Origin of the sequence: Actinospineispora acaciae DSM 45401, from assembly GCF_000620785.1 — a bacterium.
GTDB classification, from domain to species: Bacteria; Actinomycetota; Actinomycetes; order Mycobacteriales; family Pseudonocardiaceae; genus Pseudonocardia; species Pseudonocardia acaciae.
Genome location: NZ_JIAI01000005.1, coordinates 282,838 through 338,897, shown reverse-complemented (window position 1 = coordinate 338,897; position 56,060 = coordinate 282,838). Strand labels below are relative to the sequence as shown.

The 56,060-nt window shown below is 72.3% G+C and carries 56 protein-coding genes, 1 tRNA gene and 1 riboswitch (2 of these 58 only partly in view); of the genes, 21 read left to right on the top strand and 36 right to left on the bottom strand.

Annotation, left to right across the window (positions count from 1 at the left end; genetic code table 11):
- Positions 1–194, bottom strand: the start of a protein-coding gene (locus tag N912_RS54415) for an SGNH/GDSL hydrolase family protein (protein ID WP_211261370.1). It extends 616 nt beyond the left edge of the window; the window shows 194 of its 810 coding nt (coding positions 1–194); the start codon lies at positions 192–194; the stop codon falls past the left edge of the window.
- Positions 195–324: 130 nt separating this feature from the next.
- Between N912_RS54415 and N912_RS0124635 the strand changes: the two genes are divergently transcribed.
- Both N912_RS0124635 and N912_RS63710 read left to right on the top strand, forming a co-directional pair.
- Complete coding sequence (locus N912_RS0124635) at positions 325–1,005, top strand: DUF3159 domain-containing protein (RefSeq protein WP_028924481.1); 681 nt, start codon at positions 325–327, stop codon at positions 1,003–1,005.
- A gap of 146 nt (positions 1,006–1,151) precedes the next feature.
- Positions 1,152–2,969, top strand: a complete 1,818-nt coding sequence (locus tag N912_RS63710; RefSeq protein ID WP_028924480.1) for a hypothetical protein — start codon at positions 1,152–1,154, stop codon at positions 2,967–2,969.
- Between the two features lie 10 nt (positions 2,970–2,979).
- Here the strand turns inward: N912_RS63710 and thiE are convergent, their stop codons facing one another.
- Entirely contained in the window at positions 2,980–3,654 is a 675-nt protein-coding gene (gene thiE, locus N912_RS0124625; RefSeq protein ID WP_028924479.1) for a thiamine phosphate synthase, read from the bottom strand.
- 74 nt (positions 3,655–3,728) lie between these two features.
- Positions 3,729–3,840: riboswitch (TPP riboswitch) on the top strand.
- Here thiE and thiO point away from each other — a divergent pair.
- The 3 genes from thiO to thiG all read left to right on the top strand — a co-directional run bounded on the left by thiO (position 3,833) and on the right by thiG (position 5,993).
- On the top strand, positions 3,833–4,987 hold the full coding sequence (gene thiO / locus N912_RS0124620) for a glycine oxidase ThiO (RefSeq protein WP_028924478.1): 1,155 nt from the start codon (positions 3,833–3,835) through the stop codon (positions 4,985–4,987). (Overlaps the previous riboswitch by 8 nt.)
- 3 nt (positions 4,988–4,990) lie before the next feature.
- The gene (thiS, locus tag N912_RS0124615; RefSeq protein WP_028924477.1) at positions 4,991–5,191 is read left to right on the top strand and encodes a sulfur carrier protein ThiS; all 201 of its coding nucleotides are present in this window, start codon (positions 4,991–4,993) and stop codon (positions 5,189–5,191) included.
- A gap of 1 nt (position 5,192) precedes the next feature.
- Positions 5,193–5,993, top strand: a complete 801-nt coding sequence (thiG, locus tag N912_RS0124610) for a thiazole synthase (RefSeq protein ID WP_037066270.1) — start codon at positions 5,193–5,195, stop codon at positions 5,991–5,993.
- A gap of 32 nt (positions 5,994–6,025) precedes the next feature.
- On the opposite strand, the gene N912_RS0124605 is transcribed toward thiG, so the two are convergent.
- Both N912_RS0124605 and N912_RS0124600 read right to left on the bottom strand, forming a co-directional pair.
- On the bottom strand, positions 6,026–6,847 hold the full coding sequence (locus tag N912_RS0124605; RefSeq protein WP_245645410.1) for an ion transporter: 822 nt from the start codon (positions 6,845–6,847) through the stop codon (positions 6,026–6,028).
- A gap of 63 nt (positions 6,848–6,910) precedes the next feature.
- The gene (locus tag N912_RS0124600) at positions 6,911–7,363 is read right to left on the bottom strand and encodes a MarR family winged helix-turn-helix transcriptional regulator (RefSeq protein WP_028924474.1); all 453 of its coding nucleotides are present in this window, start codon (positions 7,361–7,363) and stop codon (positions 6,911–6,913) included.
- A 135-nt stretch (positions 7,364–7,498) separates the two neighbouring features.
- Here N912_RS0124600 and N912_RS54410 point away from each other — a divergent pair, with 135 nt between their 5' ends.
- Together N912_RS54410 and N912_RS0124590 are read left to right on the top strand one after the other, a co-directional pair.
- Positions 7,499–9,295 (top strand): MFS transporter, encoded by a 1,797-nt coding sequence (locus tag N912_RS54410; RefSeq protein ID WP_084211157.1) that lies wholly within the window; start codon positions 7,499–7,501, stop codon positions 9,293–9,295.
- A gap of 71 nt (positions 9,296–9,366) precedes the next feature.
- Positions 9,367–10,206: a Gmad2 immunoglobulin-like domain-containing protein gene (locus N912_RS0124590; protein WP_028924473.1), complete on the top strand. Its 840-nt coding sequence runs from the start codon at positions 9,367–9,369 to the stop codon at positions 10,204–10,206.
- On the opposite strand, the gene N912_RS0124585 is transcribed toward N912_RS0124590, so the two are convergent.
- The 6 genes from N912_RS0124585 to thiC are packed head-to-tail and all read right to left on the bottom strand — an operon-like array spanning position 10,193 to position 14,570.
- Positions 10,193–10,804: a hypothetical protein gene (locus tag N912_RS0124585; protein WP_028924472.1), complete on the bottom strand. Its 612-nt coding sequence runs from the start codon at positions 10,802–10,804 to the stop codon at positions 10,193–10,195. The genes N912_RS0124590 and N912_RS0124585 overlap by 14 nt on opposite strands.
- A complete protein-coding gene (locus tag N912_RS54405) occupies positions 10,801–11,370 on the bottom strand; it encodes a gamma carbonic anhydrase family protein (protein ID WP_051580720.1) in 570 nt (189 codons plus the stop codon). Before N912_RS54405 ends, N912_RS0124585 begins: the two co-directional genes overlap by 4 nt.
- 45 nt (positions 11,371–11,415) lie before the next feature.
- A complete protein-coding gene (locus tag N912_RS0124575; protein ID WP_028924471.1) occupies positions 11,416–11,817 on the bottom strand; it encodes a type II toxin-antitoxin system VapC family toxin in 402 nt (133 codons plus the stop codon).
- A complete protein-coding gene (locus tag N912_RS0124570) occupies positions 11,810–12,049 on the bottom strand; it encodes a hypothetical protein (RefSeq protein ID WP_028924470.1) in 240 nt (79 codons plus the stop codon). The genes N912_RS0124575 and N912_RS0124570 overlap by 8 nt, the downstream gene beginning before the upstream one ends.
- A gap of 21 nt (positions 12,050–12,070) precedes the next feature.
- Positions 12,071–12,916 (bottom strand): bifunctional hydroxymethylpyrimidine kinase/phosphomethylpyrimidine kinase, encoded by an 846-nt coding sequence (gene thiD, locus N912_RS0124565; RefSeq protein WP_028924469.1) that lies wholly within the window; start codon positions 12,914–12,916, stop codon positions 12,071–12,073.
- 1 nt (position 12,917) lies between these two features.
- Positions 12,918–14,570, bottom strand: a complete 1,653-nt coding sequence (gene thiC, locus N912_RS0124560; RefSeq protein ID WP_028924468.1) for a phosphomethylpyrimidine synthase ThiC — start codon at positions 14,568–14,570, stop codon at positions 12,918–12,920.
- A gap of 210 nt (positions 14,571–14,780) precedes the next feature.
- Between thiC and N912_RS0124555 the strand changes: the two genes are divergently transcribed.
- Positions 14,781–15,314, top strand: a complete 534-nt coding sequence (locus N912_RS0124555; RefSeq protein ID WP_425415311.1) for a Uma2 family endonuclease — start codon at positions 14,781–14,783, stop codon at positions 15,312–15,314.
- 31 nt (positions 15,315–15,345) lie between these two features.
- Positions 15,346–15,942, top strand: a complete 597-nt coding sequence (locus N912_RS0124550) for a Uma2 family endonuclease (RefSeq protein ID WP_028924466.1) — start codon at positions 15,346–15,348, stop codon at positions 15,940–15,942.
- On the opposite strand, the gene clpB is transcribed toward N912_RS0124550, so the two are convergent.
- The 3 genes from clpB to N912_RS54400 all read right to left on the bottom strand — a co-directional run bounded on the left by clpB (position 15,939) and on the right by N912_RS54400 (position 20,397).
- The gene (clpB, locus tag N912_RS0124545) at positions 15,939–18,542 is read right to left on the bottom strand and encodes an ATP-dependent chaperone ClpB (protein ID WP_028924465.1); all 2,604 of its coding nucleotides are present in this window, start codon (positions 18,540–18,542) and stop codon (positions 15,939–15,941) included. The genes N912_RS0124550 and clpB overlap by 4 nt on opposite strands.
- A gap of 158 nt (positions 18,543–18,700) precedes the next feature.
- On the bottom strand, positions 18,701–19,495 hold the full coding sequence (locus N912_RS0124540; RefSeq protein ID WP_245645408.1) for an SAM-dependent methyltransferase: 795 nt from the start codon (positions 19,493–19,495) through the stop codon (positions 18,701–18,703).
- 23 nt (positions 19,496–19,518) lie between these two features.
- Positions 19,519–20,397, bottom strand: coding sequence for a pyridoxamine 5'-phosphate oxidase family protein (locus tag N912_RS54400; RefSeq protein WP_245645407.1), 879 nt, complete (start codon positions 20,395–20,397; stop codon positions 19,519–19,521).
- Between the two features lie 388 nt (positions 20,398–20,785).
- Between N912_RS54400 and N912_RS0124530 the strand changes: the two genes are divergently transcribed.
- On the top strand, positions 20,786–21,952 hold the full coding sequence (locus N912_RS0124530) for a globin domain-containing protein (protein ID WP_245645406.1): 1,167 nt from the start codon (positions 20,786–20,788) through the stop codon (positions 21,950–21,952).
- Here the strand turns inward: N912_RS0124530 and N912_RS0124525 are convergent.
- Positions 21,928–23,742, bottom strand: a complete 1,815-nt coding sequence (locus tag N912_RS0124525) for a choline/carnitine O-acyltransferase (protein ID WP_156993956.1) — start codon at positions 23,740–23,742, stop codon at positions 21,928–21,930. The two genes, N912_RS0124530 and N912_RS0124525, sit on opposite strands and share 25 nt — an antisense overlap.
- A 75-nt stretch (positions 23,743–23,817) precedes the next feature.
- On the opposite strand from N912_RS0124525, the gene N912_RS0124520 reads away from it, so the two are divergent.
- Positions 23,818–24,681 carry a HalD/BesD family halogenase gene (locus N912_RS0124520; RefSeq protein WP_028924461.1) on the top strand — a complete coding sequence of 288 codons (864 nt, stop codon included), beginning with the start codon at positions 23,818–23,820 and terminating at the stop codon, positions 24,679–24,681.
- A gap of 59 nt (positions 24,682–24,740) precedes the next feature.
- On the opposite strand, the gene N912_RS0124515 is transcribed toward N912_RS0124520, so the two are convergent.
- The 13 genes from N912_RS0124515 to N912_RS0124455 all read right to left on the bottom strand — a co-directional run bounded on the left by N912_RS0124515 (position 24,741) and on the right by N912_RS0124455 (position 38,944).
- Positions 24,741–25,181, bottom strand: a complete 441-nt coding sequence (locus N912_RS0124515; RefSeq protein WP_028924460.1) for a heat shock protein transcriptional repressor HspR — start codon at positions 25,179–25,181, stop codon at positions 24,741–24,743.
- Positions 25,182–25,202: 21 nt separating this feature from the next.
- A complete protein-coding gene (dnaJ, locus tag N912_RS0124510; protein WP_028924459.1) occupies positions 25,203–26,396 on the bottom strand; it encodes a molecular chaperone DnaJ in 1,194 nt (397 codons plus the stop codon).
- Positions 26,397–26,414: 18 nt separating this feature from the next.
- Positions 26,415–27,056, bottom strand: coding sequence for a nucleotide exchange factor GrpE (grpE, locus tag N912_RS0124505; protein ID WP_245645404.1), 642 nt, complete (start codon positions 27,054–27,056; stop codon positions 26,415–26,417).
- Positions 27,057–27,118: 62 nt separating this feature from the next.
- A complete protein-coding gene (gene dnaK / locus N912_RS0124500; RefSeq protein WP_028924457.1) occupies positions 27,119–28,996 on the bottom strand; it encodes a molecular chaperone DnaK in 1,878 nt (625 codons plus the stop codon).
- A gap of 149 nt (positions 28,997–29,145) precedes the next feature.
- Entirely contained in the window at positions 29,146–29,547 is a 402-nt protein-coding gene (locus N912_RS0124495) for a type II toxin-antitoxin system VapC family toxin (RefSeq protein WP_028924456.1), read from the bottom strand.
- Positions 29,531–29,773 carry a type II toxin-antitoxin system CcdA family antitoxin gene (locus N912_RS0124490; protein ID WP_028924455.1) on the bottom strand — a complete coding sequence of 81 codons (243 nt, stop codon included), beginning with the start codon at positions 29,771–29,773 and terminating at the stop codon, positions 29,531–29,533. The genes N912_RS0124495 and N912_RS0124490 overlap by 17 nt, the downstream gene beginning before the upstream one ends.
- A 22-nt stretch (positions 29,774–29,795) precedes the next feature.
- Positions 29,796–30,296, bottom strand: coding sequence for a hypothetical protein (locus tag N912_RS54395; protein WP_064745373.1), 501 nt, complete (start codon positions 30,294–30,296; stop codon positions 29,796–29,798).
- 15 nt (positions 30,297–30,311) lie between these two features.
- A complete protein-coding gene (locus N912_RS0124480; RefSeq protein WP_084211155.1) occupies positions 30,312–31,334 on the bottom strand; it encodes a C40 family peptidase in 1,023 nt (340 codons plus the stop codon).
- Positions 31,331–32,008, bottom strand: a complete 678-nt coding sequence (locus N912_RS54390; RefSeq protein ID WP_064745372.1) for a hypothetical protein — start codon at positions 32,006–32,008, stop codon at positions 31,331–31,333. Before N912_RS54390 ends, N912_RS0124480 begins: the two co-directional genes overlap by 4 nt.
- Entirely contained in the window at positions 31,995–33,914 is a 1,920-nt protein-coding gene (locus N912_RS54385) for a hypothetical protein (RefSeq protein WP_051580718.1), read from the bottom strand. The genes N912_RS54390 and N912_RS54385 overlap by 14 nt, the downstream gene beginning before the upstream one ends.
- A 76-nt stretch (positions 33,915–33,990) precedes the next feature.
- Positions 33,991–38,148, bottom strand: a complete 4,158-nt coding sequence (locus N912_RS65250) for an ATP-binding protein (protein WP_211261369.1) — start codon at positions 38,146–38,148, stop codon at positions 33,991–33,993.
- The gene (locus N912_RS54370; protein ID WP_156993954.1) at positions 38,148–38,555 is read right to left on the bottom strand and encodes a hypothetical protein; all 408 of its coding nucleotides are present in this window, start codon (positions 38,553–38,555) and stop codon (positions 38,148–38,150) included. Before N912_RS54370 ends, N912_RS65250 begins: the two co-directional genes overlap by 1 nt.
- 110 nt (positions 38,556–38,665) lie before the next feature.
- Positions 38,666–38,944, bottom strand: a complete 279-nt coding sequence (locus N912_RS0124455; protein ID WP_051580716.1) for a hypothetical protein — start codon at positions 38,942–38,944, stop codon at positions 38,666–38,668.
- A 369-nt stretch (positions 38,945–39,313) separates the two neighbouring features.
- Between N912_RS0124455 and N912_RS54365 the strand changes: the two genes are divergently transcribed.
- Together N912_RS54365 and N912_RS63700 are read left to right on the top strand one after the other, a co-directional pair.
- Entirely contained in the window at positions 39,314–41,584 is a 2,271-nt protein-coding gene (locus N912_RS54365; protein ID WP_051580715.1) for a (Fe-S)-binding protein, read from the top strand.
- 67 nt (positions 41,585–41,651) lie between these two features.
- Complete coding sequence (locus N912_RS63700) at positions 41,652–42,074, top strand: cupin domain-containing protein (protein WP_028924452.1); 423 nt, start codon at positions 41,652–41,654, stop codon at positions 42,072–42,074.
- A 12-nt stretch (positions 42,075–42,086) separates the two neighbouring features.
- Here N912_RS63700 and N912_RS60665 read toward each other — a convergent pair whose 3' ends face one another.
- The 3 genes from N912_RS60665 to dcd form a co-directional block, all read right to left on the bottom strand.
- Positions 42,087–42,962, bottom strand: coding sequence for a hypothetical protein (locus N912_RS60665; RefSeq protein WP_028924451.1), 876 nt, complete (start codon positions 42,960–42,962; stop codon positions 42,087–42,089).
- Positions 42,875–43,534 (bottom strand): hypothetical protein, encoded by a 660-nt coding sequence (locus tag N912_RS63695; RefSeq protein ID WP_028924450.1) that lies wholly within the window; start codon positions 43,532–43,534, stop codon positions 42,875–42,877. The genes N912_RS60665 and N912_RS63695 overlap by 88 nt, the downstream gene beginning before the upstream one ends.
- A gap of 73 nt (positions 43,535–43,607) precedes the next feature.
- Positions 43,608–44,189 carry a dCTP deaminase gene (gene dcd / locus N912_RS0124430; protein ID WP_028924449.1) on the bottom strand — a complete coding sequence of 194 codons (582 nt, stop codon included), beginning with the start codon at positions 44,187–44,189 and terminating at the stop codon, positions 43,608–43,610.
- 86 nt (positions 44,190–44,275) lie between these two features.
- Here dcd and N912_RS0124425 point away from each other — a divergent pair.
- The 3 genes from N912_RS0124425 to N912_RS0124415 all read left to right on the top strand — a co-directional run bounded on the left by N912_RS0124425 (position 44,276) and on the right by N912_RS0124415 (position 46,214).
- Positions 44,276–44,349 (top strand) — tRNA-Gly (locus N912_RS0124425).
- Between the two features lie 223 nt (positions 44,350–44,572).
- A complete protein-coding gene (locus N912_RS0124420; protein WP_028924448.1) occupies positions 44,573–45,400 on the top strand; it encodes a helix-turn-helix domain-containing protein in 828 nt (275 codons plus the stop codon).
- Positions 45,378–46,214 carry a hypothetical protein gene (locus tag N912_RS0124415; protein WP_245645403.1) on the top strand — a complete coding sequence of 279 codons (837 nt, stop codon included), beginning with the start codon at positions 45,378–45,380 and terminating at the stop codon, positions 46,212–46,214. The genes N912_RS0124420 and N912_RS0124415 overlap by 23 nt, the downstream gene beginning before the upstream one ends.
- A 7-nt stretch (positions 46,215–46,221) precedes the next feature.
- Here the strand turns inward: N912_RS0124415 and N912_RS0124410 are convergent, their stop codons facing one another.
- Entirely contained in the window at positions 46,222–46,857 is a 636-nt protein-coding gene (locus tag N912_RS0124410) for a pyridoxamine 5'-phosphate oxidase family protein (protein ID WP_028924446.1), read from the bottom strand.
- A gap of 82 nt (positions 46,858–46,939) precedes the next feature.
- Between N912_RS0124410 and N912_RS0124405 the strand changes: the two genes are divergently transcribed.
- Positions 46,940–47,761 carry a mycofactocin-coupled SDR family oxidoreductase gene (locus tag N912_RS0124405; RefSeq protein WP_028924445.1) on the top strand — a complete coding sequence of 274 codons (822 nt, stop codon included), beginning with the start codon at positions 46,940–46,942 and terminating at the stop codon, positions 47,759–47,761.
- Here N912_RS0124405 and N912_RS0124400 read toward each other — a convergent pair.
- On the bottom strand, positions 47,754–48,875 hold the full coding sequence (locus tag N912_RS0124400) for an amidohydrolase family protein (RefSeq protein ID WP_028924444.1): 1,122 nt from the start codon (positions 48,873–48,875) through the stop codon (positions 47,754–47,756). The genes N912_RS0124405 and N912_RS0124400 overlap by 8 nt on opposite strands.
- 2 nt (positions 48,876–48,877) lie before the next feature.
- A complete protein-coding gene (locus N912_RS54355; protein WP_281176289.1) occupies positions 48,878–50,254 on the bottom strand; it encodes a type I glutamate--ammonia ligase in 1,377 nt (458 codons plus the stop codon).
- 103 nt (positions 50,255–50,357) lie between these two features.
- Here N912_RS54355 and N912_RS54350 point away from each other — a divergent pair, with 103 nt between their 5' ends.
- From N912_RS54350 to N912_RS54345, 3 genes are all read left to right on the top strand, one after another.
- Entirely contained in the window at positions 50,358–51,815 is a 1,458-nt protein-coding gene (locus N912_RS54350) for an APC family permease (RefSeq protein ID WP_051580714.1), read from the top strand.
- A complete protein-coding gene (locus tag N912_RS0124385; RefSeq protein ID WP_051580713.1) occupies positions 51,812–52,327 on the top strand; it encodes an HIT family protein in 516 nt (171 codons plus the stop codon). The genes N912_RS54350 and N912_RS0124385 overlap by 4 nt, the downstream gene beginning before the upstream one ends.
- Before the next feature lie 67 nt (positions 52,328–52,394).
- Complete coding sequence (locus N912_RS54345; RefSeq protein WP_156993952.1) at positions 52,395–54,440, top strand: CehA/McbA family metallohydrolase; 2,046 nt, start codon at positions 52,395–52,397, stop codon at positions 54,438–54,440.
- Here N912_RS54345 and N912_RS0124375 read toward each other — a convergent pair.
- The 3 genes from N912_RS0124375 to N912_RS0124365 are packed head-to-tail and all read right to left on the bottom strand — an operon-like array spanning position 54,415 to position 55,865.
- On the bottom strand, positions 54,415–54,642 hold the full coding sequence (locus N912_RS0124375; RefSeq protein ID WP_084211203.1) for a hypothetical protein: 228 nt from the start codon (positions 54,640–54,642) through the stop codon (positions 54,415–54,417). The genes N912_RS54345 and N912_RS0124375 overlap by 26 nt on opposite strands.
- Positions 54,639–55,163, bottom strand: a complete 525-nt coding sequence (locus tag N912_RS0124370) for a hypothetical protein (protein ID WP_028924441.1) — start codon at positions 55,161–55,163, stop codon at positions 54,639–54,641. Before N912_RS0124370 ends, N912_RS0124375 begins: the two co-directional genes overlap by 4 nt.
- Before the next feature lie 42 nt (positions 55,164–55,205).
- Positions 55,206–55,865, bottom strand: a complete 660-nt coding sequence (locus N912_RS0124365; RefSeq protein ID WP_028924440.1) for a GNAT family N-acetyltransferase — start codon at positions 55,863–55,865, stop codon at positions 55,206–55,208.
- A 126-nt stretch (positions 55,866–55,991) separates the two neighbouring features.
- Between N912_RS0124365 and N912_RS0124360 the strand changes: the two genes are divergently transcribed.
- On the top strand, positions 55,992–56,060 hold the beginning of the coding sequence (locus tag N912_RS0124360; RefSeq protein ID WP_028924439.1) for an NAD(P)H-quinone oxidoreductase. Its footprint extends 933 nt past the window's final position; only the first 69 of its 1,002 coding nucleotides appear in the window; the start codon lies at positions 55,992–55,994; its stop codon lies off the right edge, out of view.

Here is a 56,060-nt window from a genome sequence, read left to right as displayed (position 1 = left end):
TGGTCGGCGACTATCTGGTCGATCAGCTTGCCGCGCACGGCGAGGTTCGCGTACCGGAAGTCCGGTACGTTCTGGGCGAGGCGTTCGGCCACCCGGTCGGCCCAGCCGCGCGGTGTGCCGTCGTCACGCAGGTCGTCGAGTCCCTCGGTGAAGCTGTCGCCGATCGCGACGTAGCTCGTCCACGCAGCCCGCACCACTAGCCTCCCCCTCGTTCAGGACCGATTCACCCTCCGGTCAGCGGCTATCCATCCAGGATTACCCGTAAGACGCCCAGACGCCACATCTTCTTCCGGCGCGTCGCAATTGCTACGGCAGAGTGGGGACATGGCACGCGAACCGGACGTCTCGAGCCCCTCACTGACCGACGTCTTGGGCGGTCGGACGGGAGCGCTCGATGCGGGAGTGCCTGCTGTGGCATTTGTCACAGGTTGGGGAATCGCCGGGGCGGCCGGGTGGGCGGACGGGGTGCTCTGGGGCGCCGGAGCGGCGTTCGCGGCCGGCGTCGTGCTCGCGGTGGTGCGGCTGGCGCGGGGGCGCCGCCCGGCGGCGGTGGTGCTCGGACTGCTCGGCGTGGTCGCGGCGTCACTGGTGGTCATCTACACAGGCCGGGCGGCCGACTTCTTCCTGATTCAGATCGCCTCGAACGTGGCCAGCGCGCTGTTCTGGGTGACGTCCATCGCCGTCCGCTGGCCACTACTCGGGGTGATCGTCGGGTTCGTACTCGGTCAACGCACCAGGTGGCGGGCGGATCCGGACCTGATGCGTGGCTACTCCCGGGCGAGCTGGGTGTGGGTGGCGCAGTACCTGGTGCGGCTGGCCATTTTCATCCCGCTCTACCGCGCTGACCAGGTCATTGCGTTGGGAATCGCCCGCGCGCTGACGTGGGTGCCGGTGGTGGCCTGCATCGCGTTGTCCTGGCCGGTGATGCGCACCGCCCTGCCGGAAGATCATCCCGGGATCCGCTACCCTCGGGCACGGTCGGGTGGGAACGCTCACGATAGGTGATCGTCGGTGGTTCGCCCGGCGAGGCGCGACAACCCCCGAGTACTTACCTACGCTCTCCACCGGCACCTGGAGCTATGACCGTCAAACCCGGCTCAGAAGTCCCATCCACCAGCGGGGCCGAGGCGAGGTCTCCGCGTACCACGGCGATGACGGACACCCCGCCGACCGCCGACCCGACAGCGGCCGACCGGCCGCACACGGACATCCCCACCCAGGCCGAGAGCTCGGACGACCGCGCCCGGCCGGAACGGGCTCCCGAATCCGCGACCGCCGCCGCCCCCGAGTCAGCGGCCGAGTCCGCGCCGGAAGTCGAGCCCAAGCCGGACGCCGAGCCCGAGCCCGAAGCCGAGTCCGAGTCCGAGTCCGAGTCCGAGCCTGAGGCCGAGTCCGAACCGACCGCCGAAGCCGAGCCTGAAGCCGCTTCCGAGCCGGCCGCCGGACCGAAGGCTGAGCCCTCGCACGCTCCGGAGCCAACGGCGGGCAGCGATCCCGAGCGGTCGGAACCGGACCAACCGGGAGCGCCCGGCGCGGACCCCGACGACGAGACGACGTCCTCGGCGGATCCGGACGACGCCCTGCCGGCCGCGCCCGACCTGGACCCCGAGAGCGACACGTCCTCGTCCGCGAAGCCCGAGCCCAAGCCCGAGCCCAAGCCGGAAGCCGAATCCGAAGACGACACGGCCTCGGCGGCCGAGGACGCGGACCACACCGCGCTCATGCCCCAACTCGGCGCGGAACCGACCCTCAAGATCCCGCCAGGACGGCGGCCGCCACGGCAGCCCTCGGGCCGGCCCAAGCCCCGGCCGGACACGCCCGCCAACCGACCGGCCCCGCCCGGCGCACCGACCAACGGGGCCGCCGCGTTCACCAACCGGCCGGGCCAGCAGGCCAACCGTCCGGCCGCTCGCCCCAACCGGCCCGCCGCGGCGTCCAACCGCCCGCCCACCCCGACCAACCGGCCGAACCCGCCCTCCAACCGCCCGAGCCCCTCGGCAAACCGGCCGCTCGGTCGCCCCGTCATGCCACCCCCACCGGGGCCGAACCGCGTCCCGGTCGGCGGCATCCCCGCGCCCCGGCCCTGGCCGGCGAACCGGGCACAGCCGGTGCCGTTCGGACCCGCCCCGCTCAAGCCGACGGCGCCCGATCCGAACGCACCGGCGGCCGAGGACGCCGCCAAGTCGACGAGCAAGGCCGAGCTGACGATGAGCAAGGTGCTCGCCGGAGGCATGGCCGCCGCCACGTCCGCAGTCCTCGGCTCCTACTTCGGCGCGTTCGGCACGGTCGCGGGCGCGGCGCTCGGATCCGTGGCCACCACCGTCAGCACCACGATCTACCAGCGTTCCATCGAGCGCACCCGGGACTCGGTGAAGACGAAGGTGCGCCAGGTCACCGGCCGCCCTGACGACCCGACCAGCTCGGCCAAGTCCACCGCGGCGGCCGGCGCCGCCGGGTCCAACCCGTTCGACGCCGAGACCGTCCACATGGACCCGCCGAAGCGGCCGAGGCGCCGCTCGGTGAAGCTGCTGATCGCCGGCACGGTGATCATTTTCGCGGTGGGCCTGGCGCTGGTCACCGGGGTCGAGTGGGCCAAGGGCTCGCCGATCTCCGGAGGCACCAGCGGAACCAGCGTCGGGCGGGTGCTCGTACCGAAGGCCCCGCCGCCCCGCCAGGACCCGGTGCAGCGGCCCAGCGTGACCACGCCGAGCTCGGAGAGCTCACACGACGACTCGGACGACTCAGGCGACTCGCGGGACTCGCACAGCTCGCGGCGCTCCGACGACTCCCGGGACTCGGACCGTTCCACCGACCCCAGCGAGGAACGCCGCTCGCACCTGGACGACCTGCTCCCCTCGCAGTCGTCCAAGCCCAGCAGGTCCCAGCGCACCGAGCCGAGCTCACAACCGCTGCTGCCCGGGCTCGGCCAGCAGGGCTCCGGCGGCCTGCTCCAGCAACCCGACCGCTGACCTCGCGGGGCTACGGACGGAGACGGTCGGCCAGCGCGCGGGCGGCGGCCGTCGGGTCGGGCGCCTCGGTGATCGCGCGGACGACCACGACCCGGCGCGCCCCGGCCGCCAGCACGTCGTCCAGCCGCGCGTCCCTGTCGATGCCGCCGATGGCGAACCACGGCCGGGCGGTGCCCGTCGCGGCCACCGTGCGGATCAGGTCCAGCCCTGGCGCGGGGCGGCCGGGCTTGGTCGGCGTGGGCCACACCGGCCCGGCGCAGAAGTAGTCCACGCCGGGCTCGACGGCCGCGGCCGCCGCCTCGTCGACGGCGTGCGTGGACCGGCCGATCACCGGCCCGTCGCCGAGGATCCGCCGCGCCCACGACACCGGCAGGTCGTCCTGGCCGAGGTGCAGCACGTCGGCGCCCACGGCGAGCGCCACGTCGGCCCTGTCGTTCACCGCGAGCAGCGCACCGTGCCGCGCGCAGGCCTCGGCGAGCACCTCCAGGGCGGCGATCTCCTCGCGCGCCTCCAGCGGGGCGCCGGCGTCCGACTTGTCCCGAAGCTGCAGGATGTCCACCCCACCGGCCAGCGCCGCGTCGGCGAACTCGGCCAGGTCACGGGTGTCCCGGCGGGCGCCGGTGCACAGGTAGAGCCTGGCGTCGGCCAGCCGGGCGCGCAGCTTCTCGGGGTCCAGGTCGGGCACGGGCTCGACGCTAGCGCCCCGTGCCGGAAATCTCATGTCCGCACCCGCGCGGGCGCCGGGGCGTAAACTGGGGTGTGGTTACGCACGGGAGCCCGACTCGCAGCGGGCTGAGAGGGGACTGTCGCGGTCCCGACCGTCGAACCTGATCCGGGTCATGCCGGCGCAGGGAGCGGGAGTGATGACAGGAAACCAAGCACCAAGTCCAGGCAGGCTCGCGATCGTCGGCGCGGGCGTGATCGGCATGAGCTGCGCGTGGCGCGCCGCCCGGGCCGGCTGGGGGGTCGACGTGGTCGATCCGGCGCCGGCCAGCGGGGCGTCCTGGGTCGCCGGGGGGATGCTCGCGGCGGTCACCGAGGCGTGGCCGGGCGAGGAGGCCCTGCTGGAGCTGGACAGCGCCTCGCTGCGCGGCTGGCCCGAGTTCGCCGCCGAGCTGACCGAGGCCGCCGGTGCCCCGGCCGGGCTGCGCACCGAGGGGACCGTCGTGGTCGCCGCGGCCGCCGGGGACCGGGCCGAGCTCGACGACGTGGCCGGCTTCCTGGCCAGGCTCGGACGCCAGGTGGACCGGCTGACCGCCCGCGAGCTGCGCGCGCTGGAGCCGGCCATCGGCCCTGACGTGCGGGGCGGGCTGTCCGTGCCGGGCGACCTCGCGGTGGACAACCGCGCGCTGCTGTCCGCGCTGCGGGCCGCCGGCGAGAAGGCCGGCGCGCGGTTCGTCACGCGTCGAGCGGCACGAGTGACCGACGGACCGGCCGTCGAGCTGGACGACGGGAGCACGCTGGCAGCGGACGCCGTGCTGGTCGCCGCCGGCGCGCACTCCGCGAGCCTGCACCCCGCGCTGGACGGCCTCATCCGCCCGGTCAAGGGCGAGATCCTGCGGTTGCGACACCGCCGTGGCGCGCTGCCCCCGCCGGGCCGCACGGTGCGCGCGGTGGTGGACGGCCGGCCGGTGTACCTGGTGCCGCGCGACGGCGGCGGGCTGGTGCTCGGCGCGACCCAGTACGAGGCCGGGTTCGACACCGAGCCGATGGTCGCCGGGGTCCGCGACCTGCTCCGCGACGCCGAGCGGGTGGTCCCGGCCATCGCGGAGTATGCGCTGGTGGAGACCGCGGCCGGGCTGCGGCCGGGCAGCCCGGACAACCTGCCGCTGCTGGGCTGGCTGGGCCCGAAAGCGCCAGGGGTGATGGTGGCCACCGGGCATCACCGCAACGGCATGCTGCTCGCCCCGCTCACCGCCGGCGCGGTGCTCGCGCTGCTGTCCGGCGACCCGGTACCGCAACCGGTAGCGGCCGCCGACCCGGCCAGGCTGCTCACCGAGACGACCGTCAGGAGGTAACCGATGCGAGTCTGGATCAACGGTGACCCGCACGACGTGCCCGAGCCGGCCACCGTGGCCGACGCGCTGGCCGCGATGGGCGCACCCGCGGCCGGGGTGGCCGTCGCCGTCGACGGCGAGGTGGTGCCGAGGGCCGGCTGGTCCGAGCGCCGGCTGGCCGCCGAGGCCCGCATCGAGGTACTGACCGCCGTGCAAGGAGGCTGAGTTGGGAACCACCGAGACCACCTGGGGCACCGCCGAGAACGACGAGCCCCTGGTCGTGGGCGGCCACAAGATCGCATCACGACTGATCATGGGTACCGGGGGCGCACACAACCTGGCGGTGCTGGAGCGCGCGCTGGTCGCGTCCGGAACCGCGCTGACCACCGTGGCCATGCGCCGCATCGACGCCGCCACCGGCACCGGCGTGCTCGACCTGCTCCGCCAGCTCGACATCCAGACGCTGCCCAACACCGCCGGCTGCCGCACCGCCGCCGACGCGGTGCTGACCGCCCGGCTGGCCCGCGAGGCGCTGGACACCGACCTGGTCAAGCTCGAGGTGATCGCCGACGAGCGCACCCTGCTGCCGGACCCGATCGAGCTGCTGGACGCCGCCGAACAGCTCGTGTCCGACGGCTTCACCGTGCTGCCCTACACCAACGACGACCCGGTCCTGGCCCGCAAGCTGGAACAGGCCGGCTGCGCGGCCGTGATGCCCCTCGGCTCGCCCATCGGCACCGGCCTGGGCATCCGCAACCCGCACAACATCGAGATGATCGTCCAGGCGGCCAGCGTACCGGTGATCCTGGATGCCGGCATCGGCACCGCCTCCGAGGCCGCCGAGGCCATGGAGCTCGGCTGCGACGCCGTGCTCCTGGCCACCGCCGTGACCCGCGCCGGCGACCCCGAACGCATGGCGCACGCCATGAAGCTCGCGGTAGAGGCCGGCCGCGCCGCCCGCCTCGCCGGCCGCATCCCCCGCCGCTACTGGGCCCAGGCCTCCAGCCCGGCCGTGGACAACCCGTGAGTGGTTAGCGTTGTCATAGCAACGCTAACCACTCACGGGTCGCGAACCGGCACCCCCCGGAGGGCGGCGACCTCGGCGCGGAGTTCGCGGAGTTCGGCCAGGATCTCGCGGTTGGCGATCTGCTCCTCGGCGGCGTGCGCGGCCTCCTCGGCGCGGGACTCGGCCATCACTTGGCCCTCCATGGCGCTGACCACCACCGCGATGAACAGGTTCAGCACCATGAACGACGACACCAGGATGTAGATCACGAAGAAGATCCAGGCCAGCGGCACCTTCTCCATCAGCTCGCGGGCGACGTCCGGCCAGCCCTCCCCGGTCATGGTCTGGAACAGGGTGAACAGGGTGTGGCCGAGGGTGCCGAAGTACTCAGGGGCGGCCGCGCCGAACAGCTTGGTGCCGATCACGGCGGCCACGTAGATGATCAGGGACAGCAGCGCGGCGATGGACGCCATGCCGGGCAGCGCGGCGAGCAGGCCGCCGACCACCCGGCGCATGCTCGGGACCACCGAGATCAGCCGCAGCGCCCGCAGGATCCGCAGCGCCCGCAGCACGGCGAACTCCCCGGTCACCGGCAGCAGGGCGATCGCGACGATCACGAAGTCGAACACGCTCCACGGGTCGCGGAAGAACCGCCAGCCGTGCGCGTAGAGCCGCAGCCCCAGCTCGACCACGAAGATCACCAGCACGGCCCTGTCGACCAGGAACAGCAGCCAGCCGAGGTCGTCGGCCAGCGCCGCCCAGGTCTCCAGGCCCAGGGTGATCGCGTTCACCACGATCACGGCGATGATGGCGTGTTGGAACCTCGGACGCTCGACGAACTCGCGGACGCGGGCACGGTTCAGAGAAGCCGTCACGCGCTGCGATGTTAGCCGCCGGCCAGGGTGCAACGGTTCAGCGACGGCCGGTTGTGAGCAACCTCAGAACGTGTCCAGGTCGGAGTTGAGGCGGACCAGGCCGGCGACGAGGTCGGCGAGCTCCTCGGTGCTCCACCCGTCCAGCCGGCCGCGCCACTCGACGCGCCGGGCGGCGGTGGCGGCGGTGAGCCGGTGCCGTCCGTCCGGGGACGGGCGGAGCAGGAACGCGCGCCCGTCCAGCGGGTCCGGGTCGCGGTGCACCAGCCCGAGCCGGATCAGCGTGGACACGTGCCGGCTCATCGTCGACTTGTCCAGCCCGAACTCCTCGGCCAGCTCGTTGAGCCGCACCGGCGCGGCCTGCGCGATCACCAGGAGCACGGCGTAGCTGCCGGCGTCCATCTCCGGGTGCACCCGGGAGGCGAAGCTGCGCAGGAACCGCCGCGACCGCCGGTGGAACAACCCGAGCTGCTCCTCCAGGCGGTCGACCTGGGCCTCACGGGTGGCGTCCCACGTCACGCCGCGACTGTAGAGGACAACGGGTGCAACGTGCGGCTCCGCGCTCGAACGTGAGGTGTCGCTCAACGGGGTGGTGATCGTTGTGTTCTACAACTAATATGTTTGGCGAACTAACGACCTAGCAGGGGGACGTGCATGCCCGAGAGCGCCACCGAACGACCCGCCTCGTCTCCGCGTCGATGGTCGAGGGACCATCCCGGCTACAAGTGGGTGGCGCTGTCCAACACCACGGTGGGCATGCTGCTGGCCACCATCAACTCCTCGATCGTGCTGATCTCGCTGCCGGCCATCTTCCGGGGTATCGGCCTGGACCCGCTCGCGCCCGGCAACATCAGCTACCTGCTGTGGATGATCATGGGGTTCATGCTGGTGTCCGCCGTGCTGGTGGTCACGCTGGGCCGGCTGGGCGACATGTACGGGCGGGTCAAGATCTACAGCCTTGGCTTCGTGGTGTTCGCGCTGTCCTCGGTGGCGCTCGCGCTGGAGCCGTTCGACGGCGGCGCGGGCGCGCTGTGGCTGATCGGCTGGCGGGTGGTGCAGGGCATCGGCGGCGCCATGCTGTTCGCCAACTCCACGGCGATCCTGACCGACGCGTTCCCGGCGCACCAGCGGGGCATGGCGCTGGGCACGAACCAGGTGGCCGCGATCGCGGGTTCGTTCCTCGGGCTGGTGGTGGGCGGGGTGCTCGCGGAGTGGCACTGGCGCGCGGTGTTCTGGGTGAGCGTGCCGATCGCGGTGGTCGGCGCGCTGTGGTCGTACCGCTCGCTGCACGAGCTGGGCCAGCGCAGGGCCGGCAAGCTGGACTGGCCGGGCAACCTCGCGTTCGCGGTCGGGCTGGGCGTGCTGTTGGCGGGGATCGTGTACGGCATCAACCCGTACGGCGGGCACCCGACGGGTTGGACGAACCCGTGGGTGCTGGCCGGGGTGATCGGCGGGGTGGCGATCCTGGTGGCGTTCTGCGTGCTGGAGACCCGCGTGCGCGAGCCGATGTTTCATATCGAGCTGTTCCGGGACCGGTTGTTCGCGCTGAGCAGCGTCGCGGGGCTGATGGCGTCCATCGGCCGGGGCGGGCTGCAGTTCATGCTGATCATCTGGTTGCAGGGGATCTGGCTGCCGCTGCACGGCTACGACTTCGAGTCCACGCCGCTGTGGGCGGGGATCTACCTGCTGCCGCTGACCATCGGCTTCCTGATCTCCGGGCCGGTGTGCGGGGCGCTGTCCGACCGGTTCGGGATCCGGGCGTTCGCCACCGGCGGGCTGCTCATCGTGGCGGCCACCATGGTCGGGCTGATGGTGATCCCGGTGGACTTCCCGTTCTGGCTGTTCGCGCTGCTGCTGGTGCTCAACGGCGTCGGCTCCGGGATGTTCAGCTCGCCGAACACGTCGGCGATGATGGGCGCGGTGCCGGCCGGCCAGCGGGGTGCGGCATCGGGGATGCGGGCCACGTTCTTCAACTCCGGCGGGGCGCTGTCGATCGGGGTGTTCTTCACGTTCATGGTGGTCGGGCTGGCCAGCACGCTGCCCACCACGTTGCGCGCCGGGCTGACCGCCCAGGGCGTGCCGGACGCGGTCGCCGGGCAGGTGGCCGGGCTGCCGCCGGTGGGCAGCCTGTTCGCGGCGTTCCTGGGCTACAACCCGATCCACGAGCTGCTCGCGCCCAGCGGCGTGCTCGCGCACCTGCCGCCGGGCGCCGTGGCGACGCTGACCGGCAAGGAGTTCTTCCCCCGGCTGATCTCCGGGCCCTTCCAGCACGGGCTGTTCGAGGCGTTCCTGGCCGCGCTGGTGCTCACCCTGATCGGCGCGCTGGCCTCGGCGCTGCAGGGCAGGGAGAAGGACTTCGAGGACACCCGGCCCGGCGCCAAGCTCGCGGCGGTGACCCCTCGCACGGCCTCGCGTCCGGCGGGCCGGGTCGACGAGCACGGCGCCGCATAGCCGTCACCTGGCTGTGTCACCCCGCGGCCTGCCTGCGCCGCGAGGCCGGGCCGGTCGGGTACACCTGGGACATGCGTCGGCACTGCACCCTGGTGGCCGGGCTTCTCGTGGCCGGGCTGCTGGCCGGGTGCGGCGGTCACCGGAGCGATCCGCCGGCGGGCACGACGCCGAGCCCCGCCCCACCCTCCTCGGCCGCGCCGGCCGGTGAGGCGGTGCCCGTCTACTACGTGATGGGCGCGCGGCTGTACCGGGAGTTCCACTCGGTGCGCGCCGACCCCGACCCCGGCACGGCCGCCGTCCGCGAGCTGCTCGCCCGCGACACCGGTGACGACCCTGACTACCGCTCGGCATGGCCGGCCGGCTGGACGTTGCGCGCGCCCGTCCAGCATGCCGCCAAGGTGATCACCGTGGACCTCTCGCCCCCGGCGGCCGGCGGGGGCGCGAACCCGACCGCTGAGCTGGCCCGGCTGGGCGCGCAGCAGCTGGTGTACACCGTGCAGGGCGCGCTCGGCTCCACGGACCCGGTGCGGATCCTGCTCGACGGGCGGCGCGCCGAGAAGCTGTGGGGCCAGGTGCCGATCTCCGCGCCCGTCGAGCGGGCCGACCCGCATGCCGTCCGCGCCCCGGTACAGATCGACAACCCGGCGAACGGGCTGGTGGTCGGCCGCACGGTCCGGGTCAGCGGCGAGGCGGCCACCTTCGAGGCGAACGTGACCTGGCAGGTGCTCGAGGGCGACACGGTGGTCCGGCACGGGGCCGCCACCGCCGGCGAGGCGTTCACGCTCACCCCGTACTCGTTCACCGTGACACTGGAGCCCGGCGTCTACACCGTGCGGGTGGCCGAGGAGGACGTCTCCGACGGCGAGGGGCGCCCGCCGTTCTCCGACACCAAGACGATCACCGTCCGGTGAGGCGGGGCGAGCGCAGGCCCAGGCGGCGCAGCTCCAGGGCGGCCAGGCCGCGCATCACCTCCGGGTCGGCCCGCCGCCAGCCGGCCGCCGGATCGTCGGCCACCGTGCGCAGCCGGCGCACCGGCACCCGGGTCAGCGCGCGCAGCGCCAGCAGGTCGGCGTCGTGTTCCCTGCTGGCCACCGCTGCCCCGGCCGACCGGGCGTAGTGCACCCGCAGCGGCAGCCACAGCGTCAGCGGCGGCAACACCCCGACGATCACGATCAGCACCGCGGTCCAGGCGGCCACCGTGCTGACCAGTTCGAGCTGCTGCTGGCCGGAGCCGGTGAGCGAGCGGCCGGCCGCCTCACCGGCGCGCAACGCCTCGGCCAGCTGCTCACCGACCAGCGGCATTTTGGCGGCGGTGCGCGCGGCCCCGGCGAACGTGTCGCCCACCGTGCCACCCGCGTCGACCAGCCCGGACGCCGGCGCCCGCAGCCGCAGCACCAGCTCGCGGGCCTGGTAGGCCAGCCACCCGAACCCGGCCAGCCAGCCCGCGGCGAGCCCGTCCGCCAACAGCTGCCGGACGCACCGGCCGGGCAGCTCGGCGTAGAACCTCATCGCGGCGGCACGCCGTCGGTGGCCTCGGCGTTCACGGACGAGGACGGCTCGACCGGCACGATCCCGGCCCGGTGCCGCACGGCCAGCTCGCGGTAGATGCCCGGGATGGAACGCACCCACCAGCCGGCCGACTCGGTCAGCGGCCCGCGCACGGTGGCCGGCGCGCCGAGGGCCAGCTGCCCGTCCGGGACCACCGTGTTCGGCGCCACCAGCGCGCCGGCCCCGACCAGGCAACGGTCCCCGATCCGGACGCCGTCCTGCACGGTGGCCCCGTTGCCGATCACCGACTCGGTCCCGATCACGCAGTTGTGCACCACGCACAGGTGTCCGATGGTGCTGCCCGGGCCGACGACCACCGGGTCCTCTGCGCCGTGCAGCACCGAGTTGTCCTGCACGTTCGCGCCGGCGCGCACGATGATCGGGCCGAAGTCGCCGCGCAGCACGGCCCCGTACCAGACCGACGCCTCCGCCTCCACCCGAACGTCACCGATCAGGGTCGCGGTGGGCGCGATCCAGGCCGACCCGTCGACGGTGGGAGCGGTGCCTTCGAACGCGAACTGTGGCACCCGCCTATTCGACCACGCCGGACACCTCGGCGCGCGCCCGACCGCTCAGGCGACCAGTTCGACCTCACAGCTCAGCCCCGGCGCCTTGGACAGCCGAACGTCCGAGGTGAGCAGCGGCAGCTCCAGCACGGTGGCGAGCGCGACGTAGAGCCCGTCGTAGAAGCTGATCGTGTGCCGGATCTCCCACGCCAACTCGGCGAATCGGCCGGTGTGTGGGTAACGCTCGTCGATCACCCTGGGCAATGCCGCAAGCGCCGTCCGGGCTTCGTCCTCGTCGATCTTTCCAACGCGCTCGGCACGACGGAGCACGTTGCCAACCTCGGCGTCCAACAGATGCGGCGCGTGGCACGTCGCGGTCGTCATCCGTTGCCGGATGACGCGTCCGAGCGTGCCGTTGTCGATCAGCCCCTTGACGGCGGCCGAAGCGTCAACGACGAACTCAGTCACCTCGAATCTCGCGGATGGTGTCGACGATCCACTCGGTACTAGGGCCGGGACCTTCCTGCCGGTCCAGAACCTCCTGCACCGCGGTCATCGCCTCGGTCTTCTCCCGGCGCCGCCGGATCTGCGCGATGAGCTGGTCCCTCAGGTACTCCTCCAGCGGCGAGCCGACCAACTCCGCACGGACTCGGTAGGCCTCGGCGACATCCTCGGGGAGGTCGGCGAGCTCGATAGACATGACCTCACTGTATCGCCGTCGTCACACGGGTTCGGTGCTGATCCGCCAGAGCTGGGAGACCGGGCCGTGGCCGGCGCCGAGCGAGAACGCGTTCCGCACCGCCTCGACGATGTAGCGCTTGCCGAACGCCACCGCCTCCGGCGGGGTCATGCCGCGCGCGAGCCCGGACGCGATGGCCGCCGCCATGGTGTCGCCGCCGCCGTGCGTGTTGCCGGTCTCGAACCGAGGGCCCGGCAGCTCGGTGAACGAGTGCCCGTCGTAGAGCAGGTCCACGCAGTCGTCGGTGTCCTCACGCAGGTGGCCGCCCTTGACCAGGACGAACCGGGGGCCCAGCGCGTGCAGCACCTTGGCCGCCTCGTACTGCGCCGCCCGGTCGTGCACGTCGATGTCGATCAGCAGCCGCACCTCGTCCAGGTTCGGCGTGATCACCGTGGCGCGCGGGAACAGCAGCGTGCGGAACGCCTCCAGCGCGGAGTCCGCGAGCAGCTGGTCGCCGTGCATGGACGCGGCCACCGGATCGATCACGAGCGGGGTTCTCCCCGTCGCGCCGATGCCCGCGTCGTCGCAGGCCTCCGCCACGGCGGTGATGATCTCCGCCGAGGCCAGCATGCCGGTCTTGGCCGCGCGCAGCTCGATGTCGGCGGCCACCGAGGCGATCTGGGCGGCCACCGTCTCCGGCGGGATCGGGTGGAAGTCGGTCACGCCCACGGTGTTCTGGACGGTCACCGCGCACACGGCGACGCACCCGTGCACCCCGCAGGTGGCGAAGGTGCGCAGGTCGGCCGCGACCCCCGCACCCCCGCCGGAGTCGGTCCCCGCGATGGTCATCGCGGCCGGCGGGGTCACCCCAACCGGTTGAAGCGGCATGTCAGTCTCCAGCTATCGGAAGGTAGATCCGCTCGCCCTGCTCGACGAACTCGTGCGCCTTCTCGTCCATACCCGCCTCGATGGCCTCCACGCTGGTGAGACCGTGCTTCTCGGCGTACTCGCGGACGTCCTGGGTGATCTTCATGGAGCAGAACTTGGGGCCGCACATGGAGCAGAAGTGCGCGGTCTTGGCCGGCTCGGCGGGCAGCGTCTCGTCGTGGAAGCTCCGCGCGGTGTCCGGGTCCAGCGACAGGTTGAACTGGTCCTCCCAGCGGAACTCGAACCGCGCCTGGCTCAGCGCGTCGTCGCGGGACTGCGCGTGCGGGTGCTCCTTGGCCAGGTCGGCGGAGTGCGCGGCGATCTTGTAGGTGATCACGCCGGTCTTCACGTCGTCCCGGTTGGGCAGGCCGAGGTGCTCCTTGGGCGTGACGTAGCAGAGCATCGCGGTGCCGTGCTGCGCGATGATCGACGCGCCGATCGCGCTGGTAATGTGATCATAAGCGGGCGCAATATCGGTGGCCAGCGGGCCGAGGGTGTAGAACGGCGCCTCGCCGCACCACTCCTCCTCCAGCCGGACGTTCTCCGCGATCTTGTGCATCGGCACGTGGCCGGGGCCTTCGATCATGACCTGCACGTCGCGGGAGCGCGCGAGGTGGGTCAGCTCGCCCAGGGTGCGCAGCTCGGCCAGCTGCGGCTCGTCGTTGGCGTCCGCGATCGAGCCCGGCCGCAGCCCGTCACCCAGCGAGAACGTCACGTCGTAGGTGCGCAGGATCTCGCAGAGCTCCTCGAAGTTCGTGTAGAGGAAGCTCTCCCGGTGGTGCGCGAGGCACCAGGCCGCCATGATCGACCCGCCCCGGGACACGATGCCGGTGACCCGCTTGGCGGTCAGCGGCACGTAGCGCAGCAGTACGCCGGCGTGCACCGTCATGTAGTCGACGCCCTGCTCGCACTGCTCGATCACGGTGTCCCGGTAGACCTCCCAGGACAGCTTCGCCGGGTCGCCCTTGACCTTCTCCAGCGCCTGGTAGATCGGCACCGTGCCGATCGGCACCGGGGAGTTGCGCAGGATCCACTCCCGCGTCTCGTGGATGTTCTTGCCGGTGGACAGGTCCATCACGTTGTCCGCGCCCCACCGGGTGGCCCAGACCATCTTCTCCACCTCCTCCTCGATGGAGGAGGTCACGGCGGAGTTGCCGATGTTCGCATTGATCTTGACCAGGAACTTCTTGCCGATGATCATCGGCTCGGACTCGGGGTGGCGGCGGTTGGACGGGATCACCGCGCGGCCGCGCGCGACCTCGTCACGGACCAGTTCGGTGTCCACGCCCTCGCGCAGGGCGATGAACCGCATCTCCGGGGTGACGATCCCGGCCTTCGCCCAGGCCAGCTGGGTGGCGGCGCCGTCGATCGGCTCGCGCGCGTCGATCCACGCCTGGCGGAGCTTCGGCAGGCCGGCTCGGACGTCGACGGTCGCGGTGTCGTCGGTGTACGGGCCGGAGGTGTCGTACAGGTCGAAGTGCTCGCCGTTGGTCAGGTCGACCCGTCGCACCGGCACCCGGATGCCGTCCGGTCCGTCCACGTAGACCTTGCGCGAGCCCTGGATGGGTCCGGTGGTGACGGTGGGCGTGACCGTACGGTCGTCGAGCGCTGTCATGGCGATTCCTCCCTACGCCGGCATTACCCGGTCAGGTTCGTGCGGTCGGCGACACCGGGGTGCGCAGATGCACCCAGTCGCCCTCTCAGCCCGCTAGCGGCGCGAGCTCCCGCGATCTGAAGTTGAGCCTTGACCGTAACTCGCGCTCCGCCATCCCGCCAGTTCTTGTCGGTCCCCTCGGCCATGCTTGGCGGTATGCGCGCAGCGCCTGTGGAAGTGCCGACGGGGTTGTTGACGGTCGCGGAGTACGCCGCGCTGGGTGAGGTCGAGCCGGGGTACACCGAGCTGGTCGAGGGCCGGCTGTTGTTCTGCCCGAGCTCCTCGCTGGACCACAACGTGGCCTCGTCCCAGCTCGCGATGGCGATCTACACCGCGCTGCCGCCCGGGCTGGAGGTGCTGGTCAACACCGACCTCGACCTCGGGTTGGCGTCGGCCGGGGAGCCCGGCACGGTCCGCCGGCCGGACATCATGGTGATCAGGGCGGGCGCGCGCCGCCGGGTGCGCGACGAGGGCCGCCTGCTCCGGGCGGCGGACGCGGTGCTGGTCGTGGAGGTCGTCACGCCCGAGTCGGAGCGCACCGACCGGATCCACAAGCGCACCGACTATGCCGACGCCGCCATCCCGCACTACTGGATCGTGGACATCTCCGGCACGGTCTCGGTCACCGCCGAGCACACGGTGACCGGCACCTTCCGCACCACCGAGCCGTTCGCGTTCGAACTGGACCTCTCGCGCCTGACCTGAACCGTCGGGGCACCGTGCCACACTTGCCGACATGACCGCCGCGCCGCTCGGACCACCGGAGCAATGGCCCCGCCGGCTGCTCACCGTCGCCGAGTACCTGGAGCTCGGCGAAACCGAATATCGAACCGAACTGGTTGAAGGACAGCTGATGATGGCCCCTCGCCCAGTGCCGAAGCACATGGAGGCCTCACACGTCCTGCTGGCCGCTATCCGAGCGGCATTGCCCCAAGGCTATCGGGCGCTTGCGGAGATCGATCTGAACCTCGAGCTGGCGCCGCCTGACAAGCCCGGATTCGTGCGCGCGCCGGACATCACGGTGGCTCGGGCCGAGGCGATGCGGCAGGTGGATCAGGGAGGCGGCGCAGTGCGCGCGTCTGATGTCCTGCTCGTCGCCGAGATCATCTCACCCGGATCTGGCCGGATGGATCGACGAATCAAACGCGAGGAGTACGCCGACGCCGGCATCCCGCACTACTGGATCGTCGACCTTTCCGACCCAATCAGCATGCTTGTCTGTCACCTCGCCGGCGAACTGGGATACGCCGACGACGGCGAGGTGACAGACACGTTCCGCACTACCAAGCCGTTCCCGTTCGAGCTCGATCTGGCCAGCCTCGCCTACGACTAGCTGACCCCGCGCCCCACGGTCAGGCCGGAGGCGGTGTCCAGCATCGAGCCGTTCAGGTCCACCCGCACGGTGTCGCCGTCGGAGATCTCGCCGGCCAGCAGCGCCTTCGCCAGCTGGTCACCGATCGCGGACTGCACCAGCCGGCGCAGCGGCCGCGCCCCGTACACCGGGTCGAAGCCGTTGATGGCCAGCCACTCGCGGGCGCCCTCGGAGACGTCCAGGGTGAGCCGCCGCGCGGACAGCCGCCGCCCGAGCAGCCCGAGCTGGATGTCTACGATCGACGTCAGCTCCTCGGTGGACAGCGCGTGGAACACCACGATGTCGTCCAGCCGGTTCAGGAACTCGGGCTTGAAGTGGGTACGGACGGTCGCCAGGACCGCGTCCTTGCGCTCCGTCTCGTCCAGGCCGGCGTCGGCCAGCGCCTGCGAGCCCAGGTTCGAGGTGAGCACCAGGATGGTGTTGCGGAAGTCCACCGTCCGGCCCTGGCCGTCGGTGAGCCGGCCGTCGTCGAGCACGGCGAGCAGCACGTCGAACACGTCGGGGTGGGCCTTCTCCACCTCGTCGAGCAGGACCACGGAGTAGGGGCGGCGGCGGACCGCCTCGGTGAGCTGGCCGCCCTGGTCGTAGCCCACATACCCGGGCGGGGCGCCGACCAGCCGGGCCACGCTGTGCTTCTCCGAGTACTCGGACATGTCGATGCGGATCATCGCCCGCTCGTCGTCGAACAGGAACTCCGCCAGCGCCTTGGCCAGCTCGGTCTTGCCCACGCCGGTCGGGCCGAGGAACAGGAACGAGCCGGTCGGGCGGTTCGGGTCGGCCACCCCGGCGCGCGCCCGGCGCACCGCGTCCGCGACGGCCCGCACCGCCTCGCCCTGGCCGATCACCCGCTTGCCGAGCTCGTCCTCCATGCGCAGCAGCTTGGCGGTCTCGCCCTCCAGGAGCCGGCCGGCCGGGATGCCCGTCCAGGCGGAGACCACGTCGGCCACGTCGTCGGGACCGACCTCCTCCTTGAGCATCAGCTCTTCCTTCTTGGCGGACAGCTCGGTGGCGGCGGCCAGCTCCTTCTCCAGCTGCGGGATCTTGCCGTAGCGCAGCTCGGCGGCCCTGCCGAGGTCGCCGTCCCGCTCGGCCCGCTCGGACTCGCCGCGCAGCGTCTCCAGCTGCTCCTTGAGCTCCCGGGAGGACTCGATGGCGGTCTTCTCGTTCTGCCAGCGGGCGGTCAGCGCGGACAGCGCCTCCCGCTTCTCGGCCAGCTCGGCGCGCAGCGAGGACAGCCGCTGGGCCGAGGCCGGGTCGTCCTCCTTGGCCAGCGCCATCTCCTCGATCTCCAGGCGGCGCACCGCGCGCTCCACCTCGTCGATCTCCACCGGCCGCGAGTCGATCTCCATCCGGAGCCGGGACGCGGCCTCGTCGACCAGGTCGATCGCCTTGTCCGGCAGGAACCGCGCGGTGATGTACCGGTCGGAGAGAGTGGCGGCGGCGACCAGCGCGGTGTCGGTGATCCGCACGCCGTGGTGCACCTCGTAGCGCTCCTTGAGCCCGCGCAGGATGCCGATGGTGTCCTCCACTGACGGCTCGCCGACCAGCACCTGCTGGAACCGCCGCTCCAGCGCCGGGTCCTTCTCGATGCGCTGGCGGTACTCGTCCAGAGTGGTCGCACCGACCATGCGCAGTTCACCGCGCGCGAGCATCGGCTTGATCATGTTGCCGGCGTCCATGGCACCCTCGCCGGTCGCGCCGGCGCCGACGATGGTGTGCAGCTCGTCGATGAACGTGATGACCTGGCCGGCGCTCTCGGTGATCTCCTTGAGCACGGCCTTGAGCCGCTCCTCGAACTCGCCCCGGTACTTCGCGCCGGCCACCATCGAGCCCAGGTCCAGCGCGACCACCCGCTTGCCGCGCAGCGACTCCGGCACGTCGCCGGCCACGATCCGCTGGGCCAGGCCCTCCACGATCGCCGTCTTGCCCACGCCGGGCTCGCCGATCAGCACCGGATTGTTCTTGGTCCGCCGGGACAGCACCTGCACCACGCGGCGGATCTCGGTGTCGCGCCCGATCACCGGGTCCAGGTCGCCGGCCTTGGCGCGCTCGGTGAGGTCGACGCCGTACTTCTCCAGCGCCTGGTAGGTCCCCTCCGGGTCCGGGCTCGTCACCCTGGACGAGCCGCGCACCTTGGTGAACGCCTCCTTGAGCGCGTCCGCCGTCGCCCCGTGCCGCTGCAGCAGCTGGCCGACCGGGTCACGGCCGTCGGCCAGCCCGACCAGCAGGTGCTCGGTGGAGACGTACTCGTCGCCCATCTCGGTGGCCAGGTTCTGCGCGGCGGTCAGCGCGGTGACCGCGTCGCGGTTGAGCTGCGGCGCGCTGACGGTGGCCCCGGCGGCGGACGGCAGGCGGTTGCCCAGCTGGGTCAGCTCGGCCCTGACCTGCGCCGGGTCGGCGCCGACGGCCTCCAGCAGCGGGGTGGTGATGCCGTCGGCCTGGGCCAGCAGCCCGCCGAGCAGGTGGGTGGGGCCGACGTCCGGGTTGCCGGCGAGGGTGGCCGCCTGAACCGCCGCGGACACGGCCTGCTGCGTCTTGGTGGTGGGGTTGAACGAGTCCATCCTCGCGGGTCCTCCGAGCAGTCTTTCGGGTGTCTCGCTAGACCTAACGTCAGAAAACTTGAGTCTGTTCCGCTCAAGTCAGTTTTCGGTTCGGCGCCTCATCGGTCAGTCTGCCCGGACCGTGATCAAATATGCTCGGTCCGGACGGGGTCGGCGTGTCAGGCCGCCGGCTTGCGGGCCACCGCGCCGTACGCGTCGACCAGGCCGACGCCGGTGTCCGGCTGGCGCCATTGGGAGATCGACACCACGCCCGGTTCGAGGACGTCCAGGCCCTCGTACAGCCGGGCGATCTCGTCGGGGGCGCGCAGGTTGTAGGGCACGGCCCCTGTCTTGTTGTAGTTCGCGGTGGCCCGGCGCCTGGCCTCGCTGGTGTTCGTGCTGTCCCAGTGCACCAGGTAGCTGCCGGGCACGGTGGCCGCCATGGTCCGGGCCACGATGGCGCGCGCCTGGTCCAGCTCGGGCACGTGCCCGAGGATGCCCATGTACAGCACGGTGATCGGCTCGTTGAAGTTGAGCACGTTGCGCGCGTCCGCGATCACGGCGTCCGGGTCGTGTGCGTCCGCGTCGAGGAAGACCGTCACGCCCTCGGGCGTGGTGTTGGTGAGCAGCGTGCGGGCGTGCTCCAGCACCAGCGGGTCGTTGTCGACGTACACGATCTTCGAGTCCGGCGCCACCGACTGCGCCACCTCGTGGGTGTTCTCCATGGTCGGCAGGCCGGTGCCGATGTCCAGGAACTGGCGGATCCCGCACTCGCCGGCGAGGTGCCGCACGGCCCTGATCAGGAACTGGCGTGACTGTTTGACCTGGAAGCCGATCGCCGGGTAGGTCGCCGCGAACGCGTCACCGGCGGCGCGGTCCACCGGATAGTTGTCCGTGCCGCCCATCCAGTAGTTCCAGATCTGCGCCGAGTGCGGTGTGTCGAAGCCGACCATCTCGCCACTCCCCCGTTCCACGGCCCCTCACCATGGCACGGACCTCAGGACCCGAGCCAGCGAAAACGTCGCCGGGGTGGCGGCGGAGCCGGCTTCGGCGCGGGCCGCAGCGGGCGGGCGGTCGCGGCCCCCGCCGGCAGGTGCGTGGTGGACGGGAACGGCCCACGCGGCGGACCGTCCGCCCGCTCCGCCGTGCCACCGTGCCCGTTCGCACCGCCACCGTGGCCGTTCGTATGGCCGCTCGTGCCGCCATGGCCGTTCGCCTCGGCCGCCCGTTCGGCTTTGGCGCCGAAGTAGTCACCGCCCTTGCGCGCGGGGTCGTCGGTCCCCCAGTCCCGCCGGTCGTGCACCCTCGCCATCCTCGGGATGTGCTTGCGGCAGTGGATGTACGCCTCCTCCACCTCGACCACGACCCACCGTTCGGCGCGCCGGCCCGGCGTGTCGTCGACGCCAAGGCCCGCGTGGGCCGCGCGCAGCTCCTCGTCCGCGACGATCCGCGCCCGCCCGTTCACGTGCAGCCCGATCAGGTCCCGCTCGAAGTCGACCATGAGCAGCCCGACGTGCGGGTTCTCGGTGATGTTGCCCAGGCTGGCGTGCACGCCGTTGCCCCGGTACTCCGGGTACGCCACGTGCCGCTCGTCGAGCACCTGGATGAACCCGGGCGGCCCGGCGCGCAGCGAGGCGTCGCACTCGCCGCCGGAGTCCGAGGTGGCCACGAACGCCATCTCCATCCGCCCCACGAACTCGACCATCGCCGGGAGCAGCCGGTCGCGCACCTGGTCGGCGTAGAACCGGGCGGCCCGGTCCTCGGTGTGGAAGGCGCACTGCAGCTCGTGCTCGCCGCGAGAGCCCGGCGACGACGGCCGGGGAACCGGGGACGGCCGGGGGGACGGCCGAGGCGTGGGCATCGGCGACGGGGCCACCGGCTGCGTGGTGGAGTCGGGTCCGCCGGACGCCGCGGTCGGTTCCCCACGAGGGGTGAATGTCGGCACGGCCGGCCGGGATGAGGAGACTGGCGGGCGGGCGCTCACCGAGGGTGACGTCAGGTAGCGCGTCGTGTCGAATGGCACACCCAACACGGTGCCATGCCGAGTCCGAGTCGTGACCTCCGGGTCGGTGAAGTAATACCCTCTGCGCTCAACGGCAAGGCGGGCTAATACCATCGGAGATCCGAACCCCCCGATCGAGTGAAGGGAACGGTGAACGGCGAGTGACTCGTTCTAAGGTCGCCCTGCCGGACATTCGCCCCCCGACGAACCGGCGCGACACCCCCGCGTCGCCGCTTCCCCAGGAGAGAGCCAGCCGCAGACGATGAGCGCCGAACCCCTGACCGACCTTCCGCCGGTACGGCCGACCCAGGCGCAAGCCTCCGAGATGGTGCACCTCATCCGGACCAGCTTCGCCGCGGTGGAGTCGCAAGCCGACGAGCTCTCCAAGCACTTCTACGCCGTGCTGTTCAACATGGCCCCGGAGACGCGCGAGCTGTTCCCGGCGAACATGCAGGTGCAGCGGAGCCGGCTGCTCCGGGCGCTGGTGCACGTGGTCCAGATGGTGGACCGACCGGACGAGCTCATCCCGTTCCTCACCCAGCTCGGCCGTGACCACCGCAAGTTCGGGGTGATCGCGAAGCACTACAACGCGGTCGGGACGGCGCTGCTCAGTGCGATCAAGACGTACGCCGGCGACGGCTGGACGCCGCTGGTCGCCGACGCCTGGACCGGCGCCTACCAGTACATCTCGCACGCCATGAGCGCGGCCGCCGAGGCCGAGCAGGGGCCGGCGTCCTGGCTGGCGCGGGTGGTGAACCACCGCAGGCTGAGCTGGGATGTGGCCATCGTCCAGGTGCAGACCGGTGCTCCCGTCCCGTACCGGGCCGGCCAGTACCTGAGCGTGGAGACGCCCCGCCGGCCCCGGCTGTGGCGCTACCTCTCGCCGGCCAACGCCCCCCGCGAGGACGGCATCATCGAGTTCCACGTGCGCTCGGTCGAGGGCGGCTGGGTGAGCCGGGCGATCGTGGCGCACACCGAGCGCGGCGACACCTGGCGGATCGGGCCGCCGATGGGGCGGATGAGCGTGGACCGCCAGTCCGGCCGCAACCAGCTGATGGTGGTCGGCGGCACCGGAGCGGCGCCGATCAAGGCGATCCTGGAGGAGATGGCCCAGTACGGGGAGAACCCGCTCACCAAGGTGTTCGTCGGCGGCCGCAACTGGGAGGAGCTCTACGACTTCGGCAGCCTGCGCCAGCTCTCGTACACCAACCCGTGGCTGAACGTGGTGCCGGTGGTGGAGGAGGACGACACCGGCCAGGGCGCCGAGCTGGGCACGCTACCCGACGTGGTCACCCGCTACGGCGCGTGGCAGGACCACGACGTGCTGGTCTGCGGCTCGCCGGGGATGATCCGGGCCACGGTGTCCCGCATGCTCGTCGCCGGGACACCGCTGGACCAGATCCACTACGACCCGTTCACCATGGACTGACGCAGCGCCACCAGCTCGGCGATCGCGCGGCGCAGCTCGTCGGCGAAGACGGCCATCTGGTCGGCCACCGGGCGCGGCGTGCTGAGGTAGATGTGCAGCCGGCCGGGCAGCAGCACGTACGCGACGCCGATGCACCGGCTGCTGGTGGACCCGAAGCCGAAGTACTCGATGTTGGTCGACGGCGCGGAGCTGGTGCTCAGGTAGTCGTCCCGCATGATCCGCCAGCCCGGTGAGGAGTAGAGCGCGAGCGGTTCGGTCACGCCCAGTTCGGCGCCTCGCCGGCGCGCGATCAGCTCCAGCTCCCACAGGTGCTGCTCGGGCGCCCGCCCCTGCTGGCAGTCCCTGGCCCGCGCGACGTGCGCTGCCGCGGCCGCCGCGAACGCCTCGTGGCGAGTGTCGGCGTCGTCGTCCTCCATCGCCGCGACGAACGCCACCGCCTCCGGGGTGACCACCCGCATCGCCTCGGTACGCCCGTGGCGCCACTGCCTGGTCGCGATGGACTCGTAGGTCGCGCCGAGCCGGCCCTTGGCGCGGTGGTGCGCGAGCTGGTAGGCCATCTGGACGAACGCGTCGGGCGACATGCCGAGGCGCTTGACGGTCTCGGCGCCGAAGTCGTCAAGGCGCACCACCGTCGAGGCGGTGTCGGCGACGAACCGGGCGAACGAGGCGTCGGCGTCGTGTATCGCCGCGCGCAGGCCGTCGTCCAGCGCGAACTCGACGAGCGCTGCGTCCGGGCGGCCTTCGGCGAGCCGCTCGGGGGGCTCGCCCTCGCCGGCCAGGATGGCGTCGACGAATGCGAGGATCGTGGTGCCGTCCAGCTCGCAGTGCTCGACGTTGATGCCCGCCCGGCCGTCCGCGAACACCACCAGCGACAGCGCCTTGTCGTACCACCTGTTGCCGCTGCCGCCGTGCAGCAGCTCGTCGCAGGCCTCCAGGTCGTCGCCGGGCGTGACATCGTCCAGGCACAGGCAGAACAGCGCGGTCTCCACCGCGTCCAGGGCGTCGGCGTTGGCCGGGTCGAGCGCGAGCAGCTCGGCGCGGCACCGGGCCCAGTCCGCGCGCGCGAGCGTCGTCAGGTGCCCGACCGACGGGCCGGCGGGCGCCTCCCGAGCGGTTTGTTGGGCCTGGCGCAGGGCGGCCGCGAGCGCCGGTTCGGGGTACGGGCGGCCGGCGGGATCCTGGACGTCCAGCCGCACCATCCGCCCGTTGACGAGCACCATGATGTGCCGCGCCCGAGACGGGCCGGGCGAGTCCTCGGTGTACGGCGCGCGCACCGTGTCCCGCTCGACGCCCGGGATGCGGGTGGTGGAGAACAGGTACTTGTACTGCTCCATCGTCTGCGGCCGGTCGCGCAGCACCACCGGGGGGACGCGCTCCTCGTCGAGCCGGAGCTTGAGCCGCACCGCCTCGGCCACCAGCCGCGCGGCCCGGTCGAGCTGGGTACTCGGGCCGGAGTCCGCGTCCTGGAACAGGAAGAAGAAGTTCGCGTTGAGCGCGATCCGGTCCCGCCGCCCGAGGTACCGGTACGGCCAGAACGTGTCCAACCAGCTGTGCACGCCCGGCTCGGCGTCATACCGCTCCAGCGCCGCCTGCAACGCCCCGGCCGGCCCCGCCCGGAACTCATCCACGGCCGCCCGGGTCTCGGCCAGCTCCTCCGCCGTCAGCAGCGGCGCGCACCAGTCCAGGAACCACTCGCAGCTGCTGTCCAGGTCCGGCAAGGGCACCCGAGGAAGCGAATCCTCGTTTCCGAACGTGCGCGTCGAGTAGTCTTGATCGCTGATCATCCTCATCCTGCCGTCCGACGGGCGCGCCCACGGGCCTTCGGCAAGGGAACGCGGGCCGCCCTCCAGCAGAAGGATCCCGCCGTGCCCCGAACTCGGGAGATCGACTCGCTGCTGAACACCGCCCGGTACCCGCTGACCAGGCCAGGCAGCGCGGAATGGCGGGACCTAGTTTTCCATGCCCGGCTGGCACTGCGCGAACGCGGCTGCGCGGTGCTGCCCGACTTCATCGCGCCGTCGCTGGTCGACACGCTGCGGACTGAGGGCGCGGCGATGGCCCGGTCCGCGCACCACATCGTGGAGACGGTGAACGCATACAACCTGCCGCTCGACGCCCCACTGCCGGCGGACCATCCCGGCTGCATCCGCGCGCGCCGGGGCAACGCGTTCGTGCCCAGGGACCGGATCCCGACCGACGCCGTGATCCACTCGCTGTACGTCCATCGGTCGTTCCAGCGGTTCGTCGCCGACTGCTTCGAGATGTCGCTGATCCACGAGCTCGCCGACCCGCTGGCCGGGCTGTGCCTCAACGTGGTGGCGCCCGGCGAGTCACACCCGTGGCACTTCGACACCAACGAGTACACGGTCAGCCTGCTGACCCAGCGGGCGGCGGACGGCGGCGTCTTCGAGTACTGCCCGAACATCCGGTCCGCCGACGAGGAGAACCTCGACACCGTGCGGTCCGTGCTGACCGGCTCGGGCGAGCACCTGGTCCACCGACTCGCCTTGCGCCCCGGCGACCTCCAGCTGTTCAAGGGTCGCTACGCGCTGCACCGGGTGACCGCGGTCGGGGGCGAGGCGGCGCGCCATACCGCGATCTTCGCCTACAGCGCCCGGCCCGGCGTGGTCGGCAGCGTCGAGCGAACCCGCCAGCTGTTCGGCCGGGTGCTGCCCGAGCACCTCGCGGCCGCGCGCCGCTCCGTGCGAGTCGACCAGTTGCTGGACTGACGCTCCGGTGTGCTGGAACGCGCGACTCGGTGTGCTGAGAGCCCCGACTCGCGGGCGGTTTACCTCCGGGGGCGCCAGACGGCGATGGCGGTTTCGCGGCGGACGGGGACCAGGTCGCGGCGGTAGGAGGCGTGCACGGTGGCCGCGGTCTGTTCGACGGCGGCGTGCGCGGCGGCGAGCTGCTCCACGAGCTCCGCCACCTGCTCACGCAGCTCGTCCACCGTCCGCTCCAGGTCGATGATCCGCTTGACGCCGGCGAGGTTGACGCCCTCGTCCTGGGACAGCCGCTGCACCTCACGCAGCAGCGCGATGTCCCGCGCCGAGTAGCGGCGGCCGCCACCGGCGGTGCGGCCCGGGCTGACCAGGCCGAGGCGGTCGTAGCCGCGCAGGGTCTGGGCGTGCAGGCCGGCCAGTTCGGCGGCCACCGAGATGACGAACACCGGGCTGTCCAGGTCGGTACCCGGCGGAAGCCCAGGCACGCGACCCTCGTGACTAACCATCGTTGATCACCTCATCGGAGACTACGGGAGCAGGCCGGCTCGCGGGTCGAAGGACTTGGTGGACTCAGCGTAGGTGCGCAGCGCGGCCTCCGCTTCCTCGTCCAGCTTCGGTGGGACGGCCACCTCGACGGTGACCAGCAGGTCGCCGACGGAGCCGTCGGCGCGCCGCACGCCGCGGCCCTTGACCCGGAAGGTCCGCCCGCTGGCGGTGCCGGCCGGCACCTTGAGGGTGACCTTCCCGTCCAGGGTCGGCACCGTGAGGGTGGCGCCGAGGGCCAGCTCCGGGTAGGTGACGGGCACCCGCAGCGTCAGGTCGTCCGGGTTGCGCTCGGAGCGGCCGAACCGCCGGTCCGGGTTGACGTGCACCAGCACGAACAGGTCGCCGGCGGGGGCGCCGCCGCGTCCGGGCTCGCCCTGGCCCTTGATCCGGATCTTCTTGCCGTCGGTCACGCCGGCCGGGATGCGCACGTTCAGGGTCCGGGTGTGCGGCCGGACGCCCTCGCCGCCGCAGTCCGGGCACGGGTCGTCGATGATCCGCCCGGTGCCCCGGCAGTCCCGGCACGGCTCGGAGAACGCGAACGCGCCCTGGTTGCGGGTGACCAGGCCGACCCCGGCGCAGGTCGGACAGGTCCGTGGCGTGCTGCCCACCCGCGCGCCGGTGCCGCCGCAGGTCTCGCAGCGGCCCTGGGTGGTCAGCCGCAGCGCCACGGTGGCACCGCGCACGGCATCGGAGAAGTCGAGCCGGATCTGGCTCTCCACGTCCGCGCCGCGCCGGGCCTGGGTGGACGCCCTGGTGCCGCCGGTGCGGCCGCCGCCGAACAACCCGCCGAACAGGTCGCCCAGCCCACCGCCGCCGCGCCCGGCGCCGGCGCCCGCGCCACCGGCCGCCCTGCCGAGCAGGTCGTCCAGGTTGAAGTCGCCGGCGGTGCCGAACCCGCCGCCGGGGCCGCCGAAGCCGCCCAGCCCACCGCCGCCGGTCCGGAACAGCCGCCGGGTCTCGTCGTACTGCCGGCGCTTGTCCTGGTCGGACAGCACGGAGTAGGCCTCGCCTACGGCCTTGAAGCGGGCCTCGGCCTTGGCGTCACCGGGGTTCTTGTCCGGGTGCAGGTCCCTGGCCAGCTTCCGGTACGCCTTCTTGATCTCGTCGGCCGAGGCGTCGGAGGAGACGCCCAGCTCGGCGTAGAAGTCCTTCTCGATCCAGTCCCGCTCGGTCACCGGGCGCCCCCTCCCCTCTCAGTTGTTGTCTCGGTTTTCGTTCTCGGCTCCGTTCCCCGGGAGAACGTCGTTGGGTAGGTCGGGCGCGTCGGGCTCGCGGTCGGTCACCATGACCATGGCGGGGCGGAGCACGCGCTCGCCGAGGCGGTAGCCCTTGCGGAGCACCATGGTGACCGTCGGCCCGGCCACCTCGGGCGAGGTGGCGTGCTGGACGGCCTCGTGCACGGCCGGGTCGAACGGGTCGCCGGTGGTGCCGAACGGCTCCAGCCCGACCCCCTTCAGCGCGTTGGCCAGCTTGTCCGCCACCGCCTTGAAGGCGCCGGTGAGGTCGCCGTGCGCGTCCGCCCTGTCCAGGTCGTCGAGCACGGTGAGCAGCTCGCCGACGACCTTGGCGCGGGCGGCCACCGTGATCGCCTCCCGGTCCCGGTCCACCCGGCGCCGGTAGTTGGCGTATTCGGCGCTGACCCGCTGCAGGTCGGCGGTGCGCTCGTCGAGCTGCGCGGCGAGCTCGGCCAGCTTCGTCTCCGCCGCCGGGTCGGCCCCGGCCGGCGGCTCCACGGGCGCGGCCCCCGGTGGCCCGCCCGGGCCGGAGTCCGCGGGCGCGGACTCCGGCTTGCGGACCTCGCCGGTCAGCGGGTCGATTCGTCGCCGGTCACGCACGACTACCCGCTCCGGCTCCGGACCGGGACCACCGGCCTCGTGATCGACAGAATTGGCGTCGGTCACTTCTTGTCCTTGCCCTTGTCATCCTCGTCCACGATCTCGGCGTCCACCACGTCGTCGGCCCCGGGCTGCTGGTCGGCACCGGGCTGCGCCCCGCCGGCCTGCGCACCACCGGCGGCACCGGCGTCGGCCCCCTGCTGCTGGTACAGCGCGGAGCCCAGCTTCTGCGACTCGGTGGCCAGCTTCTCCATGGCAGACTTGATCTTGTCCGTGTCGGTGCCCTTCAAGGCCTCCTGGGCCTCGCCGAGCGCCGCGTTCACGCCGTCCTTGACGTCGGCCGGGAGCTTCTCGTCGTTGTCCTTGACGAACTTCTCCGTCTGGTAGACCAGCGTCTCGGCCTGGTTGCGGACCTCGGCCTCCTCGCGGCGCTTCTTGTCCTCCTCGGCGTGCGCCTCGGCGTCGCGCATCATCCGGTCGATCTCGTCCTTGCCGAGGGCGGACCCGCCGGTGATCGTCATGGCCTGGCTCTTGCCGGTGCCGAGGTCCTTGGCGGAGACGTTCACGATGCCGTTCGCGTCGATGTCGAAGGACACCTCGATCTGCGGCACCCCGCGCGGGGCCGGCGGCAGGCCGGTCAGCTCGAACATGCCGAGCTTCTTGTTGTACGCGGCGATGTCCCGCTCGCCCTGGAACACCTGGATCTGCACCGACGGCTGGTTGTCGTCGGCGGTGGTGAAGATCTCCGAGCGCTTGGTCGGGATCGTGGTGTTCCGCTCGATGAGCTTGGTCATCACGCCGCCCTTGGTCTCGATGCCCAGGGACAGCGGGGTGACGTCGAGCAGCAGGACGTCCTTGACCTCGCCCTTCAGCACGCCTGCCTGCAGGGCGGCGCCGACCGCCACGACCTCGTCGGGGTTGACGCCCTTGTTCGGCTCCTTGCCGCCGGTCAGCTCCTTGACCAGCTCGGTCACCGCCGGCATCCGGGTGGACCCGCCGACCAGCACCACGTGGTCGATCTGGCTGACCGAGATGTTCGCGTCCTTGATCACCTGGTTGAACGGCGCCCTGGTGCGGTCCAGCAGGTCGGAGGTGATCCGCTGGAACTCCGCCCGGGACAGCGTCTCGTCCAGGAACAGCGGGTTCTTGTCCGCGTCCACGGTGATGTAGGGCAGGTTGATGGTCGCGCTGGACGAGCTGGACAGCTCGATCTTGGCCTTCTCGGCGGCCTCGCGCAGCCGCTGCATGGCCATCTTGTCCTTGGTCAGGTCGATGCCCTGCGCGGTCTTGAACTTGTCCACCAGCCAGCTGATGATCCGCTCGTCCCAGTCGTCACCGCCGAGGTGGTTGTCGCCGTTGGTCGCCTTGACCTCCACGACGCCCTCGCCGATCTCCAGCAGGGACACGTCGAAGGTGCCGCCGCCGAGGTCGAAGACCAGGATGGTCTGTTCCTTCTCGCCCTTGTCCAGGCCGTAGGCGAGCGCGGCCGCGGTCGGCTCGTTCACGATCCGCAGCACGTTCAGCCCGGCGATCTGGCCGGCCTCCTTGGTGGCCTGGCGCTGGGCGTCCTCGAAGTAGGCGGGGACGGTGATCACCGCGTCGGTGATGTCCTCGCCCAGGTACGCCTCGGCGTCGCGCTTGAGCTTCTGCAGCACCCGCGCGCTGATCTCCTGCGCGGTGTACTTCTTGCCGTCGATGTCCGGCGTGGTCCAGTCGCTGCCCATGTGCCGCTTGACCGACCGGATGGTGCGGTCGACGTTCGTCACGGCCTGGTTCTTCGCCGACTGGCCGGTGAGCACCTCACCGTTGCGCGCGAACGCGACGACCGACGGAGTGGTCCGGGACCCCTCCGAGTTGGCAATGACCGTCGGCTCGCCACCCTCGAGGACGGCGACGACGGAGTTCGTGGTCCCGAGGTCGATTCCGACCGCACGAGCCATAGTGGTTGTCCTCCATGCCTGTTACTGCCATGCTTGAGCTGCTGGCGCTCAAGTCTGGGCGAGCTCGTCGACCCGCCCCTTGAGCCTACTTCACTCAACCTTGTCCTTCTGCCCAACGGCGCGCCGTGCCCGGTTGTTCCCGGCGGCGGTCAGTCGGTGATGCCTTCCACGTCAGGGCAGGTCCGCGCGAGGCGAAGGTCGGTGGTGAGCAGCGGGACGTTCAGCTGGGCGGCCAGTTCCACGTACAGGGCGTCGGCCAACCGGAGCTGGTCCCTGCGCTTCCATGCGCCCCCGAGCAGGTCGACCAGCCCGTGCCGAGTGATGGGCAGGTCGACCAGGCGGGACACCCCGGTGCTCACGTCGGGGGCGGACAGGGCGCCCGCGCGGTGCAGGCGACCCAAGGCGGAGAGCACCTCGGCGTCCAGGTGCGCCGGGGTATGGAGCACGGTCCCGCGCAGGCGACGGAGGGCGGCGGGCGCCTTCGGCGTGCGGGCCAGCAGGTCCACCAGCACCGAGGCGTCCACCACGACTACGTCAGGATCGCTCGACATGCGCGCCTTCGAACTCGATCCTGGCCGCGTCCAGCGCCGCCATCGCGTCCTCGTGGGACGCCCGCCCGCCGTGGGCCGGCAGCGCCGCCAGCCAGTGGTCGGTGGCGCTGGCGTCGCGGCGCAGCTCGGCGGTGATCGCCGCCTGGGTGAGGGCGGAGACGTTCAAGCCGGCCGCGCGGGCCCGCCGCGCCAGATCGTCGGGGACGTACACGTTCAACCGAGCCATACACACATAGTACACATTTGTCTCACCACTGTCCTTCGTCGTGCTGATCGGGCGGGTTCGTCCCCGGGCCGCCGGCGCGGTCGTCGGCGGGGCGGGGTTCGACCCGGCCGGCGGACGGCGGTGGGATCGGGTCCACGACCGGCGCCAGCACGCGGCGGGTGTGCGGGTCGGGCACCGGGCGTTCGGTGGCGTCACGGAAGACCAGCTCGCCGTCGGCGTCCAGGTCGGCCACGTAGCCGGCGGAGGCGAGCTGCTGCTCGTCAAGGTCGGTGAGCAGCTCGCGGCGCAGCGGCACCACCCGGTACTCCGGCCAGTCCAACTCGCGGTAGGCGTCGTGCAGGTCCGCCAGCAGGTCGGTGAACACCTGCTGCCAGCGCAGCGGCATCGACTGGGCCAGCGAGCGCGGCACCACCAGGTAGTCCTCGGACGCCCCCGGGCAGGGCTGGTCCGCGTAGTCGCGCAGCGGGGTGGTGGACGCGGCGCCGTCCGGTTCGGTGAACAGCGGGGGTTGTTCACGCTTCATGGACGCTCCGTCACGTTACGCGGGATTAGGGGCCGTACCGGGGCGGGTGGCCAGCGGGACCAGCTCGGGATCGTTCCAGTTCACCGGCTTGGTCCACACCGGCTTTCCGGTGTACGGCGCCTCGACCATCATGCCCTCACCGAGGTAGATCATCACGTGGTGGATGGTCGCCGGGTCGCGCCTGTCGGTGGCCAGGAACAGCAGGTCGCCGGGCTGCGCCTGCTCCACCGGCAGGTGCCCGCCGGCCCGGTACTGGTCCGACGCCACCCGGGGCAGGAAGATGCCGGCCGCCTGGTAGGCGCGCATGGTCAGCCCGGAGCAGTCCCAGGTGTTCGGGCCGGTGCCGCCCCACACGTACGGCTTGCCCTGCTCGCCGAGCGCGAACCCGACCGCCGCTCGCACCACCTTGTCCGGCAGGTCTACCGCGCCAAGCCCGCAGCCGGTGGGGTCGACGACGTCGGAGAGCGCGCCGATGAGCGCGGCCGCCAGCCCCTCCCACCGGGCATACGCCATCGGGAACGCCGAGCGCTGCACGGTCTGGGCGGCCATGGTCACCGGCATCCGCTCCCAGCCGGGCACCTTGACCAGCCGCTCGAAGAACGTGGTGGTGGAGTAGACCGGGTCGGTCACCTGGGACGGGCTGCCCCAGCCCTGGGACGGCCGCTGCTGGAACAGCCCGAGCGAGTCCCGGTCGCCGTAGTTCACGTTGCGCAGCGCGGACTCCTGCATGGCGGTGGCCAGCCCCACCAGCCACGCCCTCGGCGGCAGGCCCATGCCCTTGGCCACCGAGATGATCAGCGCCGCGTTCTGCTTCTGCTCGTCGGAGAGCCGGGTCGGGTCGCTCACCCCGCGTGATGCCGCCGCGCTGGACAACGGCCCCAGGCTGGCGTCGCAGGGCCCGCTGAACCCCCGTTTGCCGCCGAACCCAATCATCCCGATGATCAGCCCGACGCCGAGGAACAGCAGCAGCGCCATCCCGATCGCGACCACCGGCAGCAGCAGCCGCATCATCCGGAAGCCGCGCAGCGGGGCGCTCATCTCCCGGTGGCCGGCCGCCCGGCGTCCGCGTTGTCCGGGTTCGGCGCCGCCGCCGGGTCGGGCGCCCTGTCGTAGCCGGCCACCCTCCACTCCGTGCCGGTGTTGACCACCAGCACCACCAGCCTCACCGCGTCGGTGGGCACCTCCACCCGCACCGAGCGGGGCGAGACCAGCACCGCGCGGGCCGCACCGGTCACCTTGGTGGCCGGCACATTCGCGGTGTCCACGGTGGACAGCACCGCGAGGTACTCGTCGGTGGTGTACGGCCGCAGGCCGTTCACCCAGGTCGCGGTGGCGCCGTCGGCCGGGTGCTTGGCCCAGGCCTGGGTCCACCTGGTGGCCACCGTCAGCGCGGCGGGCGGCGCCTTGCTCAGCGGCAGCGTCTCCGGGGTCAGCTCGGGCACCGGCGGCAGCCGGGTCGGCTCGTTCCTCGGCTGGGCGTTCGGCAGCGCGCCGGCCGGCGGGGTGGGCGTCACCGAGCCGCTCGGGTCCGAGCCGAACACGCCGGTGCCGCCGGTGCGCGCGGGCAGCAGGCCGAACGCCGCGTTCGCCCCGATGACCAGCGCGGCCAGCACGACAAGGCAGCCGATCAGCCGGGCCGGCGAGCGCAGCGGCCACTGCCACAGCGCCCGGTACGCCGCTCCCCGTCCCTTCGGTGACCTAATCCCCGGCACGACCGTTCCCTCCGTACGGATAGATCGGCTGCACCGGGCGCGGGCGGTAGATCCGATACACCGGCACGCCGTCGACCAACTCCGGCTGGACCGGCTCCCTCGGCCGGTCCGGCATGGTGTCCGGGCGCGCGTCCGGACGGCGGTAGATCACCCGGTCGTCCACCTCGCCGGGGTCGGCGCCGTACGGGCCGAACCCGCCGACCGCGCCGAGGCCGCTGGTCCCGCCGGTCAGCGCGCGGCGCTGGGTGGGGCCCAGCTCGCCGGACCCTCCGCCCGACCCGACCTCGTCCGACGAGCGCCGCGACGGCCGCCAGCCGCCCGCGTAGCGCTGCTCGGGGACCACCGTCGCGGTGGCGTGCACCGACTCCGGCCGGTCGACGCCCGGCTCCATAGGCCGGTACGCCTCGGAGCGCCGCTCGTTCCACCACCGCTGCTGGCGGTCGTCCGACTCGGAGCCGCGCAGCCGCTGCCACATCCGCGACATCGGCCCGGTGCCCGCCGCCGGCACCATCCCGCCGAACTGGTCGCGGGTCACCGACACCATGGTCACCAGCCGCCGGAACGGCCGCGCCACCGCCCACAGCACCACCGTCGTCACCCCGGTGACCAGCAGCGCCAGCCACAGGTCGACGCCGCTGTCCGGCCGGAACAACGAGATCACCAACAGCGCGTGCAGCCCGGCCAGCGCGCCCACCACCAGCGTATTCACCAGCGCGGACGCGGCCACCTTGGCCACCGTGGGCAGTATCTCCGGGCGGAGCACGCCGAGCACCGCGAGCACCGGCAGACACATCACCAGCAGCCGCAACAACAACATCGCGACCAGCACCAGGACCTTGGACAACAGCTGGAACAGCGCGACGCACACCGCCTGGATGACGGCGAGCACCCCGACGCCGATCCGGCTGCCGGACTTGCCCTGGAAGTTCGGGTAACGGTCGCCCATCTTGGCGGCGACGTCGGTGAACGCCTTCTTCTTCGCGTCCACGTCGGCCTGCTGGGTCTTGCCCTCGGCCAGCTCGACCTTGGTGAACGCCTGCGCGCGCAGCAGGTCGCGGCCCAGCTCGGTGGCCTTGGCGTCGGACGGCGAGCCGAACTCCCCACGCAGCCAGTTGTTGTAGATGACCTGGTCGGTGAGCACGGTGGGCAGCGTGTTCTGGTCGCCCTGGCCGAGCGCGGACAGGAAGCCCTGCTGCATCTGGGTCACGCCGTCGAGCAGCAGCCCGTCGCCGGCCTTGGCCCAGTTCACCGGGGCCAGGTAGGCGGCCGAGCCGATCAGCAGCGCCAGCCCGGCGAACGCCACCCGCTGCGCCTGCTTGGCCAGGTCGCCCCGGAACGCGAGCAGCAGCAGGAGCATCGCGAGCAGCAGCAGCGCCGGGCCGATGAACGTGCTGAACACGCCGTCGTACATGGCCTTGGTGCCGCGCGCGATCACGTTGTCCAGCGGGGTGAGCACGTCGCCGCCCCTGGCCAGCAGGTAGTGCGCCCAGTTCACCCCGCCGATGGCGAACTTGGCCAGGTTGAACGTCTGGTTGCCCAGCCAGGTGTCGGTGGTCGCGGATGGGTCGGTGACCGAGCCGCCGCAGCCCAGGTCGTAGGTGTGCCAGACCTGGCCGGCGTACCCCACCTCGGCGTAGACGCTGTTCGGCGTCCCGAGCCCGAGCGGCGCCGGGTCCAGCGAGCCGACCAGCCCGGAGCCGGGGCGGTCCGGCTCCGGCGCCTCCTTGCAGTCGAACGGGGCGGCGTACGCGGGCGCGCCGATCAGGCTGGACACCGCGATCAGGCCGGCGATCACGGCGACCCTGGCGGCCTTGCGCCGGTGCCCGCCTTGGCGGCGGCGCGCGTTCCGGTTTCGGCGCAGGCCGACGACCAGCGCCAGCCCGACCACGAGCAGGACGGCGATCACGGCGCGACCCGCACCGAGGTCGAAGCAACCCCGTGTAGAGCGCCGTTCGAGCCCCGCCGGCGAGTGAGGCGAGAACTCACCGGGCACGCTCGCTCGGGTCCAGCTCGTCGAGGTCGTCGAGCAGGTCGATCTCCTCGTCGTCCAGCGAGTCCCGCCTGCCCTTGCCGTTCGCGCCGGCCACCGGGGCGACGGCCAGCGAGCGGGCCGTGCCGTTGGCCAGGTCCGGGGCCGGGCCGGTGACCGCGGCGCGCGCCCCGCCCTCGACGGCCGACGGCCCGCGCCCCCGCCCGGCGACCGGGTTCGGGACGGTGCCGACCAGCCGGGAGGCGTCCGGGTTGGTGTCCAGCGCCTCGGCCAGGTGGGCCAGGTGCGGCGCCTCCATGTCGATGCGGATCTTCTCCACGCCGCCGTGCCCGTCGGCGAAGACGAACTGGCGCGGGGTGTCGTCCGGGCGGTCGTCGTGGCGCGGGCGGGGCGAGAGCGTGCCGAGCATCTGCTCGTAGCCGACCCCGGTGGGCACCCGCAGCAGCCGCAGCGCCTCGGCCTGCGCCTGGTCGTCGTCGGTGCGGCCGACGAACACGGCGTTGACCAGCGAGGCGAACCCGGACACCCGCAGCAGGTCGCCGGCCAGCTGGGAGGCGAACAGCGCGCGCACGTTGAACTTCCGGGAGTCGCGGGCCAGCCGGTCGATGAGCACCTTGCCGGTGGGCACCTGCGACAGGAAGTGCGACTCGTCCAGCGCGACGCCCTTGCGCAGGTTGCGGTTGGCGTCGTAGATCGTGCGCTGGGTCAGCCAGGACGCCAGGTTGAGCAGCTCCACCGCCAGCGACTCGCCGTCGGTCCACTCCTCACGCGGCGAACCGGGGCGCGGCAGCGTCATGCCCTGCATGGTCAGCACGGTCAGCCGGTACTCGCGGTCGGCGTGCCACGGGTCCTCGCGGGTCTCGTCCGGGAACAGCAGCGCCGCCTGCGGCAGCTCGCGGCGCTCGGCCAGGAAGTCGGCCACCACGCCGGCGTGCTCCTCGCCCTCGCGGGCGTGCCGGCGCAGCACCTCGATCACCTGGGCGGGGTCGCGGTCCGGCGCGCCGCCGACCTCCCGCACCGCGCGCAGCAGCACGATCCGGGTGTGCGGCAGCCGGGCCACGTCGAACGGCAGCAGCCCGGTGAGCACGTCGAGCACCAGCCGCCGGCGGGTGGCCGCGGCCAGTGAGCGCTCGCGGCGCCAGGCCCGCTCGGCGTCCTCCGCGTCCACCGCATCCTCGAGGAAGTGCTCGATCTTCGGCTCGGCCACCACCCGGTACGGGTTGAGGATGCCGGGGTCGGCGCGCAGCAGGTTGATGTGCCGGGAGAACGGCGCGAGCTCGGGCAGCCTGGTCAGCTCGGCCAGCGGCCCGGACGGGTCGAGCACCGTCCACTGTGCCCCGGCGCGCAGCGTCTTGTACACGATCAGCCCGGTCAGGAAGGAGTTGTGCGTCGGAATGCACGTCTCCCCGGCCAGGTACAGGTGCTCGTCGTTGTCGACCTGGACGCAGCGCACCGGCACCGACTCGACCGGAACCACGTCGACGATGTAGCGGTACCCGTTGGTCGACCGGATCTTCGAGTTGATCCTGGCGGCCTTCCTAGGCAGTCGAAATACCGGGTCTGATGTCGTAAAGGCCACCGTGTACGCGGTCGAGGTCTCCGGGCTGCGCCCGTTGCACGGCGTGGTGCGCATCCTGGCCTGGTAGCCCAGGCTCAAGATCAGTTCTCTGGTCTCACGAGCGAGCCGTTCGCTGGTGACGCTGAACTCGACGGTCCCCGTCTTCGTGCAGTAGCCGTCGGTGTCCAGCAGCCCGGCCAGCAGAGCACGCCGCTGAGCATGTGAGGCGCGCAGGTACTGGCGCGGAATGTGCTTGTTGTCCAGCACTCCGATATCGCGCAGCCTTTGTTGAAGGCCGCCCGGGAGGCCGTAGTGATGAGGGGCCAGATGCGGCCGGCATTCCTGGCCGGTCCGCTCGATCTCCGCGATGATCTCAGGGTCGTACGCGGTGATCTCCGCCCGGCACGATGTCCCGTCGCCGAGCCAGGCGCCCAGGACATACGGGTCGACCGCAAGATCCGCCACGGGTAGGTCGAATGCTCGTGCGACCGGGACAGCATGGTTGTTCTGTCGGCCCGAGATGATCGATGCGGCGATCTCCTCGGTCGTGTGCACCGTCGGCCGCCCACTGAGTACGACCGACGTCTCACCCCGTCGGCTGTGCCCCTTCAGATACTTGAAGTGGTCTCCCGCAGCCATGCCGTGCGCGGATCGCGCGTGCACCGTTCGGTTCGTCTGCGATCCGCATCCGCAGTGGCACAGGCCTGGCGCAACTGACCGTTCCGGCCGCGACCCGGCGGCGACCAGGCGATCGAGCCGCTTGTCGAGCCGGTCGGCGGCCTTCCAGTCCTTGCGGGTTCGGGTGAGCCACTCGTGCTGGGCATCAGCCCTGATCACTGAACCATCCGAGAACACCACGTCGTAACAGGGCCGGCCGTGCATCACCTCGGTGGCGGCGACCACCCGGGTGGGCCTTCCGTCTCGGTCCAGCAGCTCGTCTCCGACCTCGACCTCACCCATCGTGGTCCAGCCGGTCGGCGTGGGCAGGGGCGTATCCAACGCCAGCGCCTTGCCAGAGCCCAAACCGCCCACGATCGCGGTCAACCCGGAGGCGCGGCGGACCTCCTGGGCCATCCACGGGTCCCAGGCCACCGGGCGGCGGGTGGCGGTGCAGGTCTCGCCGAGCATGATCCCGCGCCGGTCGCCGACGGCGGCGGTGGCGGCCGGCACGGCGGCGGCGGCCCAGGTCACCGAGCCTCGGCGGCGGTAGGCGGTGGAGGCCAGCGGCTCGCCGGGGATGAACTCGCGGGCGTAGCGGTACTGCGCCTCGGGGTGCTCGATGGCCACCTTGGGCCGGTAGATCTCCAGCACCTGCTGGGCGCGCGACACCGCCTCGGCCTCGTCCCGGCCGGCCACCGCGATCCGCCACCAGCCGAACAGCCGGGTGTTGGTCTGGGTCAGCCCGCTGGACAGCTCGTCCTCGATCTCCAGCACCCGGTCGGCCTGGCGGGCCAGCGACATCGGCGGGTCCAGGTCGTGGTCGTGGGTGTAGTGGCGGATCTGGGAGCGGACCTTGCCCATCTGCCGTTGCAGCTCGCCCGTCACGTCCTCGGGGCGGCGGATGTACATCCGCGCGGACCACTCCACCGGGAACGACAGCCGGTCGCTGCGCTGCATCCACGGGTCGTCCACCTCGGGGATGCGCAGCCCGTCCATCAGCCCGACCGAGAGCACCGCCACGTGCCTGGTGACGGTCTGGCTGCGCAGCCGGCCGGTCACCCGCACGGTCGGGGCGTACGGCTCCTGGTGCAGCTCCACGCCGTCGGTGAAGGCGGCCAGGTCCTCGGTCTCCCAGCGGCCGCCGGGTACGGAGGCGAGCGTCCTCGGCGCGGGCAGGCCGAGCGCGCAGGACCTGTGCATCAGCCAGGCGATGTCGTCGGCGTGCGCGGGCACGGCGTCCAGCCCGGTGCCGGCGACCAGCTCGTCGATGTGCCTGACCTCTGAGCGCAGCGCGGCCAGCTCGGCGGCCACCGCGCCGGGCACCAGCTTGCCGAGCACCGGCGCGGCCCGCTCCACCCAGCGATCCAGGGTGCCCCGGCCGGACACCTCGACGCCCAGGAACACCTCCTTGTCCGACATGGACAGGCCCATCAGGTGCCGCTGCTCGCCCTCCAGGAAACCGTCCCAGCCCAGCGCGCCCGCCACGTCCGGCGGGCGGCCCAGCGCGTTGTGGTCGAACGCCTCGGCCCACATGTGCACCGGGTACGGGCGGGTGGTCACCCGCAGGTGCAGCCAGCGCCCCTGCAGCTCGCCGAGCTGGGCGGCGATCTGGTGGATGAGCAGCTCGCGCTGGCTGTCGCTGCGGAAGCTCCAGGCCTGCGGCGCCAGCCGGTACCAGGCCATCACCTGGCTCCCGGTACGGGTCAGGTGGCCGTCGACGGAGCGCAGGTTGATGCTCGGCACGTAGTTCGGCACCGCCGACTCGCCGGCCCGCGAACGCGCGACCTTGCCTTTCTGGCCCTTCGACGGGGCCGGCGGCCTGGCCGGCTGTTGGCGCGCGGGTGCCTTGGCGGCCGACTTCGCCGGAGTGCGGGGCTTCTGCGCCTTCGCCACCCGGGCCGGGCGACGGGCCGGCTGCTTGTTGCCGAACATCAGCGGCCGCCCCTCCGGTCTCGCCGGTAGTCGGCGCGCGGCCGCCGGGGCAGCTCGCGCCGCACCCGCACGTGGCCGTTGCGGACCGCGCCGCCCCGGTGCACCGTGCGCTGCCGAGGGCCGGTGACCTCGAACCAGAAGTGCTCGAAGAGGTGCACGACGCCCTTCTCGTAGTTGACCTTGCGGGAGATCAGCCGGGTGAGCGCGACGGTGATCACCAGCGCCCACGCGGTGGGCAGGATGTCGAAGTGGATCCCGACCCGCCGCTGCACGAACAGCACCGCGATGAAGATCAGGAATCCAGTGAGGTAGCTGGCGTACGTGGCCCGCCACGGGAACGTCGCCCTCGGCGGGCCGAGCCACACCTGGTCGATCCGGTAGATCTCGTCGTCAGTGCGCACCCGCAACGCGCTCACCTCGCATCAACGGGGCCGCCCCGACCGGCCAGGGAAGCCGAACGCCCGCCGGAGCTGGACCAGGCGGGCGCGGATGGGTGACGGGCCGCGAACTCACGCACTCACCCGACGATGAGGCTGGCCAGGAACTTGCCGACCTCGCCGGCCTTGCCCGACACGGCGATGCCCAGCGCGACAAGCCCGACGACGAGACCGACACTGCGCCGGGCCACCCCGGCGTTGTCCCCCCGGCCGCCGATCCACAGCAGGATGACGGCGATCGCCAAAAGCAGCAGCGGAACGATGTTGCCCTGGATCCATTGCTGCAGGTTGTTGGTGCCGAGCTGACCCTCCTGAGCCAAGAGACGGTAGCCGGCCGCGGCCGCGTACAGGCTGGTCATGACGGCTCCTCAGGTCTACTGCGCCGACGAACGCGCGCGGGTACCACGTCGGCGTGACGAATCCTAGGACGATCGGCGCCCGAATCGTGGGAGGTCAGGCGAGGACGACACGCGGGAATGCAGCGAAATCCACGGGCGGCGCCCGCGCACAGCCATGCGGGTGGGTGATAACGCTGGAATACCGGTATTTCGCCACGAACGGAGTAATCACACGTATGACAACGGCTGGTGTGACACAACGCCCACCCAGAACCCGCGCGCGCCTTGTTACCGTCCAGTAGGCAGGGATCGTGACGTGCGTAGCATCCCAAGCGCCCAGCTCGTACGGGGTCTACCCTTCACCGGCAGTACACCCTGGGAGGAACAACCGTGATCGCGCGAATGGTGATCGGCCTGGCCGTGACCGTGCTCGTGCTGGCCGTCGCCGCCCGGCGGGCGTGGTGGCTGTACCGCCTGATCGGCTCCGGGCAGCCGGCACATGACAGGACCGACCAGATCGGCGGCCGGCTGCGCGCGCAGTTGGTCGAGGTGTTCGGGCAGCGCAAGCTGCTCAAGTGGTCGGTGCCGGGGCTGGCGCACTTCTTCACGTTCTGGGCGTTCGTGCTGCTGCTCACGGTGTACATCGAGGCGTACGGCGCGCTGTTCGACGAGCGGTTCCACATCCCGCTGATCGGGCAGTGGGGCGCGCTCGGCTTCCTGCAGGACTTCATCGCGGTGGCCGTGCTGGTCTCGCTGGTGGTGTTCGCCGTCATCCGGGTGCGGCAGGCGCCGGAGCGGCGGCAGCGGGAGTCGCGGTTCTACGGCTCGCACACCGGCCCGGCCTGGCTCATCCTGTTCATGATCTTCAACGTGATCTGGACGCTGTTCTTCTTCCGGGCGGTGGCGTCGGCGGCCGGGAACTTCCCGTACACCTCGGGCGCGTGGGTCTCGATCGGCATCGGGAAGCTGTTCGCCGGCGTGTCGCCAGGGGTGCTGAACGCGCTGGAGAGCGTCGGGCTGATCCTGCACATCGGCGTGATGCTGGCGTTCCTGATCATCGTGCTGTACTCCAAGCACCTGCACATCTTCGTGGCGCCGATCAACGTCTCGGCCAAGCGGCTGCCCAAGGCGCTCGGCCCGCTGCTGCCGATGGAGTCGCGCGGCAAGAAGATCGACTTCGAGGATCCGGGCGAGGACGACATCTTCGGCCGCGGCAAGATCGAGGACTTCACCTGGAAGGGCATGCTCGACTTCGCCACCTGCACCGAGTGCGGGCGATGCCAGTCGCAGTGCCCGGCGTGGAACACGGGCAAGCCGCTGTCCCCGAAGCTCGTGATCATGGACCTGCGGGACCACCTGTTCGCCAAGGCCCCGTACCTGATCGGCGGCAAGGACATGCCGGAGGAGGGCTCGGTCGAGGTCTCCGGGGTGGCCGGTGGCACGAACGGGCACGGGGTGCCGGAGTCCGGGTTCGAGCGGGTGCACGGGTCGGGGCCGGAGCAGGCCGCGCGGCCGCTGGTGGGCACGGCCGAGGCCGGCGGTGTGATCGACCCGGACGTGCTGTGGTCGTGCACGTCGTGCGGGGCCTGCGTTGAGCAGTGCCCTGTCGACATCGAGCACGTGGACCACATCATCGACATGCGCCGCCACCAGGTGCTCATCGAGTCGGAGTTCCCCACCGAGCTGGGCGTGCTGTTCCGCAACCTGGAGAACAAGGGCAACCCGTGGGGGCAGAACGCCAAGGACCGGCTGGAGTGGACCAAGGGGCTCGACTTCACGGTCCCGGTGTACGAGGGCGAGCTGGCCGACGACGTCGAGTACCTGTTCTGGGTGGGCTGCGCCGGCGCGTTCGACGACAACGCCAAGAAGACCGTGCGGGCCACCGCCGAGCTGCTGCACCGGGCCGGCGTGAACTACGTCGTGCTGGGCACCGAGGAGACCTGCACCGGCGACCCGGCGCGGCGCTCCGGCAACGAGTTCGTGTTCCAGATGCTCGCGCAGCAGAACGTCGAGGTGCTCAACACGGTCTTCGAGGGCCGCGAGCCCGGCCGCCGCAAGATCGTCACCACCTGCCCGCACTGCATGAACACCCTGGGCAGGGAGTACCCGCAGCTGGACGGCAACTACGAGGTGGTGCACCACACCCAGCTGCTGAACAAGCTGGTCCGCGAGGGCAAGCTGGTGCCGGTGGCGGCGCCGGCCGAGGGCGGTCCGGACGTGACCTTCCACGACCCGTGCTACCTGGGCCGGCACAACGAGGTCTACACCCCGCCGCGTGACCTGGTCGGCGCGTCCGGTGCCACCCTGACCGAGATGCCCCGGCACGCGGACCGCTCGATGTGCTGCGGCGCGGGCGGTGCCCGGATGTGGATGGAGGAGAAGATCGGCAAGCGGGTGAACCTGGCCCGGACCGAGGAGGCGCTGGCCACCGAGGCCAAGCAGATCGCCACCGGGTGCCCGTTCTGCCGGGTCATGCTCACCGACGGGCTGACCGAGAAGCAGAACTCCGGCGTCGGCGAGGACGTCCAGGTGCTCGACGTGTCGCAGATGCTGCTCGAGTCCGTCAAGCGCGGCGACCCGCACACCAACGGCCACTCCAACGGCGCCCGCCCCTCCGGCACCGAGCCGACCTCACCCGAGTCCGCGTCCGGCCCCAACTGACTCGTCCGGGCGCGCTCGACCGAGCCGGGCTCTTGCCCCCGGGCCGGGGCGACGGCAGGGTGGGTCGGTGGACACGGGCGAGGTGCGGGTGATCCCGTACGCCGGCGACGCCTTGCGGGTGCTCGGCGAGTGCGCCGGGGTGGCCATCGGCGAGCTGAGCGTGCCGGCCGGGTTCGCCGGGCCACCGCCGCACGTCCACCACGACTTCGACGAGGCCCTGTATGTGATCTCCGGGACGCTGGCCATGGTGCGAGGCCGCGACGAACCGGTGCCGGTGCCCACCGGCGGGCTGATCCTGGCCCCGCGCGGGGTGCGGCACACCTTCGCCAACCCCGGTGACCGGCCCACCCGCGTGCTCGGCATCTGGACGCCCGGCGGCGCGCTGAGCTTCATGTCCGACATCGGCGCCGCACTGAGCGCGACCGGCCCGCCCGACCCCGAGCTCCTCGCCGGCATCTACCGCCGGCACAACAGCGAGATCGTGCCCTGACCCGCGCGGCGGTCAGCGGCAGGGGGCGTAGGCGGCGATCAGGTAGCGGTCGGCGTCGAACCGGCGCAGCTCGAACCGACCGAGTCGGGGCCCGGGCGCGGACACGGACGGCGGGAACGTCGCTCGGCAGGCGTCCAGAGAGGGGGTCGCGGACTGCTTGACGACCGCTCCGGACGGCAGCCTGACGTTTCGGTAGGCGGTGGGGTCGGTCACCTGGGCGGCGAGCATGCGGACGGCGGATGCGCAGTCCGGCGCGCCGACCGACGCGGCGAACTGGTCCCTGGCCGGCACGCCGAGCAGCGCGCAGGCCGTCGCGTCGTCGCCGGCGGCGATGCTGTTGGCCAGCGAGCCGGCAATCAGCTCGGCGGGCAGGGCCATCACGTTCGCCGCCCGCTCCGCGCCGCCGCGGGCCTGCTCGGCGCGCTGCTCCTCGGCCGTGCGGAAGTGGCTCACCCCGTACCCGACACCGAACACGACGACCAGCGCCACCCCGGCCGCCAGCACCCGCCGGTCCGGAAGCCGGGCCAGCCCGACTCCGAGCACCGCGATGCCGCCGGCCAGCCCCCATGCCCACGGGTCGCTGCGGGCGGCCATCAGCACCACGGTGACCAGGCCGGCCAGGTGCGGCGCCCAGCCGAAGAGCAGCCGGTCCAGCCGCAACAGGTACAGCAGCACCAGCACGCCGAGCCCGCCCAGCACCGGCCACCATGACCAGCCGGAGAACGGCCACAACAGCGCGGCGGCGACCAGCAGCACCAGCCCCGCGACCACCCGCACCGGCCAGCGCGGCCGCGCCGGCGCTACCGCTTCTTCGTGGCCGGGCGCCTGCGGCGGGCGGTCCCCGGCCGGGAACGTGCCCGGCGCGCGGGTGGTGGGTCGCTCGTCCATTGCCGCCCGAGGGTAGCCGGGTCGAACCCGTCGTATGCCGGATTCGGGCCTGACGCGAACAAGTCCCGTCCACCGGCCTCCGCACGTACCGCCTCGCGGCCTAGGTACTCGGCGGCCTCGCGGTAGGGCAGGTGGCACTCGCACGGGATCGGCGAGCGCTCGTCCTCGGGGCGCGGTCGGCCGTCGAAGTCCAGCCCGCCGTAGCAGATCAGCGGCTTGCGCAGCTCCCACAACGGGTCGCTGGCCGGGTCCATCCGGCGGGTGTCGTACAGGAAGTCGAGCCAGTGCCAGGCGGCCGGCACCACCTCGACCGGCCAGATGCAGCCGTTGACGGTGCTCCAGTTCGGGATGCCGATGCGCAGCAACCGGTAGACGCCGGTCCTGGTCCAGCAGAGCATGGGATCGCCGCCCGCGTCGTCGAATCGGTCGGCACCGGCGCAGATGAGCGCGAACAGGTCGGCACCGATCGGGGTGCCGCGCTCGGTCGCCCAGCGCGCGGCCTCGTCGATCAGCCGGCAATGCCGGACGCGGACCGGGGCGACGGCGGCGGCGAGTGGGATGAGCTCGGGCATGTGAACCTCCTTGGTTCGAACTAATGTTCGAACCAAGGATGGAGTACGAGTCCGACAGTTCCGCCCGAAGCGGTCAGCGACGGGTGTCGGCGCGCTGGAAGTTCAGGTAGGCGCGGGACGGGGTCGGGCCCCGCTGGTTCTGGTAGCGGGAGCCGGCGGCGGCGGTGCCGTACGGGTGCTCGGCCGGGCTGGACAGCCGGAACAGGCACAGTTGGCCGATCTTCATGCCGGGCCAGAGGGTGATCGGCAGGTTCGCCACGTTGGACAGCTCGAGCGTGATGTGGCCAGTGAACCCGGGGTCGATGAACCCGGCGGTGGAGTGGGTGAGCAGGCCGAGCCGCCCCAGGCTGGACTTGCCCTCCAGCCGCCCCGCCAGGTCGTCGGGCAGCGCGACGGACTCGAACGTGGAGCCCAGCACGAACTCGCCGGGGTGCAGCACGAACGGGTCGTCACCGTCCGGCTCCACCGGCGTGGTCAGCTCGTCCTGCCGCTGGCTCGGGTCGATGTGGGTGTACCGGGAGTTCTGGAACACCCGGAAGTAGCGGTCCAGCCGCACGTCGATGCTGGACGGCTGGAGCATCACCTCGTCCCACGGGTCCAGCACGAGCCGCCCGGAGTCGAGCTCCTTGCGCAGGTCACGGTCGGACAGCAACACCCGGCCAGCCTAGGCCGTCGCCACCGCCGGCCGGCGCCGGGCGGGGTGATCGGAGGGGATGCTAAGCTCGGCAGCCGCGAGACCATGCGGATGTAGTTCAATGGTAGAACGTCAGCTTCCCAAGCTGAGAACGCGGGTTCGATTCCCGTCATCCGCTCCACAGCGCCAGCCGTTCCGGTACGGACGGCGCGGGCGCGAGCGACACCTTCCAGATATCCACCGGGCGTCCGACACGCCGAGCGCCCCGTCGCCCGGGTGGGTGGAACCGAGGCCGCCGGCGGGGCGTGTCGGCCACCCGATCAGGTGCCGCATCAGCGATTTCGGGGGATAGGCCCAGCATGGCTCGCCCAAATCCTTGATCAAGTCTCCCTAAACTCTGGCCCGTGGCCGAGGTGGACGACTTCGAAGCGGTGCGGCACGACCCGGACCCCATTCGCCGAGGTCGGCGCGCATCGACGTTGCTGATGCAGTACCAGCAGCGAGCCATCGAGCTGGCCCGGCTGCGCCGGGTGGCGATCGAGGAGGCGCATCGGGATCGCGGCATGAGCTTCACCGAGATCGCCAAGGCGCTCGGGGTGAGCAAGGGCCGGATCACGCAGATCAAGTCGGGCGCGCCGTCGGCTGAGCGGGCGTTCTTCGGGGTCGGCCCGGTCGCCGTCGGTGTGCCGCTGCGCAACGGCATGGACGACCGCAAGCGGGACTACATCGACGCGGCGGACGCGGGTGCCCAGGGACAGGTCGAGGCCGCGCTGGCCGCCCACTCGCTGGCATCCAACCGGTTCAGCATCGGGACCGACATGATCGAGCCGCCGGCCGGTGACGTGGTGGTCATCTGCGGGCCCAAGTCGGCGCCGATCGGGGCGAACCTGCTGGCCAGCGACCCGCACCTGGGCATGGTGCGGGACGGCGGCCGGTGGTGGCTGGAGGACCGGCGGGCCAGGCAGCGGTACGGCTCACCGGCCCGCGACCAGCCGCCGGAACCGGGCGACGTCGCCTACCTCGGGCGGCACCGGGAGGGCGACCGGGTGATCGTGCACATCGCCGGCATCTGCAGCTTCGGCTCGCTGGGCATGGCGCACTACCTGGACGCCAACCTTTCCGAGTTGTGGTCCGAGATGGGCGATGCGTCGTTTAGCATGGCCGTGCGTTGCAGGTACGACGGGGTGGAGATCACCAGCGTGGAACGGCTTGCTGGTCCTTATCGCTGGTGACCCGGTGCACGTCGAGTACGCCCAGCACCCGTCGCCCGTACACAGCGCAGATCGCATCTTCGTCACGGGCAACGCGGTGATCGTGCTCGACGGGGCCACGGCCTTCGTGCCGGTCTCGGTGGACGCGCAGGCCTACGCCGACCGCCTCGGCCGCCGGATCGCCGAGCTGCTCACCGCCGTGCCCGAGGCCGACCTGCGGGGCACGCTGGCGGCCGCGATCCGGGACACGGCGGCCCTCCTCGGCCTGCGTTCCGGGGAGTCGCCTTCGTCCACCGTGGCGATCATGCGCGAGCGGCAGAAGGCCCTGGACGTGCTGGTCCTCGGCGACAGCACCGTCCGGTGGGGCAGCCACTCCGGCAACGGGCTCGGCTGGCTGGCCGACCACCGGCTGGCCAAGCTGCCGGTGCCGCAGCGCGAGCGGTACCGGGCGCGGCTTCGAGCGGGCACCGGGTACGACGCCAAGCACCGCCAGCTGCTCCGCGAGCTGCAGACCGCGCAGCGCCGCTACCACAACACCGCGCACGGCTACTGGATCGCCGAGACCGACCCGAACGCCGCCTACCGCGCGATGGTCACCGCCGTTCCCCGGACGCACGCGCGCTGGGCCGTGCTGGCCACCGACGGCGCGTTCGGCCCGCTCACCCACCTCGGCGGCCGGTCGTGGTCGGACATCGCGGCGCTGGACGCCGACGGGCTGCGCCGGCTGCTGGACCGCTGCCACGCCTGGGAGCGCGACAAGGACCCGGACGGCCGGCTGCTCCCGCGCGCCAAGCAGCACGACGACAAGACGCTCGCCGCCGTGTCGTTCCGTTAGTACAGGCCTAGTAGAGGTTGGCCGCGTACGCCGGGCCGTAGTACTCCTCCAGCTCCTCGAGCGGGTCGTCCGGCCGCTCCAGCGCCTTGGCGATCACCGCTCGGGACGGCACGTCGTCCGGCCGCCAGCTCTCCGCGCGCCACAGCTCGGAGCGCAGGAACGCCTTCCCGCAGTGGAAGAACGCCTGGTCCACGTCGACCTCCATGGCCAGCACCGGCCGCGTGCCGCGCACCGCCATGTCGTCGAAGTACGGGGCGTCGCGGACCAGCCGGGCGCGCCCGTTCACCCGCAGCGTGTCGGTGCGGCCCGGCACGAAGAAGATCAGGCCGACGTGCGGGTTGGACAGGATGTTGCGGAAGCCGTCCGCGCGGCGGTTGCCCTTGCGTTCCGGCACCGCCAGCAGGGTCGGATCGAGCACCCTGGTGAACCCTGGCGGGTCGCCCTTCGGAGAGACGTCGCAGCTCCCGTCCGCCGCGCTGGTCGCGACCAGGCAGAACGGCGAGTGGGCGATCCAGTCCCGCTGGATCGGGTGCAGGCTGGTGCGCGCCTTGTTCGCAACCCGGGGTATCGGCACCCCGAGCAGCTCGGTGAGTTCGTGGTCGGAAGTGATCTCGTTCGAGGTCGTACGCCCGATGGCGGCCACGCTCGCGACACTACGGCGTCCGGCCGGCGGGCGCGCCCGGATTGAGTGGGACGGCACATCGGTGACCCGTAAGGTCGGCGGCATGGGTGGACGGCTGGAGGGGAAGGTCACGCTGATCACCGGCGCGGCGCGCGGCCAGGGGCGCAGCCATGCGGTGCGGCTGGCGCGCGAGGGCGCCGACGTGATCGGGCTGGACATCGGCCGCGACATCGACACCGTGGCCTATCCGCTGGCCACCGGGGCGGAGCTGGCCGAGACGGCGTCCGAGGTGGAGGCGCTGGGCCGGCGGATGGTGACGGCCGAGGCGGACGTGCGCGACCTGGACGCGGTGCGCGCGGCGGTCACGGACGGGGTGAACACGCTCGGCGGGGTGGACATCGTGCTGGCCAACGCCGGCATCGGCATGATCGACCCGGAGGTGCCGGCGCCGACCGCGTTCCGGGACGTGCTGGACATCAACCTGGTCGGGGTGTGGAACACCGTGCACGTCGCCGCGCCGATCATGATCGAGCAGGGCCGGGGTGGCTCGATCGTGCTGACCGGCTCGGTGATGGCGCTGTCCGGGCGCGGCGGCGCCGGCAACGCGGGCGCGGACGGCTACACGGCCGCCAAGCACGCGCTGGTCGGGCTGACCCGCAGCTGGGCGAACTGGCTGGCGCCGCACAACATCAGGGTCAACTCCGTACACCCGACGGGCGTGAACACCCCGATGATCGACAACGACGCGATCCAGCAGTTCTTGGCGTCGTTGCCCAAGGACGGCCCGGACATGGGCAACCTGCTCGACGTGCCGGTCATCGAGGCCGAGGACGTGAGCAACGCGATCGCCTGGCTGGTCTCCGACGAGGCGCGCTACGTCACCGGGGTGGCGCTGCCGGTGGACGCCGGGTTCCTGGTCAAGTAGTCGCCAGCCCGTACAGGCGGCGGGCGTTCTCGCCGGCGATCATCGCGGCGACCCGGCGGGCGTCGGCCTCGGCGGCCTCTCCGGTACGGACCCAGCCGCCGAGCACCTCGTGCACCGAGCGCCGAAACGCCCGCGCCGCCACCAGGTACAGCTCCGGCAGCCCGAACGCGTCCGAGGAGTAGAGCAGCTTGCCGAACGGCGCCAGCTCCAGCGCCTCGGCCAGCAGCTCGGTGGCCCGGAAGCCCACGTACGTGGACGCCAGGCCGACGTCGAAGTAGACGTGCGCGAACACCTGCGCCAGCCAGGCGGCCTCGCGCTGGTACGGGTAGCAGTGCAGCAGCACGATCGGGGTGCCGATGGGCTCGGTGGCCCGGCAGAACGCGGCCAGCAGCGCCGGGTTGGCCCGGTGCAGGTCCTCGTCGGGGTCGCCGAAGCCGGTGTGCAGCTGGACGGGCAGCCCGGTGTCCACGCCGCACCACAGCGCGTGCCGCAGCAGCACCGGGTCGGCCAGCCTCGGTTCACGGTCGGAGGACAGCCAGCGCTCGGCGGCCACCGCCACCTCGGCCGGCGAGGGCCGCGCCGGGTCGACGTCGAACCCGTGCCGGTAGGCCAGGATCGACTTGCAGCCCACCGCCGTCTCGGCGCGGCGGGCCAGCTCGGCGGCCAGCGCCTCCGGGTAGTCGCCCGCATCGGCCGGCCCGAGCCCGGCGGCCACCTCCTCCGCGACCGACTCCAGCCGCATCACCTCGGCCACCGGGGCACCGGCGGCGGCGGAGAACGCGTCCAGCTCCAGCAGATCGCCGCCCCGGAAACCGTGGTCGACCAGCAGCGCCGAGGTGCCGGACGCGGCCATCAGCCGGCGGGTCGACTCCTCGGCGCCCAGCTCGGCGCGCCGGGCCAGGTAGTCGGCGGCGGGGGCGTGCGCCGGCAGGTCCAGCACCGGCGCGCACTCCCGGCGTATCGCCAGGCCGAGCATGGAGTCGAACGGGTCCGCGCCCGGAGCCGGGGCCGGTGCCTCGGTGAGCAGCGCGCCGAACCCGGCCGCGTCCAGCGGCCCGCCGACCACGCTGTGGCAGTGGTGATCAACGAGCGTGAGCTCGTCCGTCCAGCTCACAGTCAGTACCTCCAGCGGGTGGCCGCGATGATCTTCTCCGGGCTGGCCCCGGCGAACTTGTCGATCTCGGCTTGGCGCACGGCCAGCAGCGTCTCGGTCAGCTCGGGTCCGAACGCGCCGGTCAGCGTGGGCTCGGCGGCGAACGCGGCCAGCGAGTCGGCCAGCGCGGTGGGCAGCCGGGTCACGCCGCGCTCGACCCGCTCGCCCTCGGACAGCGCCGCCGGGTCCTGCTGCACCGGCTCGGGCAGCACCGCGCGCTCCTCCAGGCCGGCCAGCCCGGCGGCCAGCACCGCCGCCGTCAGCAGGTACGGGTTCGCGCTCTGGTCGATGCACTTGACCTCGACGTTGGCCGCCGTGTCGTGCTCACCGACCGAGCCGGTGACCAGCCGCACGGCGGCCTCCCGGTTCTCCAGCCCCCAGCAGGCGAACGTGCCGGCCCAGTGCGAGGGCAGCAGCCGCAGGTAGCTGGCCACGCTCGGCGCGCCCACGGCCAGCAGCGCGGGCAACCTCGCCAGCACGCCGGCCATGAACGCCTCGGCGTCCTCGGTCAGGCCGAACCGCCGGTCACCGCCGGCGAACAGGTTGCGCCCGTCGCGCGCGAACGACAGGTGCAGGTGACCGCCGTTGCCCACCCCGCCGGGGAACACGGCCGGCGCGAACGACACGGCCAGCCCGTGGCGCGCGGCCACCGCCCGGATCGTGGTCCGTACCAGCACCGCCGTGTCGGCGGCGGCCACCGGGGACTCGGCGGCCACGGACAGCTCGAACTGCCCCGGCGAGTACTCCGGGTGCAGTTGCAGCACGTCCACGCCCTGCCCGGCCAGCGCCCGCAGCAGGTCCACGGTGTAGTCGGAGACCTCGATCAGCCTGGTCATGCCGTAGGCGGGCCCGGCGACGGCCGGCACCGGGTCGTCCGGGTTGCCGCCCGCGTAGACGATCCACTCCACCTCGAACGCCGAGCGCGCGGTCAGCCCGTGCTCGGCCATCCGGTCCACCATGCGGGAGGCGAGCTGGCGGGTGCAGCCGGGATGCGCGGCGCCGTCCTGGGTCAGCCGGTCCGCCGGCGCCCAGGCCCAGCCGGGTTGCGCGGCCAGCGGCACCACCCGGTCCAGGTCGGGCAGCAGCCGCAGGTCACCGGCGGGGTTGGCCACGGGCGTACTCGCGATCGAGTCGTCCGCGCCGAAGGCGTCGAACACCGGCGTGGCGCCGACGCCCCAACCGGCGGCCCGCTCGAACGCCCCGGTCGGCACGCCCTTCACCCTGGCGATGCCGCTGGTGTCCACGAAGGTCACCGCGACGGCGTTGACGTCCCGCTCGGCCAGCGACTCGGCGATCCGATGTCCCCTGGCCGTCCGCTCGGTGCGTTCCTGATCGTCCACGCCGCGACATCTTGCCCGAACCGGCCGCCGGAAAGATACTGCTCTCACCGCATGTGCCCATGCTCTTACCGCATCGGCGAGCGGGGTGGCGAGGAGGTCCGCGATGGCCGTGTCCGATCCCGACGCCGCCACACCCGCCACCGTCACGCCGCGCCTTCGCCGGGGGCTGAACGTCTGGCAGGCGGTGGGGCTGTCCATCGCGCTGATGGCCCCGAGCATGGCCGCCAACATCAACCCGCAGGGCACAGCCAAGGCGGTGGGACGGGCGGTGCCGCTGGCGTTCCTGATCGCCACCGTCGGGGTGCTGCTGGTGGCGTACGTGTTCGTCCGGCTGTGCCAGCGGTTCCACCACGCCGGCTCGGTGTACGCGTTCGTTGCGGCCACCCTCGGCGCGCGGGCGGGCACCGTGGCCGGCTGGTCGCTGATGGGCACGTACTGCTTCTACGGGGTCGTGACGTCCACCGCGTGCGGCATCTTCGGCACCGCGTTCCTGCAACAGGTGGGGCTCTGGGCGCAGCCGCCGGACTGGGCGCCGTTCCTGATCAGCGGGCTGGCGCTGGTGCTGGTGTGGCTGCTCACGGTGATCCCGGTGCGCGGCGGCACCCGGGTGCTGCTGTCCGTGGAGGGGATCACGGTGGCGCTGATCCTGGTGGTGTCGGTGGCCGTGCTGGCCAGGCTCATCGCCGGCACCGCGCCGGAGGGGCTGCCCGCGACCTGGAGCGTGTTCACCCTGTCGCCGGGCACCGAGGTGTCCGCGGTGTTCCTGGGCGCGGTGTTCGGGTTCCTGTCGTTCGCCGGGTTCGAGGCGTCCGCGACGCTGGGCGAGGAGGCCCGGGAGCCCCGCCGGGACATCCCGCGCGCGATCCTGGGCACGGCGATCTTCGGCGGCCTCTACTTCGTGTTCGTCACCGCCGTCGAGGTGATGGGGTTCGGCGCGGACGCCGACGGGGTCGCGGCGTTCACCTCGTCCCCCTCGCTGCTCGGCGACCTGGGCACCCGGTACGTCGGCCCGTGGGTGGGCGACCTGATCTCGCTGGGCGCGGCGGTCAGCGCGTTCGGCTGCGCGCTGGCCTGCGCGGTGGGCGGGTCGCGGCTGCTGTTCGCGCTGAGCCGGGACGCGGCCGGTTCGCGCGGGCTCGGCGGGGTGTCCCGGCAGGGCACGCCGGCGCTCGCGGCGGTCGTCGTGGTGCTGGCGATGTACGGGATCGTCGCCGCCGGGGCGCTGGGGCTGCGGGCCTCGGCGATGGACGTGTTCCTGGCCAGCGGCACGATCGGCACGCTGATCCTGCTGGTGGTGTACCTGGTGACCACGCTCGGGGCGATCCGGCTGCTGTTCTTCACCCCGCCGCTGACGGTGCGCCGCTGGGAGCTGGTGATCCCGCTCGCCGCGCTGGTGGTGCTCGGCTACACCGTGTACGCGAACGTGGTGCCCTACCCGGAGGGGGCCGCCGCCGCGTTCCCGATCGTGGCCGGCGGCTGGATCCTGCTGGGCATCCTGGCCGTGGCGGCCGTGCCCCGGCTGGCCCGGTTCGCGCAGCGGGAGGACCTGACCGCGCCGTGACGACGCCCCCGGACGACGCGCTGATCACCGAGCTGTACGACCGGCTGGACGCCACCGCACGCGGCGAGGCCGACAACCTGATCGCCGAGCTGCGCTCCGGATACGCCGTGCTCGCCGACGACCAGAGCCTGCCCGGCCGCTGCCTGCTGCTGCACCGCGACCGGGTGGAGCACCCCGACGACCTCTCCGACCCACGCCGCGCCGAGTTCTGGCTGGACGTCTCGCTGCTCGGGGAGGCGGTGCGGGCCGCAGCGTCCGCGTTCGACCCCGCGTTCCGCCGGATCAACTACGAGGTGCTCGGCAACACCTGGCCGCATCTGCACGCCCACGTGCACGCCCGCTACACCTGGGAGCCCGAGGAGTACCGCTACCTGCCGATCTGGCGCTACCGCCCCGAGGACCGCCCGCCCCCACCTCCGCCCGCGCGCCAAGCCGAACTCCGCGCCACCATCACCGCCCACCTGCGCGCCGCCACCGCCCGCGCCTACAAAACACCAGGTCAGAACCCGTGAGTGGTTAGAGGTGCTATGGCACCTCTAACCACTCACGGGTCTTGACCAGGGGCGTAGCGTTCGCGGCGTGTGTTGTGAGTCCACTGAGGTGCTCGACCTGCCGGCCGAGGTGATCGAGGCGCTGGCGCACTACCGGCGGTTGGTCGGGGAGCGCGGCTGGGACTGGGGCGACGAGCAGTACCCGGAGTTCTTCCGGTGGGCTCGGTTCTCGCTGATCGGGCCGGTGTTCGAGGCGTACGCGGACACCGGCGACTGGGCGAAGGCGATCCGGGTGGCCATGGGTACGGACGTGCCGGCGGGCATCGTGCTGGTCCGGATCGACCGCGACGGGTCACTGTGCGCCGAGCCCGGGCCGGCCCGGCCGTCCATCGACGGCCACCCGCACCCGGTCGACGTGGTGCTCGACTCCGAGTCGGACGACGAGCTCGCACTGACGGTGGCCGGCCACACGATCACGCTGCCGGCGCGCGGGGCGTCCGTCCTGCCGATCACCCTGGACGGCGGCGATCCCGCGTTCACGGTCGATTTCCCGGGCGGGTCCGTACGGGTGGACCGCGCGGCCAGGCCGGTGGCGGCCGCCGAGCTGCGGCTGGAGGCGCCGTGGTGCGCGCGCTGGTCGGTCACGGACGACGGCGGCGGCGCGTGGTTCCCGGACGGGGTGCCGCACAAGTGGGACGCGCACCACCGGCCGTTCTTCCACGCCCGCGAGGCCACCGTCGAGGTGCCGGCCGGGCCGCTGCGCGTGGTGTGCACCCGGGGGATGGAGTACGAGCGGGTCGAGCGCGAGGTGAGCCCGGCGGCCGGAGAGTCGGTGGGCGTGTGGTGCGAACCCGAGCGGCTGGTCGACCCGGCGGCGGACGGCTGGTACGGCGGTGACCTGCACATCCACCTGAACTACAGCGGCGACATGGTGTGCACGCCGGCCGACGCGGCGCGGATGCAGCACGGCGAGGGGCTGCACCTGGCGAACCTGACGGTCGGCAACGCGACCACCTCGCTGGTCTACGACCGGGAGCTGCTGGAGGCGTTCCCGGGCACGGACCTGCCGTGGTCGACGGAGGACGCGGTGGCCCGGATGGGCGTGGAGTACCGCAACGACCTGCTCGGGCACGTGCACGCGCTCGGCCTCGACGCGCCTCCCAGCCGCTACTACTCCGGCCACGAGCGTTCCGACCGGCCGTACGACTGGCCACCGAACAAGGCGGCCTGCGAGGAGCTGCGCACCCTCGGCGCCACGATCGGGTACGCCCACCCCGCGCTCACCGACTTCGGCGGCTCGGGCGGGCTCGACGAGCGCGCCGTCGCCCACTTCTTCTCCTCCGGCCGCAGCTGCGAGGCGCGCGAGCTGGTCGCGGACGCCGCGCTGGGCGTCGTCGACTCGGTGGACCTGATCTCGCCGTTCAACGACGCCGGCGCGATGTTCCTCTACCACCGGCTGCTGTCCTGCGGCCTGCGGCTGGCCGCCACCGCCGGCACCGACGTGTTCCTGTCGTTCGCGCACGGACCCGGCGTGGCGTCCAACCCGCCGGGCTGGGGGCGGGTGTACGCCCAGCTCGGCGGCCGCGAGCTGTCCGTCCCGGCGTTCCAGGACGCCATCAGGGCCGGCCGCACCGTGGTCAGCAACGGCCCGTGGCTCACCCTGGAGGTCGCCGGGCACGGGCCGGGCGCAGTGCTGAACGCCGCTGCCGGTGACCAACTGGAGCTGCGCGCCACCGCGGCCGGCGCCGGGGCCGAAGAGCTGGTCCTGCTCGGGCCGGACGGGCCGCTCGCCTCGACGTCTGACGGCGCGCTGTGCCACCGGCTGACCGTCTCCGAGCCGACCTGGATAGCGGCCATGGCCAGGGGCGGCGGCCACCCGAACACCCTGGACGAGACGGTGTTCGCGCACACCTCGCCGGTCTACCTGGACATCGCCGGGCGGCGCGTCGCCAGGGCCGCCGACGCGCGCTGGTGCCTGGCCCTGCTGGAGCGGCTGGAGCGGTTCGTGCACAAGCACGGCAGGTTCGCGGCCGAACACAGGGACGCCCAGCTCGGCGAGTTCGCCACCATGCTCGACGGCGCCCGCGCGTTCTACCGGGGCGTGGCGGCTATGGCCGCAAGACCCGCGCCATGAGCATCGTCGCCGGCCCGAACCCGGCGCGCCGGTAGAACGAGACCGAGCGCTCGCTCGGCGAGAGCACGTCGCGCTGGCCGGCGAACCGCTCCTCGAAGCCGGGCTCGCCGGCCTGGGCGCCGTCCTCCTCGGTCCACAGCCTGCGCAGCCTGGCCAGCGCCGGGGCGTCCGCCTCCTCCGCCCGGCGGACCCGCACGCTCACGCCCGCCGGCGCCCGGCCGCTCGCTCCGGCCACGGCCAGCTCAGCGTCAGCGACTCGCCCACCCCGAGCCCGCGCCAGCGCCCGGACAGCTCGTCCATCCGGTCCAGGGCGCCGTTCAGCTCGGCGTCCGTGATCTCGGCGGCCGCCAGCCGGTCCGCCATGTCGTCGGGCAGCGCACGCCCGTGCCGCGCCCACCAGGCGGTGTACGTGACCGCCGCGAGCAGCTCCGAGCGTCCGACATCCCCACCGCTCGCACTGTTGCGCCGGGCACTGCGCCGCGCCCATCGCCGGGTGCGCACCTCGTCCACCGGCCGGAACGTGTGCGCGTCACCGCCCGCGTCGAGCTGACCGAAGATCCCGTCCCGCAGCCCCCAGTGCACCTCCACCACGAAGTGCACCAGGTCGTGCGGCAACCGCTCGTCGAAGCCGGGGGCCGGGTCCATGGTGACCCGCGCGGACTTCTCCCGGCCAGCCGTCACCGCGTAGCGCCGGGCGCCGGTCCGGGTGAAGCTGATCTCCATGCCCACGACGGTAGGTCGCTCAACGGCGACACGCACCGCGGTTTACGCCCCGAGCAGCCCCCGGCACCCCGCGAGGCCCTCCACCTCCGGCCGCCACGCCGGCCGGTGCCCCTGGAACTCCTCCCAGGTCAGCAGCAGCCGCACCTGCTCGGCCACGGCGCCCCGGCGGATGGCGGTCATCGACCCGTCCGGGCAATAGCCGAGCCGGTGCGAGATGGCCAGCGAGGCCGGGTTGTCGACGAACGCGCTGGACCGCGCGGTGCGCGCGCCCAGGTGGTCGAACGCCAGCGCGAGCACGGCCGCGCGCATCTCCGTGCCGTAGCCCTGCCGCTGGTGCCGGATGCCGAGCCAGGACCCGGTGGTCACCTCCCTGGTCACGGCGAAGTTCGTGCCGCTCACCGACTGCACGCCGATCACCCGGCCACCGACGCGGATCAGGAAGTGCAGCGACCACTCGGCAGGGCGCAGCGCCGCGCGCTGGGACCAGAAGTGCTGCAGCACGTTGCGGCCGATGTCGCGCGGGTCGGCGTCGGTCCACGGCACGTCGAACGGCATCTGCTCGGGCGGATGCACCCCGCCGCGCGCCTGTTCGGCCAGCTCGAACAGGCCGGCGTCGTCGTCCGGGCGCAGCTCCAGCCGTGGCGTGCGCAACCGCAGCGCCCTCAGCGGCCAGGGGTCGAAGGAGTCGGGCAGGCCTGCCATGGGCGAACAGCGTGCCGTATCCCGCGACGCCCGCCGCACCGGGTGTCACATGAGCATCACCCGGACGCGGCCCGCCGCACCCCGCCAGCGATCGCCGATCCGCCCGGACCGCGTTAACGTCCCGCCATGCTTGCGATCACCGTGCGCGAACCCGGCGGCCCCGAGGTGCTGGAGTGGGCCGAGGTGCCCGATCCC

Excerpts from the sequence above, each read along its gene's own strand:
- N912_RS0124635 (WP_028924481.1), top strand. The coding sequence starts at position 325 with ATGGCACGCGAACCGGACGTCTCGAGCCCCTCACTGACCGACGTCTTG.
- N912_RS63710 (WP_028924480.1), top strand. The coding sequence starts at position 1,152 with ATGACGGACACCCCGCCGACCGCCGACCCGACAGCGGCCGACCGGCCG.
- thiO (WP_028924478.1), top strand. The coding sequence starts at position 3,833 with ATGACAGGAAACCAAGCACCAAGTCCAGGCAGGCTCGCGATCGTCGGC.
- thiS (WP_028924477.1), top strand. The coding sequence starts at position 4,991 with ATGCGAGTCTGGATCAACGGTGACCCGCACGACGTGCCCGAGCCGGCC.
- N912_RS54410 (WP_084211157.1), top strand. The coding sequence starts at position 7,499 with ATGCCCGAGAGCGCCACCGAACGACCCGCCTCGTCTCCGCGTCGATGG.
- N912_RS0124590 (WP_028924473.1), top strand. The coding sequence starts at position 9,367 with ATGCGTCGGCACTGCACCCTGGTGGCCGGGCTTCTCGTGGCCGGGCTG.
- N912_RS0124585 (WP_028924472.1), bottom strand. The coding sequence starts at position 10,804 with ATGAGGTTCTACGCCGAGCTGCCCGGCCGGTGCGTCCGGCAGCTGTTG.
- N912_RS0124570 (WP_028924470.1), bottom strand. The coding sequence starts at position 12,049 with ATGTCTATCGAGCTCGCCGACCTCCCCGAGGATGTCGCCGAGGCCTAC.
- thiD (WP_028924469.1), bottom strand. The coding sequence starts at position 12,916 with ATGCCGCTTCAACCGGTTGGGGTGACCCCGCCGGCCGCGATGACCATC.
- thiC (WP_028924468.1), bottom strand. The coding sequence starts at position 14,570 with ATGACAGCGCTCGACGACCGTACGGTCACGCCCACCGTCACCACCGGA.
- N912_RS0124550 (WP_028924466.1), top strand. The coding sequence starts at position 15,346 with ATGACCGCCGCGCCGCTCGGACCACCGGAGCAATGGCCCCGCCGGCTG.
- clpB (WP_028924465.1), bottom strand. The coding sequence starts at position 18,542 with ATGGACTCGTTCAACCCCACCACCAAGACGCAGCAGGCCGTGTCCGCG.
- N912_RS0124530 (WP_245645406.1), top strand. The coding sequence starts at position 20,786 with ATGAGCGCCGAACCCCTGACCGACCTTCCGCCGGTACGGCCGACCCAG.
- N912_RS0124525 (WP_156993956.1), bottom strand. The coding sequence starts at position 23,742 with ATGAGGATGATCAGCGATCAAGACTACTCGACGCGCACGTTCGGAAAC.
- N912_RS0124515 (WP_028924460.1), bottom strand. The coding sequence starts at position 25,181 with ATGGTTAGTCACGAGGGTCGCGTGCCTGGGCTTCCGCCGGGTACCGAC.
- dnaK (WP_028924457.1), bottom strand. The coding sequence starts at position 28,996 with ATGGCTCGTGCGGTCGGAATCGACCTCGGGACCACGAACTCCGTCGTC.
- N912_RS0124495 (WP_028924456.1), bottom strand. The coding sequence starts at position 29,547 with ATGTCGAGCGATCCTGACGTAGTCGTGGTGGACGCCTCGGTGCTGGTG.
- N912_RS0124490 (WP_028924455.1), bottom strand. The coding sequence starts at position 29,773 with ATGGCTCGGTTGAACGTGTACGTCCCCGACGATCTGGCGCGGCGGGCC.
- N912_RS54395 (WP_064745373.1), bottom strand. The coding sequence starts at position 30,296 with ATGAAGCGTGAACAACCCCCGCTGTTCACCGAACCGGACGGCGCCGCG.
- N912_RS0124480 (WP_084211155.1), bottom strand. The coding sequence starts at position 31,334 with ATGAGCGCCCCGCTGCGCGGCTTCCGGATGATGCGGCTGCTGCTGCCG.
- N912_RS65250 (WP_211261369.1), bottom strand. The coding sequence starts at position 38,148 with ATGTTCGGCAACAAGCAGCCGGCCCGTCGCCCGGCCCGGGTGGCGAAG.
- N912_RS0124455 (WP_051580716.1), bottom strand. The coding sequence starts at position 38,944 with ATGACCAGCCTGTACGCGGCCGCGGCCGGCTACCGTCTCTTGGCTCAG.
- N912_RS60665 (WP_028924451.1), bottom strand. The coding sequence starts at position 42,962 with ATGGACGAGCGACCCACCACCCGCGCGCCGGGCACGTTCCCGGCCGGG.
- N912_RS63695 (WP_028924450.1), bottom strand. The coding sequence starts at position 43,534 with ATGCCCGAGCTCATCCCACTCGCCGCCGCCGTCGCCCCGGTCCGCGTC.
- N912_RS0124405 (WP_028924445.1), top strand. The coding sequence starts at position 46,940 with ATGGGTGGACGGCTGGAGGGGAAGGTCACGCTGATCACCGGCGCGGCG.
- N912_RS54350 (WP_051580714.1), top strand. The coding sequence starts at position 50,358 with ATGGCCGTGTCCGATCCCGACGCCGCCACACCCGCCACCGTCACGCCG.
- N912_RS0124370 (WP_028924441.1), bottom strand. The coding sequence starts at position 55,163 with ATGGAGATCAGCTTCACCCGGACCGGCGCCCGGCGCTACGCGGTGACG.
- N912_RS0124365 (WP_028924440.1), bottom strand. The coding sequence starts at position 55,865 with ATGGCAGGCCTGCCCGACTCCTTCGACCCCTGGCCGCTGAGGGCGCTG.